Genomic DNA, 57,671 nt, shown 5'->3' with positions numbered 1-57,671 from the left:
ACGTTAGGTTTTTACCTTTCTCGCTTTCCCATGAATTACCTGCTTGACCTTTGCCTGCAGTTTGATTATCCGTTTGTACAATGGCGTATTCATTTAGGTCAGATGTAAGCTTGAGCTCCTTCAATTTATTGTTGGTAGAAGCAAGTTGTTCGTATTTATATATTTTAAACTGATCCAATGATGACATATGATGTGATTTATTCCGCCATAATGTCACTAAAGTTGGCAGATTGTTTTATAACAGCAAAAGTAGTTAGTAAAAGCGAATATAAAAATGTAGTATCTTCATGTTTTTCTAGTAAATTAGCAGCCTTGTAGTATAAAGTAATCGTAAAAAACATATAAAATTAATGACAATCCAAGAGAATAACTCTGCTGAACAATTGGTAGATGCCGTTGTTGAAGGTATTCAGGAAAAGAAAGGCACAAATATTGCTGTTTTGGACATGCGAGAAATTGACGGAAGTATTTGTCAGTTTTTTGTGATTTGTGATGGGGATAGTAATACCCAAGTAGGTGCCATTGGTGATTCAGTTGAAGATTATATAAGAGAAAAACTGAATGAAAAACCATATCACACAGAAGGAAAAGAAAATGCCGAGTGGATTTTAGTTGACTTTGTGGATGTAGTAGTTCATGTTTTTCAGAGGCCTATCAGAAGCTTTTACAATTTAGAAGAGCTTTGGGCTGATGCAAAACGTACCGACATCGAAAACTTATTTTAGTCAGTTATTTATTTTTAACTAATGAGCGAAGAGCAAAAACAAAAAAACGATCCTTCCAATCAGGGAGGAAATAACTTAAATACAAAGTTTCCTAAATTTAATGGATATTGGATTTACGGCATAGTACTACTATTGCTGATCTCATTCTTTATGGTAAAACAAGATGAGATAGTTAAAAAATTACCCTATAGTCAGTATGTTAATGAGGTATTGCCTTCTGGTGATATTGATATGGTAACCGTTATAAGGAATGAAGGAGTTGTAGAGGTAACTATAAAAAAGGACGCTTTAGATAAGTATAAAGACGAATTTGGAGATAGGTTTTCTGCCCTTACCGAAAAAGGACCTCATTTTAGAGTTGAACTACCTACCATTGATAGTTATGTTGAAGACCATCGAAAGATGGAGGAAGCTAAAAACCTAAATGTTCCACACAAATATGAACAACGCTCAAATTATCTGAACGAGATTCTAGGCTTTATTTGGCCTTTGCTTTTGCTGTTGATTATTTGGATATTCATCTTCCGTAGAATGGGTTCTCAAGGTGGAGGTGCTGGAGGTGGTAACATCTTTAATGTAGGAAAATCCAGAGCTAAGGTTTTTGATAAGGAATCAAATATCAATGTTAACTTTTTGGATGTAGCAGGTTTAGCGGAAGCTAAAACAGAGCTTGAAGAAATCGTTGAATTTCTTAGAAAACCAGAGAAATATACAGATCTAGGAGGTAAAATTCCTAAAGGAGCTTTATTAGTAGGCCCTCCAGGTACAGGTAAAACGTTATTAGCAAAAGCTGTAGCTGGAGAAGCGAATGTTCCTTTCTTTAGTATGTCAGGTTCTGACTTTGTAGAGATGTTTGTTGGAGTAGGAGCTTCTAGAGTTAGAGATTTGTTTAAAAAAGCCAAAGAAAAATCTCCATGTATAGTATTTATCGATGAGATTGATGCGATAGGTAGAGCCAGAGGTAAGAGTGCTAGCATGGGAGCTAATGACGAACGTGAGAACACGCTGAATCAGTTATTAACTGAGATGGATGGTTTTGGAACCAATTCGGGTGTAATTATTCTTGCAGCAACTAACCGTGCCGATATTTTGGATAGAGCATTAATGAGAGCAGGGCGTTTTGATCGTCAGATTCATGTTGAACTTCCGGATATCAAAGAGCGTAAGCAGATTTTTGAAGTGCATTTACGTCCGCTAAAATTAAGCGATGATGTGAAGTCTGATTTCTTATCGAAGCAAACACCCGGTTTCTCTGGTGCTGACATTGCTAACGTGTGTAACGAAGCAGCTTTAATTGCAGCACGTGGTAACAAAAAAATTGTAGAGAAGGAAGATTTCTTGAGTGCTGTTGATAGAATTGTTGGAGGACTTGAAAAGAAGAATAAAATCATCTCCAAAGAAGAGAAAAAAGCAATTGCCTTTCATGAAGCGGGTCATGCTGCTACAAGTTGGTTGTTAGAATACGCTCATCCTTTGGTAAAAGTAACGATTGTTCCTAGGGGAAAAGCTTTAGGTGCTGCTTGGTATTTACCAGAAGAGCGTCAGTTGACTACTACAGAGCAAATTTTAGATGAGATGTGTTCTACACTAGCAGGAAGAGCAGCTGAAGAACTTGAATTTGGTAAGATTTCGACAGGAGCTTTAAATGATCTTGAAAAAGTTACTAAACAGGCTTATGCCATGGTTACTTATTATGGAATGGGTGAGAAGTTAGGTAACATCAGTTATTTTGATTCGAGTGGTCAGAATGAGTATGGTTTTACTAAACCTTATAGTGAGGTGACGGCTCAAGCAATAGATAAAGAAGTAGGTGCAATTATTGAAGAGCAGTATGAGCGTGCTAAAAAGATTCTTATTGAGAATAAAGACAAGCATACTGAGTTAGCTAACCTTCTTTTAGATAGAGAAGTTATTTTTAGTGAAGATCTTGAAAGCATTTTTGGAAAACGTAAAGTGAACAAACACATTGTTCAGTTGGATGAGAATGGAGATGGTGCAGAAGCTAAAGAGAACGATAGTGAAGAGGATAATAAGGACCCAAAAACGGATAATAACGCTTCGGAAGATAAGGCGTAAATTATAAAAAGGTAGTTTGCCTTTCGTAAGATATTAAAGAGGAGCATTTTATGTTCCTCTTTTTTTGTTCTTTACTGTTGAAACAATAGGCTAAATAATTATTGATTTTATTCGATAAAATGAATGTAAATTAGTTTAACTGCTTATTTTTGTAGGGTATAAATATATTACGAATGAACAATTTTTGGCAGCGAGTTTTAACTGGGATATTATTTGTTTTTATTGTAGCTGGAGGAATCTATTATCATGCCTTCTCCTTTTTTCTTGTGTTTTTTTTAGTTGTTGTAGCTAGTATATATGAGTTGCAGGGTTTACTAACAAACGCCAATATCAAGAATAATTTTCTAACCATGTTAAGTGTAGGCGTATTTATTTACCTAGCTAGCTTTCTGGTAAAATCTGGTATTTCCGAACTTTCCATATTCTTTTTAATAGTACCACTAATTTCATTAGTATTTGCTTTAGAATTATTTAAAACAACAGGTAAGCCATTTGAGAGTTTAGGCACTAGTTTGCTTAGTGCATTGTATGTAGGTGCTCCATTTGCATTTTTACACTCATTAGGTTTTCATGATGGTGTTTATAGTTTTAAACTACCTCTAGCTGTTTTTATTTTGGTGTGGATTAATGATACTGGTGCGTACGTATCTGGTGTAACTATAGGTCGCCATAAGTTTTTTGAACGCATCTCACCTAAAAAAACTTGGGAAGGAACCATTGGAGGTTTCATATTTACGCTTATTACGGCTTATGTTTTATCTATATATTGGACAGATCTTAATGTGTCTCAGTGGCTTATTTTTGGAGGTATAACCTCAATAATGGCAGTGTTAGGTGATCTATTAGAATCGATGTTTAAAAGGAGCATAGGAGTGAAGGATTCAGGTTCTATTCTTCCTGGTCATGGTGGCTTTCTAGATCGTTTTGATGCCGTTATTTTTGCTTTGCCAATGGCTGCGTTCTATATCGAGATATTTGTGCGTTAAGCATTATTTTTCTAAGGACTTTGCTAGAAGCTTGTCAAAGCGACTGTCCATGCAAATACTAATATCGGTTGTAATAAACTCACCTTCGTAAAACAAACTAAAAATTGTTGCTGGAGTTGGAGCATTTTGTGCTTCTTCTATAGTCTCGAGCTTAACTACCTCTAAAGGTATGTTACGCTTGTTTGCAGTTTCTTTTAAGGAGTTATGTACATGATATTCTGAAAATGGACAGCGATTACTATAATACACAACTATTCCCTCTTTATTAACCGTAGTAATTGATTTAACACTGTTATTAAAGCAAGGGGTGTTTTCGTTGTTTTTTATTTTCTTCACCAATAGACTAAAGCCTGTAGGCAGCTCTTCAATTATTTCAAATCCTTGTTTTATAAGCCATTTTGTATCACTCATAAAATGAAACTTCTTTGTGCCAACAACGGTTATTAGACCATCTTTCCCTTGAGCTTCTGCATCTTGTAAAGCCAGACTTAATAGTTCTTTGCCATATCCATTCTTTTTATACTTCCCTGAAACCCAAAAGCAATTAATTACCAGATAATTGTTTGCTTTAATTGGAACCCATGCATGTTCGCTAGGGCCATATTCAATAAAAACCTTTGCTCTTTCATCTAACTTTCTAAATGTATAACCAAACTCAAATTGTTCCGATAGCCAAGCCTTTTTTAGCTCGTAACTCTCTTTACATTTTTTATCTGAAAATGCACAAGATATATGTTCGTCTTTAATGTTTGTTTTGTCTAGTTTTATGAAGCCTTCCATTGTATAGCTTATTAGTGTAGATATACATTAAAGGTACGTATATGCACCTTATTATACGAGAAAAGGGTGGAATTATTAAAAACCACCCTTTGCATTTTTATGATATTACGTTTGTTTATAATTGAATCCCCATAAATAAAACATCATCGATTTGTTCTAAATCCCCTTTCCAGTTCTTAAAATAATCTCTTACTAGCTCGCCCTGTTTATCCATTGGTTTTTCATGAATCTCTTCCAATAGGTTTTTAACACCTACCTTCATTATTTTTTTACCTCTAGGTCCACCGAACTGATCTGTATACCCATCAGAAAATAAATAAATAGTGTCGCCTTTTTTACAATCGTATTCGTAGTTAAGAAATTTAGAATGAATAGCTAAGTCATCATCTCCAATACTTCTACGCGTTCCGTTATATACAGAAAGCTCATTATTGATGTACATGAATACAGGACGTTTGGCAGAAGCAATTCTGACCTTTCCATTATTCAAGTTTATTTCAATAACAGAAATATCCATACCATCTTTGGCTTGCTCAACATTGTCATTTTGTAATAACACTCTTATGTTAGAATCTAGTTTCTCAAGAATGTCAGCTGGTGACTGAGATTTTTCCTGATTAGAAATGTCATTTAACAAAGTTGTACCAATCATGGACATAAATGCTCCGGGAACGCCATGTCCAGTACAGTCAGCACAACATAATACAAATTTTTCTTTGGTTCTGTTAAACCAATAAAAGTCACCACTTACAATATCTCTTGGTGCAAAGAATATAAACGATTCAGGAAATGAATCTTTTAATTCATTCACTGGAGGCAATATGGATCTTTGTATACGTTTAGCATAGTTAATACTAGCGGTAATATCTATGTTTTTCTTTTCAATTTCTTCCTTTTGCTCGCGAAGAACAACTGTTTGTGAATCAACTTCCTTTTGAAGTGCTTCAGCTTTTAAGCGTAGTTGACGCTCTCTAAATTTTATTGTCCAGTAGAATATAAAACCAACAAGCGCTAGTAACACCATATAAAACCATAGCTTTTTCCATATAGGAGAAGCAATTTCAATTTTCACTGATAATGGAGTAGTACTAGGTATTCCATCGGCATTGAAGGCTCTTATCTGTAAATCGTATTTACCATCAGGTAAAAACTCATATTCTCTAAAATTAACCGTTCCAAGATCTATCCAATCTTTTTTCTTATCATCACCTTCTTGTAATAGGCGGTATTGATATGTTACGTCTAACGGAGATTTAAAGCTAATGCCTGTAAAGTCAAATTTAAATTTAGAATATGCCTTATTGTAAGGATATGGTAGTTTTATTGGAGTGTTCAGTGGATATGGTTTTCCTGATATCTCAATGTAATTGAAATTTATTTTTGGAGCTACAGTGTTTTTCCTATCTCTATCCGGATAATATTTAATAACCCCGTGACTTGAGGCAAACCAAATATTTTCTTCTTCATCTTCCCAAAGGTTATAGAAGTCGCCTCCCATTTTATCTTTAAAACCAAACTTTCTGATATCACCTGTTTTAATATCAATGGTACTTACGCCTGGCTGATGACAAACCCATAATCGATCGTTTTTATCGCATACAATATCGTAGCAATAATTTTTAGTTAACCCATCAGTTATATCAATTGCGATCAATGTATCCTGATTGTATTTTAACACTCCCTTACCTTGGGTAGATAACCAAAAGTTACCTTCTTTATCGGTTGTCATTCCTGATACATCAAGAGGAGAGTGAGATAGTCGATGCACTTCTATGTTTGTGCTATCTATCCAACAGATACCACTTGATTTAGGACCAATCCAAACTCTGTCCTCCTTATCGATATAAACAAAATTAATGTTGTTGTGAGGAAGTTTTTCATTTGTAGTAAATAGGCTGGTTTCGTTGGCAGCTAAATCAACTTCGTAGAAACCATCGTTGGTGGCTAAAAATATTTTCCTGTTAAGAATAGCCATGTCGTTAATAATTGGGTCACTAATCCCCGATCGGTAACTGTATTTCTTAAATACTAGTTTGTTTTTATTTCTATAGTATAAACCGTTTGAGCGGGATGCTACCCATAGTGTACTGTCATTATCATAACCGAAGCCTGATATTTCATCATTGGGTATTCCTAAAGCACTATCATAGTACTCATGGTCGGTAAAGCAAAATGGATCAGTATGCAGAATTCCATTATCTAATCCAATCCAGAGATTTGTATGGTTAGCTATTACAGACTTAGCTTTACTTTGTTTAAAGCCAATGTTTTCAAGATCGTAATGGATAAAATAGTCACTTAATAAAACAGATACACCGCCACCATAAGTCGCAAACCAATAGTTATCTTCTCGATCACCTAAAATAGCTTTGATAAAGTTGTGGTTTAAACCATTTTCTGTGGAGAAGTTGAATGACTCCGAGAATGTCTGTGTGGTTTCATCTAAAAATAACTTGATAACACCTTTACCCCATGTAGCTAATAATAGGTTACCATTTCGTTCTTCATATATATCTAGAATATTTTCGTATTCTATATTAAATTGAACGCATAATTTATTGCTAGCTATGTGTTTAGCATCCTTATTGTCGAATTGAAATAGGTAAAAACCTTCATCTTCTGTAGCAATCCAATACTCACCTTCTAGAGCCCTTCGTTTAACGATGGTATTTATATTGGTAGGAGGAATTTTGGAAATAGGATTGAGAGACTCGGCTTCTGCATTCTGATCTAATTTTAAATGCAACAAACCTTCAGATGATCCTAATAAAAGGTTAAAAGCATCAACGGACTCTACGCTATAAAATAGTTTGTCAGCAAATAAGTCTCTTTGAAAAAAGGTAGTTATTTTTTTATCAGGACTGATTTTTATTAGGCCATTATTCTGTACTGTAGCCCAAATATTACCTAGATTGTCTTGGCAGATATCTTTTATTGGACTGGTTGCTTTCTCTTCAGGAATAACTTTGTGAAAACCATCCTTATAGTATGATAAAGTACCATTGTTATGACCAACCCATAAAATACCATCTCTATCCACAAATAAGGAATGTGCAAAATCGTCGGCTAAGGAATCATTTTGTGTATACGTAATAAAATTAATTCCATCATACCTTACCAATCCTTCTCCTGTGCCAATCCATAAGTATCCATTGTGATCTTGCGTCAAACAATAAACAAAGTTTTGAGGCAAACCCATATCAGAATCAAAGCTTTTAAAATCAAAGGATTGAGCTTGAATTGAGCATGGAGCAATTAGAGCCAAGCTTGCAATAAAAAGAAATAGTAATTTTTTGAATTGTATCATATCACTAGTTTCTTTTAATGGTTGGTTTCATGCCAATGCTATATCTGTATTTTGGAATTCCACCAATAGGAACACTGTAGAATTCAATCAACTCACCATATTGGTTTTCAAGATATATAACTACATTGTTGCTCTTTATTTTGGCACTTTTACTTTTAATAATTTGAATATCGTATGAAGTATTCTTTTCAGTAGGATGTACAACATGCTGACTATTACCCCAAGCATCATCTCCCGATATTTTTAAGAAATCACCATTTTTGGCAACAGAAATAATTCTAATGATACCATCATTATCCCAGTCAAAATTAGTCTGCTTAATAGACTGCACTTTGTCATCGATAAATGGGTAAATATGTGATACTTCGTTAACATTATCATGAAGACGGAATTTGTACTTATAATAAAATGCAAATGCACCTTCTACAGCTTGGTTTTCTGTTGCACTAGAGCTTAAAAATAAATTATATAGATTACCATCATCTCCTCCTATACCTTCAATAACTATTTTAAAAACGTAACCACCGTATTCATCGGGTAAGAATTCTCCCTCGGTTGGGTTAATCGGACCAAATGTATACCAGTTTTTGTCGTATCTTGGATTGGCAGCAAAGGTTTTTGTACCTAGCAATGTGCCGCTTTTAAAATTTCCTTTTTTATTTATTCTTTTGGCATCCTCGTTAGATGCTGCACCTTTACCTCCATATATACTGTATCGCATTCTGGTATCCCATTCCCCTTTTTGTTCATCTACTTCACCGCCAGTATCAGGATCATAAACTCGAATGAAAATAGGTTCGGTATGATCTTTAGGAACGGAATAGAAAATTACTTGAGTATAATCATTATCTCCCCATGCCGATTCCCCATGGTTACCAAAAGTTACTAAGTGAGGAATGTTTTCGTCTACAGCAGGTACTGGTTGAGCTATAGATTTTAATGAAAACGCAAAAAATAATATAAGTATTGAAATTTTATGCATGTGTCGTGTGTTATTCAATTACTACAATTTGTCGTGTTGAACTAAGCTTTTCTGTGGCTTTAGTTTCTGATATGGCTCCACATGTTACAGTGTAAATACCTGGATTTCTGTATGTGTGCGTTAAACTAGACCCTTTGCCTTTGTTACCATCACCTAAATCCCAGTAATACTGTTTAGGAACAAAGTCTTTTAATACGGAATTTTCGGTAGAAAGTTTTAATGATTGACCAACTTTAATAGTATCCAGCGCCGAAATGTATACTTGCTGAGTGAGTTCTAGGTTTATATTGTAGCTGGCTACCGTATATAAATCTTCATTAATTAATGTATCTACAACGTTTAATTCTATGTTATACTCTCCTGGTCCAGGAAAACAGTGATCAACTTCAAGTCCTGTGGCGGACTTGCCATCTCCAAAATACCATCGATATTTGTACGGTAATGTGTCAGATACAAACGGTCCGTTTTCAAACAATGTAAAACAAAAGCCATCGTCCACTTGCGGCTTAGCATCAGGGAAGGAAGGATAAGGGCTAGAATATCTATAAATATCTGCATTCCCACTTCTGTCGGAAGCAAAATAACCAGCCGTTTGAGTGCTGTTAATAAAACAAGAAAAGTCGTTACTTTCGCTGTTGATAGGATGTTCTAGTTTTACAGGGGCACTCCATTTACCATCGTTTTTGGAAGTATAGAAAATGTCTAGTTTTCCTGTGCTATTATGTCCTTCTGAGGAGAAGTACAATTTGCCAGATGGATGATAAAAAGGAAATACTTCACTACCTTCTGTATTTATAGCTTTACCTAGGTTAACAGGAGTTGTCCATTCTCCATTTATAAAGCTCGATTCATATAAATCAGCTTTTCCAAAGCCATCGGGCATATCCGATACAAAATAAATAGTATTGCCATCGGGTGTAATGGTAGGGTGTGCGTTAGAAAAGTCTCTTCGTGAGTTATGCTTAAAAGAAGATGGTCTGCCCCACTTGCCTTTTTTGTTCTCAATAATAAATATGCCCAATAGGTTTTCTCTACCCTTACTCTTTCTTACTGTAGAATACTGGTTTTGCGTTATTACTATTTTAGAGTCGTCTGTTGTGCTGTTAATAGATGCAGTATTTAGTTTGCTTAATGTAGATTTAGATAACATATTCTCTGAACCGATACCATCGTTTGCTAATAATGGTGCACTATAAAGGCGATATACCCATTCGTTATCTTTATTTAGATATGATTTTAAAAGTTCATGTTTACGGTTAGAGGAAAAGTATAATACGGAATCCATAACAAATGGAGCAATATCATCTTTAGATGCACTGTTGGTCTCTACCTTTTTTACTTCAATACTTTGAGCATAAGATGAAAATATGAAAATTGCAAAAAGCAGTGAGGTTAGTATATATTTAAGTTTGTGTTGAATCATATCTTAAAAAAATTTAGGATCAGGAGAATCAATTTTGTATCCGAAATCAAATTGAAGAGCAACTTCATGCGTACCGTTATTGTACGAACCAATCGGATCAATATCGTAATCTAAACTATAGGTAAACCTAAATTGTGGCGTAATTTGGTATCCAATAATTCCAATGATTTCGTTAGTTGTTCTATACGAGGTTCCTACCATTAAAGAATTCATTAAAATACCAGTTGCACTAAGCTCTGCAAACGATTTGTCGTCAAGGTTTACTCTAATAAGTGCAGATGGTTGAATAGCAAAACTGTTGGATACTTTGTGAATAAAACCTCCTGTAAATAGATAATCAATCTTAGCAAAGTCTAGACTACTTTCTGCAGTTTCATATCTATCATAGTATAGTAAAGATGGAATTGAGAAGCCTCCAAAATACTTTTTATTGTATATGGAAACTCCAAAGCCAACCAAGGGTGACATGGTTTGCTCTACACTAGCAAATGTCTCATCATATTCACTATCTGAAAGTCTTACTTGAGTCCAGTCTGACTTGTGGTTTACTATACCTCCAGAGATCCCAAATGCTAAAGTAGACTGATTATCTAATTGCAAGCGATAGGTGTAGGAAAGATTAAAACCTGTATTTTGAGAAACTCCGAATTTGTCACTAAAAAACTGTGCTCCGAGTGCTACATTTTCTTTTTTTAATGGTGAATGTATCGTAAAAAAAGCTCCTGTTGGAGAATCTTCAAAGCCTAACCATTTTTTGCGGTACGAAGCATATGCCGATAGAGATTCGTGCGAACCTCCGAAAGCTGGGTTAATGCTGTACCTGTTATACATGTATTGGCTCATATTAAGCTCTCGTTGACCAAGTACAGATCCTGTAATTAGGGTAAGAAAAGCTATGATAATAGTGAATTGCTTCATGCTGTATTGTGTGTGATTTCTTATTTCCTTTTAATAATTAGATAATCTCTAATTGGGGTGCTTAACTCATCTCCGTCAAAAACGTAATAATAGGTTCCTGCAGGAAGATCGCTACCTCCACTATCTTTTCCTCCCCAATCATTTTCATAGCCTTCCTTTTTGTAAACTAACTTCCCTTTCTGGTCAAAAACGGATAGCTTATTATTTGAGATATGTTCTACTCCTTTAATTTTAAGAACTTCGTTTATTCCATCGCCGTTAGGAGATATTCCTGTAGGGGAGAATAGAGGTTTTGAAGTTACATTTACGTAATAGTATTTGTGTCTACATTTATCCTGTGGTGCCGATTCTAATGTAGCTTTCCACGTTAGATTATAAGTTTTATTGGCTTCAAGGTTGTGAGCATAAGAGTTATGGAGTGTGTCGTTACTAAATGTAACGCCAGATTCATCATTAGCACTCCATAATCCATTACCTTTAATTAACGAGTCTGCATTTAATTGTAATGAGGTGGTTGCATATATAGTAATGCTATCCGTAGTTTCTTTTACTGGGGATGGCGCTCCGGAGAAGTTGACCTTAACAGTGTCTACATCATTACATGTTCCGTTTATTTCTTTCCAATACAATTCTTGAACTCCTGTTGCGTTAGCTCTAAATTCTGACTGAGGATCTAATCTGTTTGTAAAAGTACCGTCAGCTAACTTCCATTCACCATCATCATAATCTGGAATTGCATTTAGTTGAACAATAACATCACAAGAATCTATATCACTACCTGCGTTAGCAAAGGGCATGATGTCTACATATACTTCTTCTGAGATACTCAGATTATCTGAACAATTATAGCTGTCGGAGATTTCAGTAATACTAATTGTATTATCTCCTGCATTTAAATCTTCGCCTTTTATTATTAATATTGGAGTTGTAAGCGCTTCTGTGATGGTTGAACCTCCAGTGTTATAACTAATGGTCAGAGGAAAGTCCTTATTTAATATGAGGTTTATAGCGGTTTGATCTTCTTTTTCACAAATCCTGTCTTTACTAAGCGATTCAATTTCAACCGTAGGTTTGAGGATGTAATTTACAGTAATTTCACCGAAATTTGCGCAGCTAAATTCGTCTGTTGAAGTCTCAGTCCATTTTAGTGTGGCTTGTTTAAGGTCTTCGTTAGCCATAAATTCCATAATGGCTGTTGTGTTAGCACTTGTAGCATCGCCAAAGGAAATATTTGGATGAGAGGATGACCATAGCCCAGTTGTTCCTTCACTTGGTACAGCATTTAGTATATATTCATTGCCGCAGAATTTATCATTTCCTTCGCCTGCTTGAGTATCAGGCTTTACATCCGTAATAGGTTTGTTGCCTGTCATATCCTCAGTTTCGGACATGCAGTTTTGTGCATCCTGAATGGATAAGAATGAAATAGTTTCTGATTTTGTTACATTGATAGTAGGATTATCACTTAATCCTGTAGAAGTAAAGTCTCCATACGTTAAAGAACCATCTGCATTTTTAAGTTTGTAAGTGAAAGGCGCAACTCCAGCAAAGTTCAAATCAATACTTATGTCTTTATTTCCATCGGTCGAACAAAATTTTTCAACATTTATATTGGCGAATGAACCTGTTGGTCTTCCTTTTAGGGTTACCTCAACTTCGTCAGTAACTTTACATGAGCCATTTTCTGCAGTTAAGGTCAAAGTGTAAGTATCTGGTATAGTGTTCTGATATTGAGAAGTGGGTGAGTTAAAGTCACTAAAGCTTCCTCCAGAGCTAGCGTCAGACCACATTATAATATTAGTAGTTCCTGATATGGTTCCGTTTAAATCGACCTCATAACCACATTTATTTATGTTGTCACCAGCAGAAATGATTGGTAACTGATCAATTTGTACATTCATGTCACCAGAGATTTGAGAAGATCCATTTCCTGTTGGAGGATATATAGCGTCATATACTTTTGCCAATTCAATGGTGCTAGAAGAGGATATATTTATGGTAAACTCAAAGTTGTCATCATTTATATTACCACCACCATCTTCGAAATAAGTAGAACCATCGTATATGTAATCAAATGCAAAAGGTGCGGTACCTGTAAATTTAATTTTTATCACAGCATCTCCAGATTCGCAGAAAGCAACATCTTCGCTGATGATTTCAGCGGTTGGCTGTTGTGCATTGATATTAAGGTGTAAGCACAAAAAGAATACTATTATCCCCCAATAGTTATTTGTTTTATTGAAATTATTTTCCATATGAATTGATGTGTTGAACAACGACTATATACTGGCGTACAGAATAAAAGGTTTTATTATCAATATATCGTTTACTTTTTGTAATCGATTTGAAAATACTGCTGTGGTAAGACTGTAAGGCAGTTATAGCTTAGTTTTGTGTTGTACAAACATAGCCATTTTTTATCATGATAGCAGGGGGTATAAGTAAGGCAAGTGTTTGTTTATCTATAAAAATAGCTGTTTAATCAAAAAAGACTGTTTTATGATTAATTAAATGTAATATACAGCCTAAAATAGCATTGGGCACGATTAAATATCGTAAATGCTTCTGCTTTTGGGCTTGTCTTTTCTAAGCTTCTTGTTTCTATGATTTTTATATATCTCAGAAAAAGCTGGAGCAAAATTTTCTTCCGGAGCAGGAGCAGGTGATAAAACAAGATTACCTTCTGGGTCTATTAAGTAATATGTAGGGAAAGCCTGTATGTTATAATCGAATAAAACTTTGGCATTTTGTCCAAAATGTAAGAAGCGCCAACTGAATTTATTACTTTTTATATACTCGGCAGCTTCATCTGGGTCTTCATCTGTTAAAATGGTGATGATGTACATGTCCTTTTTGTACTTCTCGTGCATTTGCTCTAGTACCTGAAAATCTTTTTTACAAGCATAATTCTTGGTGTTGGCAAAATTTAAATAAACAAATTTGCCTTTGTAATCTTTAAGTTCTCTTGGTTTGCCATTAAAAAGGGCATTAACATTAAAGTCAGGCGCCTGTGATCCAACGTTAAGTTTTGTAATACGCGTTAATATGGCCGAAGCTATTTGATTATTCTCAGTGTTTACACAACTATCTTGGGAGCTTTCGACTATGCTTATGATTCTTGCCTTGGGATATAAATCGGAGAAATAACCACTATACAAACCTCGTAGTACAATTAACTCCGAGAGTTCTCTGTTTTTAAACAAAGTATCCTTGGAGAGTTCAGCACAAATAGCATTGAACGAATGTGAAGTATTCCATATCTTTTTAAAGCTCTCGCCTTGTTTAGAGCTAAAGTAGTAGTGGAAGAAATTGCTAAATTGACGATTGAATGAAGTCCAGTAAGTATCTAAATGGTATTGTACTGGGATTTTAGCAAAGCTATTAGCAATAGCCACCCTAGGTTTATTAGAATATATGTAGTCGTATAAATTCTGATACTTAAAAAACTTATAATAATAGAACCAAGTCCCGCTGTCAGCGGGAAATGCCATATCTACATCTTCAATAATCTTAAAGCATTGTTTTTTATTGCCCGTTAAAACAATTCGGCGAATATTTTTACTGAATAAGTAGTTGTATTTTTCTTCAAAATCGGAAGTCACCCGATTTAGATTGCTACCTGTATCGTTTTTAATGCCAATAACAACAGGTTCGGGCCTGAAGAAAGGATTAAGTCTATCTGCTTGCTTGAGCGGTGTGTAGGGGGGAAGAACTAATTCGTATGTTTTACCTGGCTCAACCAATAAATGTCCTCTAATTTCACCCAGGTTAATATATATTCTGGTAATCTCTTCTAATTTAAATGAAGCGCTAAAATTCCCCTTTTTATCGACGAGAAAGGATTTTAAGTCTCTGAAAGATCGAGTGATGTAGTTGTTCTGATATTCAACGGTAAGGTTGATTCCTGCATATTCGGTTGCATTGCCAAAAAGTTTAACCTCTTTAGCTTGTGCAAACGACAATGTTGAAATTGCAAGAAATATTAAAATCCACCTCACACGCATATATTATCTTTTATATTCTCCCATTTTTAACCTGATTTTTTCAGGAATAAATTGACTTGCATCGCCATTGTGCCTAATAATATCTCTAACAATTGATGAGTTAACAGGAGTGTGTTCGGGTGTAGTAAGTAAAAATACAGATTCAATGGTTGTCATTGCTTTATTAACCTGTGCAATGGCTCTTTCGTACTCAAAATCTGCTGCCGTTCTAATTCCTCTTAAAATATAGCCAGCATTTAATTCTTTAGCAAAATCAACGGTTAGTCCCTGATATTTAGCTACGCTTACTTTAGGTTCATCATTAAATAAATAGTCTACCCACTCGATACGTTTATCCACTGGATAAAAATCTTGTTTTTGTGCGTTGTAACCAATGCCTATAATAATCTCATCAAAGAGATCAACAGCTCTAAGTACTATATTTTCGTGTCCTATTGTAAAGGGATCAAATGACCCTGGAAATATTGCGATGCGCCTCATTTTATCTTGTTAAAAGTTAATTGAATGCAATATGTAAGCCAAAATTTTAGCGGCTGTAAAGTTGCACAAATACCTGAACTCTGCAAAGGACAATTACCAAAACTTAATTTTAAATGTAGCAAAGGTGGCCATCCTTAATAAAATAACACCATGCCTAAAACGACTGATGTTGGTATCGCCATATTTACGTTCCTTATATCTAATCGGAAGATCAATGATTTTTAAATTCAGTTTATACGCGCCAAATAATAAATCAAAGTCACCAAAAGGGTCGAATTCGCCAAAGAATTTTCGGTTAGCTGCTAGCTTTTCGTAATCAGATTTAAACATCACTTTCGTTCCGCATAAAGTATCTTTAATAGGTCGTTCGAGGATGTAGCTAAAGAATTTGCTGAAGAAATGATTACCTACTGTGTTTAAAGGACGCATAGCATTTTTCTCCATCGGGTAAACCAAGCGTACGCCATTGATAAATTCACCCTTTCCAGAAGCTAAAGCATCGTAAAATTTAGGTAAATCCTCGGGAGGTACAGTGAGGTCGGCATCTAATATCATCAGGATATCTCCTGTGGCAGCAGCATATCCTTTGCGCACAGCATCGCCTTTTCCCTTACCATCCTGCTGCATAATTTTAATATTATGCGTTTGGCTGTACTTCTTTTGTATTCTCTGAATGGTTTCCCATGTATCGTCAGTAGAGTTGCCTTCTACGTATATTATTTCAATGTCTTTACCAAACTTGGGTAACCGAAGTATGGCTTGTTCAATATTTCCACTTTCGTTTCGTGCAGGTATTATTACCGAAGTGGTGTATTTTTGGTCTATTTCTGCTTTGGGAATTGTTTGTGGAATAGGGCGAGCGAATACAAATTGGTTAAGCCCCATTTTGTTTAGAAAAGGCAAGCGGCTTAAAAAACGATTTAAAAAAGTTGAAACTAGAGGGATGAAGTAAGGGAGAAACATACTTCTATTTTCTTTGTATGATTCAAAACCAGCCAGGTAGAGTAAGTTTTGTATGTCGGAACTTGAAAGCCAGTTTTGTTGAGGAGATTTACGTTTTACACCAATTAACTCACCAAATCGAATAAACGGTTCCCACATCCTATTGTAATAGGTAACAATAATTCTGGTTTTTTCGTGCGATACCTTCTGTAACTGCAAGAATACAGACTCAATATCGGGTAGTACCCCAATTAAATTAGAAAGTATAATGACATCGTATTCTTTATCAAGAGAGATATCTTCAGCTGCCATCTCTTGTAGATCAATATGCGGAAAACGTTTTTTTCCTTCTTTAATCATATTGGGAGAGAAGTCAATACCTGTTTTCTCACTGGCCTCTATAGAGTCCAATAAATCACCATTACCACACCCAACTTCTAGAATAGAGCTTTGCGGATGAATGAAATAGTTGCAGTATTTTGAAATAGAATTCCAATAGTACGATCTTCGTTTTCTGTATTTAGTCCATTTAACTGAAAATTCGTCCCAGTAATTCTTAATCTCTAAATTGCTATATGGAGTCATATTATTTTTCGTTTTCTTGCGTAAGCACGTTGTAGTCAATTTTAAAAAGATAGGTAGGTTCATGCTCCCCAAACTTTTTAACTAGCTTAAATGATTTAGGATATTTTTTTACAATAACAGACATAAAGCGCTGTATGGTATTAATGGTTTGCCCTGTATAGGCATATGGATTTTTTCTTAGGCTGGCAAGCATAATATGACTTACTTCACGCTCTTTTAAATAAGCAATAAGTGCATCCGGCTCGTTAGCTGGAATTCGATAGATACCATGAAACTTTTTGCCCTTGCCGTAGATTCGTGCCATATTGGGTTTGCGACAGGCTACCAGTTCATCTTCCTTTAAATTTTTGTGGCAATACTCAGCCATGGTTAAATAACTTATCCAATCGGGTGTGTATCCAGCTAATTTGTCACCTCTTATATTTTTAGAAAGCGTTGTGAGGTCGATGGTTTTTATGCCTTTGCCTGCTGCTAATGCCAATGATAACAATAGTATCAATGGAAATACTTTAGTTACATATTTAAGTTTGTGTTTTTCGCCATATGCTAAAACACTTTCCGATAAGAATATTAAAATTAATGGAATAAATGGAATGATTAATCTGTATTGATCCCAAAGCTTTTGTAAGGAAAAGAAAGTTATCCCAAGCATGATAGCAAGGTAGATTCCTGTAAAGAGCAAAAAATTATTTTTTCTATAGTGAATTATAAAACCGAGTATAAATAATGCATATAGAATTAGTGTAATCGTTGGTTTCTGTGTGTTTTTCTTAATGCTCCTAACTCCTATAAAACGCATAAAATGCTTAGAGAGGTATTGGTTTGAGTTATCCTTGAAACGTACTAAAAAACCTACTGCACTCTCTTGTCCTTTGCTGGCGTCGTATGGGTCTTTATTGAGTAATTGGGAAGTTTGTTTTCCTGATTTTACAGGGGCATCCCAAATGTTTGTTCTTACGACAAAAAATAGACTTAAAAATATGGCGAAAAGTACGGTTGTATATGTTGCTCGTTGGTAGTTTTTTTGAAAAAGATAAAAAATAACTAAGGCAAGAGGAGCTCCGAACCCAATGGTTCTTGTTAAAAACATGAGCGTACAAAGAAATGTGGTAGAAACTAAATATATAATTTCCCGTTTGGCAGGTTTCCACTTTTTATCTTTATCATTTATGTTTTTAAATAGAATTAAGAATAAGGATGCCTGAAGCATGATGAATAATGCCTCGGTAAACGTTTGGCTTGAAAAGAACAGAAAATAATTACTAATACTTAGTAAGGCAATAGTGTAAAACAAGCTAATATATGATATCCTATCTTTAAACGATCGGTAAAATATGATTACAAAAGCAATCATAAATAAGGTGGATGTTAGTTTTAGAGCAACAATATTCATCCCAGTAATGGATATGATTAAAGATAATAGTATTGGATACAAAGGTCCTTGGTAAGTAGGAAATCTTCCTGAGTCCAAAAAGTTTATTGCACTAATGATGTAGGAGGAATCGTCGCCAGCAATACTTGGTTTTACATTAAAGTATAAAAAGCTAAATAGAGTATAGACTCCAAGTAAAAAATAAAATACAATATTAGCATTGCTTTTTAACCATGCTTCTGCGTTCGAAACAGTATCTTTTGTTTCGGGTTGGTTCTTCTTAGTCATTTGTTTAATAATTTGCTCTAGCCATGCCAGTTTTATGAAATATTATTGATGGCTAAATTTTTGAATAGCTTACCTAATACGTAACGTTAAAAACCTAGATTGTGCTGCGTTTTACATGCTTAATTCTAATCAATTATTCTATTTCCTTTTTTCTGTATGCATTTACAAATAAGATATTACCCATACCGTCATATTGTGTAAAACGCTCTGTTCCATTATTAATGTCTTTAGATGAAAAGCCAATGATCGTTAGGTCGGCATCATGACTTTGCTTTCTGATAATATTTTCTTTGTTGTCGCCTTCGTTAAAAGGTATCATTTGTACATTTCCAGATGCAATGGGTAGTCTTCCTGACTTAATTAAATCCAACCATTTCTTTCTTTCTTCATCAAAATCTTTGGATGGAGCTAACGAATATATTTTTATAAATCCTTTTTTCCAGTCAGGGTGGCCAAGAGTGATGTAAGCTAAAAGAATCATTAGGTTGGCATTGTAAAAGTCATGACGACCAATCCAAACATGAATTTCTTTTTTGTATCCAAAGCCTTTTAAAGAGGTGTTTAAGAAACATACATCCATCTTACACGAGTTAAATAAGGTGTAATTGTCTAGCGCATTTTGTAATGATTTTGGATTGTCGCTTGGGAACTCAAACAATATCAAATTACTTCCTTTGCCTGAAATGCCCGATAGTTGTATCACTTGAGCAATAGCTGAGGTGTACGACGGACTGATAATAGTATCGATGTAAACTCGGGTGTTGCTTCCCTTGGCTCTTGAAATTAAGCGATCTAAAGTCTTTTTTGATTCTAAGTTAGTTTGATAATTTAATAAACCAGGTATATAATGAATGTAAGTTCCAAACCCATATTTATGAGAAATCCATCCGAGTAAATCAAAAGCAGACTGACGTTCAAAAGAATCTTCGCTAACACAAACGGCAAAAGGACGCCAGTTGTATTCCTGCTCATCTTTATTGGCTTGTTGCACAAATATCTGAATCTGTCTGCTTAACTGAAAAACAACGCCTTTAAAAAGCTTTTCTAATCCTCTTCTTTCAGGTCTGTATTTGCTTATGATAAGATAGATTACGCCCATGATGCTTAACGAAAGTGTAGCATATGTGGTATCCATTTTAAACATGAGCCAGAAGGATAGGATTGCTCCAGTTAAGGAGTAATACCATTTGTTGTGTTTAAATGTTGGTCGGTAGGATGGATCTGCTGCAAAATGCTCTAAAAAGCTGATTAAACAGATAGCTCCATAGGTAACCATAAAAAACATGGATATGATTTGAGCAACAAAGTTGATTCCTTGGTACCCTCCAATGATGACGAATACATATGCTATAACGATAGTTACTATAGTTCCATTTAAAGGGTCGTTATCCTTAACTTTTCCTTTGGCCAACCACTTGTTAAGATTGGGATATGGTAAAACATCATCAAAGCCAATAGCTTGAATTGTTCTAGGCGCTACAAGAATAGACCCAATTGCAGACGACAGGGTTGCGGCAGCTAAACCAATTGGGATGATTGGTCCCCAAATGGCAATTTTTTGCATAATTAATTGATCCTGTGCTAAATCATCGGCCGATGCAGATACAGTCAGCTTGTATGCAATAGCAACATATACCACCATTCCAACTAGAGTGGCCCAAAGTGTGCCTTTGGGTATGGACTTTTTAGGGTCTTTTAAATCTCCAGAGAGTCCTAGTCCTGCTGCAATTCCAGTAAAAGCGGGGAATATTACAATAAATACACTAAAAAAACTGATTGGATTTGTGGTAGTTTCACTTAGGTCAAAGGCTGTTGCATTTTCTGTTGGCGAACCCATGAAGAATAATACAATAGAAAGCATTAACATACCAACTACAACGTAAAGCGCTTTCATGCCTATGTTGGCTCCGCGTATTACAACAATAATACTCAGCAAAGTCATTGCAATGATGGTAACAACCAACTTAATTTGTTTAGGGTCTGCTGTAAATGGCAGATATGGAATTACAGCATCAAAAGCTTCTCCAAAAGCGATGATGTAAAACGCTACACTTATAGCTTGAGAAAGAAAAAGGGCTATTCCGATGGCACCTCCAATGTTTAGTCCAAACGATCGGGAAATGATAAAATATGCGCCCCCACCTTGTACTTTTTGGTTGGTGGCAATTTCGGCAACAGCCAAAGCAGTAGGAATAGTAACTAAATGACCGATAATAATGATGGCAATTACACCTATAAACCCAACGTTACCTACAGCCCATCCAAATCTCAGGAAAAGTATTGCTCCCAATATGGTTGAAATGGCAGTCATAAAAACCGGCATAGATCCAAATGAGGCATTCGGGTTTGTTAGTGATTTTTGCATGTGTAATAATGTTTTAGTACAGTCAAAAATATAAAAAAATAAGTAACTAGTTCAGATGAATTAAATATAGTTATTAGTTCGTATGTTAGGCTGCTTCATACATACATGAACCTTATTTTTTAATACTCCCATTTAAAAGCTATGGTAATAAATCATGTATATAATGCTATTTATCATTGAATTCGAATTTTAAATGTTTTATATTAGTATCACTCTAATAGGTTTAGATTACACAGAATCTTTGAGGAAGCCGGAAAGTCAGGGGTGTCTTTCCGGCTTTTTTAATGCTGTGAATTTAAGTTATTTACAAGTAGTGAGTTTTTTAAGGCCTATATTTTTTATACTTTCGTACAAAATCCAATTTATATATTTTATGCAATCACAATCTCATTTATCGCAGCCCAAACAAATAATTTTGGGTGTGCAGTTCTTGTTTGTTGCTTTTGGAGCAACCGTTTTGGTTCCCTTGTTAGTAGGCATTAATCCCTCAATTGCCCTATTTTCTGCTGGAGTTGGAACTTTAATTTTTCATTTAATCACCAAAGGTAAAGTTCCTGTTTTTTTAGGGAGTAGTTTTGCTTTTATTGCGCCTATTACAGCAGCTACCGAAAAGTTTGGCTGGTCTGGAGCATTATCGGGTATAGTGGCAGTGGGTGTAGTTTATTCCTTGGTTTCCATGTTAGTAAAGTGGAGAGGGGTAGGTTTTATTAAAAAGATTTTTCCTTCTGTAGTGGTTGGACCAGTGATAATGGTTATTGGTTTGTCTTTGGCATCGGTAGGTGTTGGTATGGCAAAATCTAACTGGATTATCTCAGGTGTGTCTCTTTTATCTGCAATTATTGCTGTAGTATACTTTAAAGGCATCATTAAGTTGATACCTGTATTTGTAGGTATCGTTGTGGGTTATGTTTTATCTATAACGATGGGTAAAGTTGATTTTACGTTAATTTCAGAAGCGGCTTGGTTTTCGTTGCCTGAATTTACGACGCCGACATTTAGTTGGGAGGCGATTTTATTTATGATTCCTGTAGCTATTGCTCCTTTAATTGAGCATGTAGGAGATATTTACGCCATTGGTGCGGTTGCCGAGAAGGACTTTATGAAAGATCCAGGTTTGGATAGAACCATGTTAGGTGATGGTATTGCAACAGGTCTTGCTGGGTTAATGGGGAGTGTTCCTAATACAACTTATTCAGAAGTAACTGGAGCGATTGAGTTAACTAAGGTGACTGACCCAAAAGTGTTAAGGATTTCGGCCATAACAGCTATTATTTTCTCATTAGTAGGTAAAGTAAGTGGATTCTTAAAATCTATTCCTGTTGAGGTGTTAGGTGGTATTATGCTTTTGTTATTTGGTATGATTGCCAGTGTAGGGGTTAAAACACTTATTGAGTCAAAAGCTGATTTCCATAAGACTCGAAACATGGTTATTGTTTCTGTTATCTTAACCGTGGGTATTGGTGGAGCATCTATTGATTTTGGAAGCTTCTCGTTGGCGGGAATTGGCTTAGCCTCAGTAGTTGGAGTAATATTGAATCTAATTCTTCCAGGTAAATCGAAGGAAGTTCATATGGACGGTGAATAAAAATACATACTCCTTCTTGGTTACTTAGCAAGAAGGAGGTTATTTTACTGCAAGTTTAGCGAAGTCGCTAAGTGGTCTTATCCAAATATCGGTAAGGCCATTGTTTTTTATAAGCTCCTTCTTCAATTTTAAACATTCTCTGTAGCTATTGAATTCTCCGTAAGAATACCTTGTATAACCATCAGTACATAAATGAATTTGTACATTTTTCAGATTTCTTCGAGCAAAGTAGTTAAGGTTTTTTAAAGGAGCTTCTTTTAAAGCTAGCAACTGAATGGTATAGCCCTTTATTGGATACGTAGTCTTAGCAACCGTGTTTTTGTTATTTAAAAAGCGTTGTACATTTTGTACGTTATCTGGCATTTTTGTTTCTGCCTTTTTTTTGTTTTTAGCATTAGATTTTGCTGCTTTTTGCACCGTAGTGGTTTTACTTGATTTTACCTTCCCTGATGGTTTTGGTTCAGGAATGTCAACTTTATCAAGTTTTGCACCAGCTACAATAAGTTCACTATTGTCAATTATGGGCGTTGCAGGAGCTAATTTAATAAGAGGAGCATCCATAACTACATCGGTAAATATAACAGGAAGCTTGGTTTTCTGATAGTCCATTTCTTCGGTGACATTTACATAGCCTACTTTTTCTCTGTCCTCAATATCTGTTTGCTTTACTTCGTATTCAAAACCATTTTCTAAAAACATCATGTACTGACCATTAATGGGGTCTGGCCTGTAATCGCCCACTAATTGGTCGTCGACTGTTCTAGTTACCAATACGCGCATTTTTTTGTAATCGGTTCCAAACTCTTTATCAATCTCACCTTCTATAACAGCAAGTTCGGTATTAGTAGCGTTGTTAAATTTTACTTGGTAAATATCTGAGCCACCATAATTATCTGCAAACTTTGAAGATGCATAATAGGCATGGCTTTTACTGATGGTTGGCACAAAAAAGAAATCATCATCTGGCGTGTTGATAGGATATCCCATATTAACAGGGATGGTCCATGTAGAGTCAGGGTTCATTTGACTATAGAATACATCTAAACGCCCCATTGTATTATGCCCTTCTGAAGAAAAATATAATGTTTTTCCATCATAATGAATCATAGGTGTTTCTTCATCAAATTCTGTATTGATATTTGGACCTAAATTGCGAGGTGCTCCCCAGGTGTCATTGGGTAGTTTTTTTGCCATGTAAATATCCAATCCACCTAAACCACCTTCTCTATCGCTAGTAAAGAAGAATGTACTCTTATCTGCAGAAATAGAGCCATGGGTTTCTTCAGAGTAGCTATTGATAGGGAACGGAAGCTTTTCCGGTTCAGTCCAACTTCGGCCAGTGTAATGACTTAAGTATAGGCTTTTACCATGCTCATCATTTCTAAATAAAACAATTTGATTACCATCTGGTGATAAAGAAGCTGCTGCCTCGTGTTCGTTTTGCTTAAAAAATACTTTTAGTAATCGAGCAGATTCCCAGTTGTTGGCTGACAATGGCACTGTATATACTTTCTCGGCATATTGTCCATCAGGAAGTAAGCTTAGTTTAATCCAATTTCTTCGTGAAGTAAAAAAGAGTTGCTGCTCACTAACGCCAATTAATGGGCTATGATCATCATACATTGAATTAACGGTGCTACCCATGTTTTGTACTTCTAAATCAATTGGGTTTTTAATAAAGAAATCAGCATGATGGCAAATTTGTATTTCTCGTTCTATCTCAGCGATAAGCAGAGGATCTTCTATAGTAGAGTTCTCGATTAATTCTTCGTAAATTGCAATTGCTTTTAGTGGTTTTAGTAGAACCTGATATGCCTTTCCGAGCGATAATCCAAGTTCAGTTCCTAAGTACCCCTTCTTTTCATCATCCGTTAAAATATCTAAACCTTTATTAAAGCAAATAACAGCAGTGTCAGCACCGTTAGATGTATTAAGGTAACATAAGCCCATATTAAAAAGAGCATCCAAATCTTTGGGGTCATTAGCTACAACTTGTTTGAAGGTGGCAATTGCCTCGTTGTAGTTTTGTTGGTCCGCCATTTGCATGGCCTTTTTAAATAATTTAGCGTTTCTTGAAGGTTTAACTGGTTTTGACGATTGAGCACTGCTACTCCATGTTAGGCATAGAATGCAGAGCAAAGACAAAGAGTATTTAAGTATTGCCTTATTCATTTCATCGGAATTTAAACTGTTGATATTTAATGCAATGTACTTAAAAAATAGGCTATGTAATTTTGAGAGTATTTAATTAAGTACACCTTAGCCTAAAATAGAGTGTTCATTTTAGGGGTGTGTCAAGCTGTTGTGCATTATAAGTTCTTGTATTGATCAGATATACAGGAGGTAGTGCATTTGTCCAGAATATGGAATGCTTTTAAAAACTAATGGATAAAAAAGCATGTCTTTAGCTGTTTTAGCTAACCGTTTGCGGGTGATGGAGGGTTTTATATGCCTTAGCTATGGAGTTAAAAGGTTACATTGGAGTTTTTAAATGTCCTTTAGAACATAGCCAACAGAAGGTACATTTTCAATGGCGATTTTTGTGTCGAGCTTTAAGTATTTGCGAAGTTTTGCGATAAAAACATCAAGACTTCTGCTATTAAAATAATCATTATCGCCCCAAAGTTTAAATAGGATATCGTCTCGTTTAACAAGCGTATTTTTACTGCATGCTAGCATTTTTAATACCTCGTTTTCTTTTTGAGTTAAACGCTTTTCTTCATCCCCAATTTTTAATAGTAAATTTTGAGTATCGTAATTATATTGTCCTATAGAAATAACTGGATCGGCAAGCATATCATTCTTGCAGCGATTTAATATGGCTTTAATTCGGCATAATAATTCATCCTCGTCAAAAGGTTTAACAATATAGTCATCTACTCCAATGTTAAAGCCTGCTAATTTATCTTCTTTCAGCGTTTTGGCTGTTAAAAATACAATGGGTACTGTTTTGTTTTTTTTACGAATGCGTTCGGCAATGGAGAAGCCATCCATGCCAGGTAACATTACATCGAGTATGCAAAAGTCGTAGCTGTTTTGTTCAAATGCATTAATACCTTGAAGCCCATCTTTATAAAGTTTAACATCAAAGTCGTTAGATTCAAGAAAATCTACAAGTAGAAATCCCATGGCGGTATCGTCCTCAACTAGTAATATTTTTGTTTTAGCACTCATAGTTTTTGTCGGCTTTAAAAGATAAGCTAAATGTACTTCCTTGGTCTAAATGACTTTTTATTTTAATGTTTCCTTTATGTCTTTCTACTACGTTTTTAACAAAGTTAAGTCCAAGTCCAAATCCCTTTTTATCATGAATATTACCATTGTTTATTCTGTAATATTTTTCGAATATACTTTGGAACTCTTTTTTTGGTATACCGATGCCATTATCGGTAATATCTACTATCAACTTGTTTTTTACGTTGTATGTTTTTATTAGAATTCGAGGCTCGGCCGTCGTATATTTAAAAGCATTATCAATAATGTTGCAAATAGCATGATGAAGATATTCTTTTTCTCCCATTATGCAGAAATATTTTGCTTCAAGTTTTAGCTCTAAAGTGCCATTCAGTTGTATTAAGGAATGCTTGTAGGCATTGTTACATTGTTCAATTAGTTGATGAATGTTAACTAAACTTGCTTGTGAATTTTCTAAACTCATTGCGGCAACACTCAAAATATCCTTAACATGATCTTCATTTTTTTGGTTTTCGCTATTGATTAGCTGTGTATATTTAATAATTTTTTCTTTGTTTGAATCTTGTGATATGTTTTTCTTTATCAGGTTAGATGCTAATTTTATATTTGCTATGGGTGTTTGAAATTCATGAACCATGTTATCGATAAAGCCTTTGGTGTTGCTTAAAATCAGTTTCTTTTGTTGGAATAGGCGAGATGTAAAAAAGAATGAAATCATTACAAAAATGATAGCTCCAATTGAGATGTAAAAAAGCATGCCTGCTTGAGCAAATAAAAATTGTTTGTCGTCAGGGAATTCAATTTGAAGTTTGATGCCATTTTGTTCAAGGAGGCCGTTTAAAGACTGTTCGTAGCAAGTTACACACAATTGTCTTTTGCCTACTTGAACTTCGTTAATAAATTCAAAAGTATAATCTAATTCTATTTTATGAATGGCTAAGTTGGAGCTAATGATACTGTCAGCCCTGTGAAAATTGATGTATTGGATTTCTGTCGGACATTGGTTTCCGCAGACATAGTTGTGCATATTGTCGCAAGCATTCGCTTCGCGCGCAATTTCATTTCTAGCCTCGCGTAAAGCAAGTACAACCCTGTGGTTAAAGTGCTTTTGTTCTAGTTTTGCAGCTTTAACCAGAAACATAAGCTGAATACCAATTAAACAAAGTAACATGGCAAATGTTATTCCTGCGAGTAAAGACTGTTTGTCAATTTTAATATTCATAAATTATGAATGATTCTAATTTAATAAGGGAGTAAGGTAATGCATCAACAAAATTAGGAATTAAAACTCATTACGGCAGTACTTTAACATGTTGTTAACACGTATTAACAACAGAATAACATATATTGCAAATGATTCAGTGAATATTTGTAATGACAATAAATACTTAATTATTTAATTTTTAAAAAGATCAATATGAAAAAGACAATTGCAGTTTCGTTTTTATTTATGTTTATGTTAGCTATTGCTTCTCCTGTAATGGCAATGGACGGAGTTCAAGAGCCTCAAAAAACTGAGAAAAAAGAAAAATGTTGCGATAAGAAGAAAGAATCTTGCGATAAGAAAAAAGAGTGTAGCAAGGATAAGAAAGAATGTAGCAAGGAGAAAAAAGAGTGTAGCAAGAAAAAATAAGAATTCACAAGATGTGTTCACAAAGTCGTTCAAGAAATTGGGCGACTTTTTTTTGTGCTTTATTACACCTATTTTTAAACCATAACAAAATATTTGGCACATGTATATTCGCTGTATTTTACTAGCACTTTTTCTTACCTCATTTTTTACCGCAAGTTTTTCGCTAAGTTCAGATGAATTTTCTTTTTCAAATTTAGAAGGAGATGAGAAGCTTGATGCTATGTATAACAAAGCGCTTGAAGTTGTTGTTAGTAATCCTTATGTAGCAGACAGTATTGGCCATGAAATGTTAGAGATGGTAGATGATAAGCAGTTTGGATATAAAGGCTTGGCTTATTTTGTATGTGGAGAGGCCCATTATTATAAAGAACAATACGATTTGGCTTTGGAAAGATATCAAGATGCCGAGAAGTTTCTAAAGTTTACAGATGATACAGCTCGTTTGGCTGCTACCTATAGTAATATTGGCTTAATAAACCTGTATAAAGCAGATTATAAAACATCTTTGATGTATTATGAGAAAAGCTACGATTTAGAAATGCAACTAAATGATAGTGTAGGTATGGCTCAAACTTTACAGAACATGGGTTTAATTGTGGGTAAATGGGATAAGTTTGAGTTACAAAGTTCTTATTATAAAAAGGCATTAGCTTTATATAAGAAGCTAGGTGAGCATCGTTCTATTGCGGATATGGCTTTGAATTTGGGGGTAACATACGTTGCTCAGGATGAGCTAAAGGAAGGGTTTAAGTATTATCAGGAGGCATTAGAGTTTTATCAACAATTAAATGACTCAAACAGAATTGCATCGGTATATAACAATATGGCCTGTTATTACACTAGGGTGCAGAAATTTGATGACGCAGAGAAGTATTTTAATAATTCCATTGATATTTTTAGTCGCATAAATAAAAAATCAGGGTTAATAAGTGCTTATACGGGTTTAGGTGATTTGTTTGCGGAAAAGGGAAATTATCAGGCTGCTATTGAAATGTATAAGAAATGTGAGGAGGTTAATAAGGAAGTTGGCCTTCTGGGTACACAAGGGGAGAATTTATATAGCTTGTACGAAACCTATAAAGGTATGGGGGATACCGAAAATGCTTTGAGGGTATTTGAACAATATCATCAAATTGTGGATAGCATTTATAGCATGGAGCAGTTTGATAAGATATTAGAGTTGGAGAATAAATATATTTTGCAACGTTCACAAGGGCAGGTGACAGAGTTAAGAGCTAAAAATAGGTTGTATACCATTGTGTTTTTATCTATTGCTTTCTTTGTAATTTTTGGTGGGGTAGTAGTCTATTTTTATAGTAGAGATAAAGGCATGAAGGAGAAGCAGAGACTCTTAAGTTTGGAGCAAAAGGTGCTTAGAACGCAAATGAATCCGCACTTTATCTTTAACTCTTTGTCTGCTATACAGTGTTATGTTTTAGAAAATAAAACGATGGATGCAGTGGACTTTCTTGCTGATTTTGCGAGTTTGATGAGGATGGTTTTACATTATTCGCAAGAGGAGTTTATAAGCTTGGAGCAAGAACGAGAGATTCTTGATTTTTACATTGATTTGCAAAATAAACGATTTGGGGATAAGGTAAAATATCAGATCGTAATCGATGAAAAGTTAGAAAAGTCGAAAGTGAAAATTCCACCAATGTTGGCTCAACCTTTTATCGAGAATTCATTTGAGCATGGAGAGCTTTGTAAGCGTGAAGATGGACATATATTGGTTCGTTTTGAGAAAAAAGGAAAAAATCTATCTTATCAGATTGAGGATAATGGAATAGGTATTTTATCAACTCGTAAAGGAAGTAATAGTCCAACTACGAAAAAACATAAGTCTCTGGCTTTAAAAATCACCAAGGAACGACTGAAGCTGATTAATAAAAATCATTTAGCCAATCGTGTTGATTTGTTAGTTGAAGACAGATCTAAATACGGTACAAATGGCACAAGAGTAGAGTTTACCATACCTCTGCGTGAATTAAAGTAAGTCTTTATTTTCTGCCAAAATCAGCTGGTATCTCACCCCAGGTTTTGGTATCCCATTTTAAAATGGTTTGCGTATAGGTGTTATTTTTAAGCCACTCTTCCGCTCTTTTTATCACTTCAAATAAGCTTTGTGTTTGAGCAGTTAAAGGAAGTTTTGATCTGCATTTTTTGGCTTTTACCCATCCCATGGCAATTTTTGAATCGGTGTAAATAGGAATGTTTAGTTTGTGTTGTTTTTGATACGCTAAACCATGTACTATAGCTAAAAATTCGCCAATGTTGTTGGTTCCTAAAGGGAATTTTTTAATGAATATTTGCGTGCCCGATACGGTATAAACTCCTTGGTATTCCATCACTCCAGGGTTTCCACTGCAGGCTGCATCTACCGATATACTATTGTTGATGATATCTGGATTATCATCTATTTCTTCAAAACTTTTACTGGTCTTTTTTTTATTGCCCCAATGCTCATCAGGGTTATCTTCAAAAGCTGCCTCAGCTTCTTGTATGGTAGCAAAGCCTTTGTATCTAACATTGCTTACTCCTTTTATATTATTCTGACATTCCGCCCAGCTAGTATAAATGCCAGGCGCATGTCCATTCCAAACCACATAAAATTTATTCTTCTTTGCCATGATTAGCCTTTTAAAGCTGGTAAAAATTGAGTTAATAAGTTGGCAAAATTAGATAAGAATAAGCGAATAGCCATAGCTAATAGTATAATTCCAAAGAATTTTTGCAACACATATACTCCTCCTTCGCCAATAATCTTTTCTACATTGTCTGTTGATCGCAAAACAAGAAATACAATAATAATATTTATCACCAATGCTATGATAATGTTGATTGAGTCAAATTCAGCTCTTAATGAAAGTATGGTTGTAAATGATCCTGCACCAGCAATTAAAGGAAAAGCGATGGGGACAATGCTAGCGCCAGCTGGAGAATCGTGCTTAAATATGTGAATGCCGAAAATCATTTCAAAGGCCATTACTAATAAAACAAATGAACCCGCGATGGCAAAGGAAGAAATGTCGACGCCAAATAAACCCAGTAATGGTTCTCCCAAAAAGAAGAATAATAAAAGAATTCCCAAAGAAATGGAAGCAGCTTGAAGTGCATTAATCTTATTTCCTTTCTTCTTTAAATCAATAATAAGTGGAATAGAGCCTAGAATATCTATTACAGCAAATAATACAATAAATGCAGAAACAATTTGTAGTAAATCTATCTTCATAAGTGCTTGATTTAAGTGTTTTTGTTATGTGTGAATATAGGCAATAAAAAAGGGGATGCTTTAAACATCCCCTTTAATTTTTAATATTATTGGGGGCTATTTAACCAATGTCATTTCATTAATTAAATTACTTGCTCCTGCATATTTATCAATGATAAACAGTACGTAGCGAATATCAACGTTAATACATTTTTGCAGTTGTGTTTCAAAAGCAATGTCACCACTCATGGCTTCCCAGTTTCCATCAAATGCTAAGCCGAATAGTTCGCCATTGGCATTGATCACTGGACTTCCTGAATTTCCACCTGTGATATCATTATCGGTTGTAAAACAAACACGTAATGAGCCGTCCGTAGCTGCATATTGTCCGTAATCTTTGGTGTCGTATAGTTCAATTAGTCTCTCAGGAACTTCAAATTCGTAATTTCCTGGCTCGTACTTTTCCATTACACCGGCAAGTGTTGTGTAGTGTTTATAAATAACAGCGTCTTTTGGCTCGTAGTTACCTACTTTGCCATAACTCAAACGCATAGTGAAGTTAGCATCTGGATAAAATACTTTATCGGATTTCATTTTCATTAAACCTTTTAAGAATAAACGGTTATTTTCTGCTTCCGAGGCTCTTGCTTCAGCTACTTTACCATAAAGCTCTTTGTATAACTTAATGGTGGATTTGGCTGCAATAAATACAGGGTCTTTACGAAGTAATTTTAAGCTCGGATCAGCTAAAAACGCTTCTAGTTTCTTTTGATCTGTAAATACCGACTTGTTGAAAACGACTTCGCCATATTTGTTAAAATCGCCTTTGTATTTTTTAATTACCACATCATTATAGAATGAAGGATAGTATTCTTTAGCAATTTCTTTATAGTATAATTCAAGCATTGCCGAAAATACTTTGCGGTCGGTAGAAACACTGTAATCTTTATAAAATGCATCTAAGGAAGCAGCAATCCCATCCGCAACTTCTTTAACCTTCTCATCGCTTTCCTCATCTTCAAGTGCTTTTTCAAGTTTTAAAGTTCTTGTTCCAAGCGCAATAATTTCGGTGCCTCTTAGCATACACTCAATTAAATAACTTTGAGCTTTAAGATCTTTACCTCTATCTGCGTAAGCTTTTTCTAGTGTAGATAGTACGTCACTATACATTTCTTTTCTCTCTGGAGAGGCAGAAACCCATGCTGTGAATTCTTTTTCAATCTCTTTTTTACTATCAACAACTTTTAGCTTTTCTAAACCGCGGTTCATTCCAATGCTGTTTTTCCAGTAGTTTGAGCTACGGCTAAATTTAGAAGCATATTGAATGTTAACTTTTTCGCTCGCTAACATGTCTTCTTTCCATAAATCTTGCTTAAGACCACGTGGAATAATTCGAGCATTGTTAACAACATTCATTCTTTCTTCGATACCCCATGAGGTTAAATATCTGCTTGTGCTTCCAGGGAATCCGATAGTCATTGCAAAATCTTCTTGCTCAACACCTTTTAGTGATACTGGTAAGTGGTGTTTAGGCTTTAAAGGCACGTTGTCCTCTGAATAAGCTGCAGGTTTACCATCTTTGTCGGCATACACTCTAAACATACTAAAGTCACCTGTATGACGAGGCCACATCCAGTTATCTGTATCAAATCCAAATTTTCCGATAGACGAAGGAGGAGCTCCAACAAAACGAACATCGTTATACTTTTCGTAGATAATTAAAAAGTATTGGTTGCCTTCGAAATAGCTTTTAACGCTTACCGTGTAATCGTTATCTTTAGAAGCCTCTTCTTTAATGGCCGTGATGTTTTCGCCAATCAACTTTTTTCTTTCTTCTGCTTCTGTATCAGCATCAATTCCTTCCAGTACTTTTTGTGTTACATCATCCATTCTTTTAAGGAAAGTTACGGATAAGCCTTCGGCTGGTAATTCCTCTTTTAATGATTTTGCCCAGAAACCATCTTTTAAGTAATTGTGCTCTACAGAGCTTAATGCTTGAATATTTCCGTATCCACAATGGTGGTTAGTTAGCAATAGACCTTGGTCTGAAATTAATTCGCCAGTACAGCCTCCGCCAAAAATTACAACGGCATCTTTTAAGCTTGAATTGTTAACGCTATAGATATCTTCCGCAGAAAGCTTTAGACCCATGTCGTTCATTTTGTTCATGTTTAGCTTCGATATTAAAGGAAGAAGCCACATCCCTTCATCAGCTTTAAGGGCTCCAGAAAAACCCATAATAAAGGCAATGAATAAAACGGTTAATTTTTTCATTAGTAATTTATTATTAATTATGCTTTTAAATCCAAATGGTTTAAACTAAGACAAGACGGCGCAATTAGGTAATAAAATATCTAAAAAACAATGACAATTATTACTACTTATGTGCTAAATGTTCAATTTTAGTTGGGTGTCTAATAATTTAAAGCTTTGGCGATGATAGGGCGTTGTACCGAGTTTTTCGATAGCTGCACGATGGGCTTTAGTGGGATAGCCTTTGTTTTTCTTCCAAGCATAACCAGGATATTCCTGATCTAATTTTTCCATCAGTTCATCTCGGTGAGTTTTAGCCAGGATACTAGCTGCTGCGATGGGCATGTATTTGCCATCTCCCTTAATAATGCATGTATGCGGAATATTTTTATAAGGCTTAAACCTGTTACCATCAATCAGCAAGTGTTCTGGGGTGATGCTAAGTTCTTTCACGGAGCGTTGCATACCAGTGATTGATGCATTCAATACATTTATTTCGTCTACCTCATTATTGTCTACAAATGCAACAGACCAAGCTAAAGCTTCTTTTTCAATTATAGGCCTTAAAGTTTCCCTTTGTTTTTCGGTAAGCTGTTTAGAATCGTTTAATAATGGGTGTTCAAAATTGTCAGGTAATATTACTGCTGCTGCCACAACAGGACCAGCCAAGCAACCTCTACCTGCTTCATCGCAGCCTGCTTCAATTTTATCTTTATGTAAATAGAGTTCTAGTTTACTTTTCATTGCTTATTACTGATTGTAAATAAACTCAAGCACAGTTTGACCTACCGCTTTTAAAGTATTTTTATCGATAACATCCATGTTGTCGTCGTGCGTATGCCAATAGCTTCCAAAGCTGGTATTCGAGCTTGTATCGTATTGAATAATGTCTACACAAGGTATGTTCAGATGTTTATTTACATATATGTGATCATCGGTGATATAACCTCCATCCTGAAAGACGAAATAGTTTCCATATCCAAGTTTGTGCGCCGTATTCCAAAGTTTTTTCTGGATTCTAGGAGCAAAGTCCTTGGAGTGAAGTTCTTTGTGGAACGTTGCATTTGGAGCTCCTACCATATCTAGTAAAATACCAAAGCGAGCATAGTAATTTTTTACGTGCGGATTTTGAGCCCAATATTGAGAGCCTAAGCACCAAGTGTCTTGTTTTGGATTTTGAATTTCAATATGATCAGGATTGCCATAATCCTCTGCATCAAAAAAGATGATATCAACGCCCATTGAAATAGGTGCTTTCTGAAGTTGGCGAGCAATTTCTAACAAAACAGCAACGCCGCTACCACCATCATTAGCACCCAGAATAGGCTCGTTCTGGCGGCTTGGGTCGTCACAATGATCGGCAAATGGTCTGGTATCCCAATGGGCAAACAAAAGTACTCTGTCCTTAAGCTCTGGTTTATACTGACCAATGATATTTTTGGCATTTAATAAAGTATTGTCAAAAGCTCTCAGTTCAGCTTCTTGCACGATAACATCTGCTCCGAAAGATGTTAGTTTTTCGCTTAAATAATTAGCACACTTAGCATGTTCTTCTGTGTTAGGTACTCTAGGTCCAAAATCAACTTGCTTTTGTACAAAGAGGTAGGCTGAGTCCGCATTGAAAGTGGGTGCCTCAACTTTAGGCTCTTTCTTTTTTTTTGCAGATGATTTTGTTTCTGCAGGTGAAAAGTTGCAACTGATTAAGACTATAAATAATACTAAGGATAAATGCTTGAACATAAGTTTAGTGTTTAGTTTTTTTATTTGATTTCCCATGTGGCACCTTCTGCACCATCTTTTATAACAAATCCTAGATTGGCTAACTCATCCCTAATTTTATCCGCCATAGCCCAATCTTTGTTTGATTTGGCATCCGACCTCATCGTAAGTAATAGTTGCATTACATCATCTAATTTTTCGTCATTACCGCTTGCTTCTGCAGGATCAAGGTTTAGTCCTAATATGTCAATAGCAAAATTTTGCATAATAGATTTTAGCAAACCTAAGTCTTGTTGATTAATGGTGACATTTCCTGCAATTAAGCTATTGATGGTTTTTACGGCATCAAATAAGTGCGCTATTAATATGGGGCTATTTAAGTCGTCGTTAAGCGCTGCATAACATTTTTCCTTGAGAGCTTCAATATCAACGTTAGATTTCTCAGAAATAGGAATCTTATCTAAGTTGTTGAAGGCTTCAGATAATCTGGATAGGCCTTTCTCTGCAGCCTGTAGTGCATCGTTTCCAAAATCTAAAGTGCTACGATATTGTGCTTGAAGAATAAAAAATCTTACAGTCATTGGGCTGTAGGCCTTCTCCAACTTGTCGTGATTACCAGAAAAGAATTGCTCCAGTGTAATAAAGTTACCTAGCGACTTACCCATCTTTTGTCCGTCGATGGTAATCATGTTGTTATGCATCCAGTATTTAGCTGGTGTTTTGCCATTGCTTACTGTACTTTGTGCTATCTCACATTCGTGATGAGGGAATAGTAAATCCATGCCACCACCGTGTATGTCAAATTGTTCGCCTAAATATTTCTTACTCATGGCAGAACATTCTAAGTGCCAACCCGGAAAGCCATCACTCCATTCTGATGGCCATCTCATAATATGTTCAGGTGCTGCTTTTTTCCATAGTGCAAAGTCTAATCCGTCGCGTTTTTCACTTTGGCCATCTAAGGTACGGGTGTTGTTAATAAGGTCTTCAATTTTCCTTCCTGAAAGAATACCATACGGAAAATCATTGTTATATTTTTTTACTTCAAAATACACAGAGCCATTGCTTTCGTATGCGTAACCTTTGTCAATAATGGACTTAATAACTTCAATTTGCTCTATAATATGTCCCGAAGCTCTAGGTTCGATACTTGGGCTTTTTACGTTTAGCTGGTTGATGAAATTATGATAGCTATTGGTGTAATGTTGAACAACTTCCATTGGCTCCAACTCGTCTAGCTTAGCTTTTTTAGCGATCTTATCTTCCCCTTCGTCACCATCGCTCTCCAAGTGGCCAACATCAGTAATGTTTCGTACATACCTTACTTTATATTCAAGATGAGTAAGGTAGCGATTTAATAAATCAAAAGTGATGGCTGGTCGTGCATGTCCTAAATGCGGATCGCCATAAACTGTAGGGCCACAAACATACAATCCTACTCTGCCAGGTGTTATTGGTTCGAATAATTCTTTTTCTCGCGAAAGTGTATTGTATATATATAGTTGCTTATTCATTTTTGCTTTTTTTGTAATAAGGGATCAAAATTACAAAAATCTAGCATTTGTATCTAATAAGCTCCAATTATATTAATGTTTCCATTTTATCGATGTATTATGTTAATGTTTGGTGGTGCGTTAAACGGGTAAAATATTGTATTTATCAAATATAATTGAAGGTTCGTAGAGCAATAGCCTGTTTGGAGTAACAAACTAATTTTATGTCAGTAAAACGATATATGGCAATACGGAGACATAAGGAAGTAATTAGTCGGGAGGCAAATCTTGATGAAGGATGGGAGGCATGTATATATGATCTCTTTAATCCTAAGAATCATAGTTTGGGAGAGGAATTTTTTGAATCTGCAATTTTGTCCTTAAGTAGATATTTGAATGCAGATTATGTTTTTGTAGCTCAGTTACAGGAGGAGGAAAGTGTATTGGAGACTGTTGCGCGATGTAATCGTGAAACGATTGTGCCAAATACAACGTTCTGTTATAAAGATACCCCGTGTGAGAAGGTATTAGGTGAAGGTATCTTTACTTATAATTCTAATGTTCGTGAGAAGTTTCCGTTGGCTATAAGTTTAAAGGATATGGAAATTGAAGCCTATTGTGGTGTTCCTATTTATAATTCTTCGCGCAAGCCTATAGGTGTATTAACGGCACTTTTTAGTGATAGCATTGATGATGCAAAAAAAATTGAAGCTTTAATGTTTATGTTTTCTTCAAGAATAGGTTCTGAGTTAGAACATCTTGAGAAACAAAGAGAATTGAAGCGAAGAAACTTAGAGCTATTAGTCTTTAAAGAAGAACTTATTCGAAAGAATAAAGAGCTGGATAAAATTAATAAAGAACTAAAAGAAGCATCGAAAAAGGTAGAAGAAAGCGATATGCTTAAATCTTCTTTTTTAGCTAATTTAAGTCACGAAGTAAGAACCCCGATGAATGCCATTATTGGGTTTACCGAATTGTTAAAGTCGAATAATCTTAGCTCTGTAGAAAAAGCTGAGTATTTAAATATTATACATCAAAATGGAAACCAGTTAATGCGTGTTATGGATGCTTTAATTGATATTTCTAAACTGCAAACAAAGGTGTATGTTGAACCTAAAGAGAAGGTTCGGATCAATACCCTAATATCACAGTTGAGTGCAAACTATACGGAGGAGATTGCCGTAATGCAGAAGCCTTTGGAAATTAATTTGCTATTTGGGAATGATGATGGTAAAGATGTGGTAGATACGCACAAGGAGGCCTTGTATAAAATATTCGATCATTTATTAAGTAATGCCATTAAGTTTACCGCACAAGGAGAAATATATATTGGATATACTGCAGAAGAGGATCATTACGAATTCTTTGTAAAGGATACGGGAATTGGAATACCAGCAGGCCATGAGCGAAGTATCTTTGACTTGTTTAGACAAGCCGATTTAAATAATTCGCGCGAGTTTGGAGGTAATGGAATTGGTTTATCTATCGTTAAAAAGTATACCCAAATAATGGGTGGTAATGTATGGGCAGAACCAAATCAACAGGACGGTGCCTTGTTAAAGTTTACAATTCCAAGATAGTACTTACTAGAAAAGTAATTTTTTCGTTACGACCTTTTTTAAAATAGTCATTTACAAATTAAGCTCCTTGATTCTCAAATCAAGCAGTAAAAAATCGTAGTTTTCCTACAGGCAGTAGGTAAATGCTAAAATGCGGCCATTAAAAGCCCAATGTCTTTAGATGGCAATGAGAACGTCTCGCCAATGTAATGATTGGTTAATATTCCTTTGTATACATAGATACCATTGCTAATTCCTGAGTCTTCCTTGATTAATGTGTTAATGCTAGGAACCTCTGCTATTTTAAGTAATAAGGGTGTAAATATGTTACTAAGAGCAATGGTTGCTGTGCGAGCAACATGAGAAGCAACGTTAGGCACGCAATAATGAATTACGCCATGTTTAATAAAAACAGGATGCGCAAAGTCGGTACAAATCGATGATTCAAAACACCCCCCTTGTCCCATGCTTAAATCAATCAATATAGAGCCTGCTTTCATTTGAGAAACTTGATCCTCTGTAACCATATAGCTTAAGCCAGATTGCAGGTATCTTAGGTTTCCGATTACTGCATCGGCAGATTTAAGTGCCTTTGTAAGTGCTTTAGGATGTAATACAGAAGTAAATACTCTTTGTCCTACATTTAGTTCCAGCTCTCTTAAATTCTTAAAAGAATTATCAAAGACTTTAACAGTAGCTCCTAACCCTAGTGCCGCGCGTGCTGCACTTTCTCCAGCTGTACCTGCTCCCAGTATAACAACTTCTGAAGGAGAAATACCTGTAATTCCACCTAATAAAACACCTTTACCATTATGTGCTTTGCTTAGGTATTCACTAGCCACCATGATGGATGCAGCACCTTCAATCTCACTCATGCTTCGAGTAACAGGGTAGCACCCGTTGCTGTCTTTAATAAGTTCAAAGGCGATTGCGTTCACCTTTTTACTCATCATTTTTTTTAAAAGCTGCTTAGATTGTTGGTGTAGTTGTACTAATGAAATGATCGTTTGATTGGACCGAAGTAGATCCAACTCTTCATCTGTAAAAGGAGAGATTTTTAAGACAATTTCTGACTGAAAGACCTCTTTGGCGTTGTTAACTATCGTAGCACCACATTCCGAAAAGTCATTATCGAAATAATTGGCCGGTTCTCCTGCTCCTGATTCAAATAAAACAGTGTGGCCATTTTCTACCAAAAGCTCAATGCCTTGCGGTGTTAATGCAAGTCTATTTTCGAACTTTGATTTCTCCTTAGGTATGCCAATGGTTAATTTCTTACCGGTCTTTTTTACTTCCAACATTTCCTCTTGGGGCATTAAGCCCGTATTGTACAGAGGGAAATTAGTTTTATCGCCTATGCCTGCCATTTACGCCATTTAATCAAATAACAATATAATGGGGAAGTTAATAATAATTTCCTTAAATATGAATAGTAAGTGAGACCAGTAAAAAAAATATTATACGATTATAAAGCTCCTTTAGTACTCGGTAAAGTGTTGCTGAAAACGTCTTTTTTAATGGCGGTTTTTATGGCTCTTGCTAGCGCCTTAAAAATGCCTTCTATTTTGTGATGTTCGTTATCTCCACTTGCCTGAATTTGTAAGTTACTTAACGAAGCGTCAGAAAAGCTTTTAAAGAAATGAAGAAACATTTCAGTTGGCATATCACCTACTTTTTCGCGCTTAAAATCGGCATCCCACACTAACCAAGGTCTACCACCAAAGTCAAGAGCCACAAGTGCCATGCAATCATCCATAGGTAAACAGTAACCATAGCGTTCAATTCCTCGTTTGTCTCCAAGTGCTTCTTTAAAAGCTTGTCCTAAAGCCAGTGCTGTATCTTCAATAGTGTGGTGCTCGTCCACGTGCAAATCGCCCTTTACCTTAATGCTTAAGTCGCAGCCAGAGTGCTTGCCAATTTGTTCCAACATGTGGTCGAAAAAGTGAAGCCCAGTAGAAATGTCACACTTCCCCGTTCCATCCAAATTTAATTGAATAGCAATATCAGTTTCTGACGTAGTTCTTATAACTTCAGCTGTTCTTTCTTTAGAAAAAAGGAATTCAAATATCTTATCCCAATCCTTTGATATTAAAGAACAAACGTCTTCTAAATTTTGCTCCTTAAGTTGTGCATGTGCTGTTTCGTTATCTGCTAAAAAGATTGCCTTGCAACCCATGTTTTTAGCAAGTTGAACGTCCGTAATTCTATCGCCTAAAACAAATGAATTGGGCATGTCATATTTCTCTTCAAAATACTTGGTTAGCATCGCGGTACCCGGTTTTCTGGCAGGAGAATTTTCCTCGGGCATAGAAGGGTCGATAAAAATATCATCAAATACAATTCCTTCGCCTTCAAGCGTTTTAAGCATTTTGTTTTGAGCAGGCCAAAAAGTATCTTCAGGAAAAGAGTCAGTGCCTAAACCATCTTGGTTAGTTACCATGGCTAATTCAAAATCAAGCTTAGAAGCTATTTTCTCTAAATTTGTAATAGCCTTAGGGTAAAACTCTAATTTTTCCAAACTGTCTACCTGGAAATCAGTAGGAGGTTCGTTGATAATGGTTCCGTCTCTATCTATAAAAAGTACGCGTTGCATATGTTGTTATTGTATTTGATTCGTGTATTTATCCAAGCCTTCATATAAAGCTTTGTTTTCCTTTTTAGATCCAATGGTTAGCCTTAGGCATCCTTCGCATAAGCTAACTGTTGAGCGATCTCTGATGATAACGCCTTGTTCTACTAAAAAGTTGTATATCTCCTTAGGGGCATTGGTTTTTACCAAAAGGTAATTGGCGTCTGAAGGGTAAATCTTCTCAACAAAAGAATAACCTTTTATCTGAATAGTCATGGCTGCCTTTTGTTTTAAAAGTTCTTCTACCCACCCGTTTTTTTCATCCTCTTTTTCTAATAATTCAAGAGCCTTTTGTTGTGTAAGGATATTGATATTGTAAGGATATTTAATGTGGTTAAAAATGGTTATTATTTCAGGAGATGTAAAGGCCATACCTAAACGAATTCCTGCCATACCCCAAGCTTTACTAAGTGTTTGAAGAATTATTAAATTAGGGTATTTGTTTAAATCGGGTAAAAAGCTTTTTTCTGGAGCAAAATCGATGTATGCTTCGTCCAGTACAACAAGACCTTCAAACTTCTCTATTAAGGTAATAATGTCTTCTTTTTTAAAACTGTTGCCTGTTGGGTTGTTAGGCGAACAGATGAAAAGTAATTTTGAGTTTTCATCAGCTACCGAGAGTAGTTTTGTAGTATCAAGTTCAAAATCGGGAGTTAGTTTTACCTTTCTAACTTCAATATTATTGATGTCGGCGGCTACCTGATACATTCCGTAAGTAGGGTCGATTGATACAATGTTATCAACTCCAGGCTCACAAAATGCTCTAAAAGCTAAATCAATAGCTTCGTCGCTCCCATTTCCTAGAAAAATGCTCTTTTCAGAAATACTTTTTATTTCAGCAATTTTAGTTTTAAGCTTTCGCTGATATGGGTCAGGATAGCGGTTGTATGGTTCGTTAAATGGGTTTTCATTGGCATCTAAAAATATAGCCTCTTCACCCGAATACTCATCTCTTGCTGATGAGTATGGTTTTAACGATTTTATATTGGGACGTATTAATTGGTCTAATGATTTCATTTTATTTGGTATTAAGAAAAAGTTGAATTATTACTTTGTTATTTTAAAGAATTAAGTCTGATGGTAACTGCATTTTTATGGGCGTCCAATTGCTCGGTTGCAGCCATTACTTCAATAGCAGGTCCAATCTTTTTTAATCCTTCAGCAGTAATCTTCTGAAAAGTGATTTTCTTAATGTAACTATCTAAGTTTACACCACTATATGCTCGTGCGTATCCATGGGTAGGAAGGGTGTGGTTAGTTCCTGAAGCATAATCTCCCGCACTTTCGGGTGTGTAATTTCCTATGAATACGGAGCCTGCGTTGGTGATTTTATCCGCCACTTCATCTTCGTCTCGCATGGCTATAATTAAATGCTCAGGAGCGTATTCGTTTGTCATCTCAATCATCTCATTTTTATCCTTTAATAAAATGATGCGACTGTTTTCTAATGCTTTTTCTGCAATTTCTTTGCGCGATAATGTTTTCAGTTGCTTGCTTAATTCTTCTTGAACTTCAGCAATTAATGCTTTGCAGTCGGTAATAAATATCACCTGACTATCTATTCCGTGCTCTGCTTGGCTTAATAAGTCCGAAGCTATAAATGCGGCATTAGCTGACTCGTCGGCCATTACTTCAACTTCCGAAGGTCCAGCAGGCATATCTATGGCCACATCTTTTAGGCTTACTAATTGTTTAGCAGCTGTTACATAGCTGTTTCCTGGGCCAAAAATTTTATCTACTTTAGGTATCGATTCTATTCCGTAAGCCATAGAGCCAATTGCTTGTACTCCTCCTAGTTTAAATACATTTTTTACACCTATAAGAGAGGCGGCAAAAAGTATGGCAGGGTTTATTTTTCCTTCGTTGTTAGCGGGTGTACATAAAACTATTTGTTTGCATCCTGCTATGATGGCAGGAATAGCTAACATTAATACCGTAGAAAATAAAGGCGCTGTTCCACCAGGGATATATAAGCCTACTTTTTCAATGGGCATGCTTTTTTGGCGACATGTTACGCCGGGCATTGTTTCTACTATTTTTTCAGGAGATATTTGAGCTTGATGGAACTTTTCAATATTTAGTTTGGCCATATATATAGCCTCCTTAAGTTTTGATGATACTTGTAAACAAGCTTCATCCATTTCGTCTTTAGAAACTAACAGTGTTTCTGGTGCGTAACCATCAAATTTTTCAGAATAAGCTTTTGCAGCACTTTCACCATTTGCTTTTATATCATTCAATATATCTTGAACTGTATTAAACAAACCGCTCAAATCATTTTCGGGGCGTTGTAATAATTTAGCCCAATCGCTCTTCTGTGGATATTCAAATACCTGCATGTAGTAGATTATAAAGTTGGCTGAGTTTATAAAAACTCAGCCATTATTGTCAATTATATTATTCCTATAAAATAATTACAGAATCATTTTCTCGATTGGGAAGGTGATGATTCCTTCAGCACCATTTTCTTTTAGCTTTCCAATGTTTTCCCAAAATTGTTTTTCAGAAATAACCGAGTGGATAGAGCTCCAGCCTTTTTCTGCTAAAGGCAATACGGTAGGACTCTTCATTCCTGGTAATACTTTTACAATGGCTTCAACTTTGTCGTTTGGAGCGTTTAGTAAAATGTATTTATTTGAATTAGCCGCCATTACCGAGTTGATGCGGAATAATAATTCTTCTAATAAAGCTTTTTTCTCATCTGATAAACCATCTGCCTGAACTAATAAGGCTTCTGACTTCATCACCACTTCAACTTCCTTAAGGCTGTTCGCTACAAGTGTACTCCCTGAGCTTACAATATCAAAAATACCATCTGCTAAACCAATTCCTGGAGCTATTTCAACAGAACCAGCAATCTCATGAATGTCAGAATTAATTTTCTTTTCGTCAAAATACTTTTTAAGAATTACAGGGTAAGAAGTAGCTACTTTCTTATCTTGGAAGTATTCTAGTCCAGGGTATTCATCAGCTTTTGGAATAGCTAAGGAAATACGACATTTGCTGAAGCCAAGTCTTTTAGCAATAGTTAGTTCGAAGTTTTTTTCTTCTACTTCGTTTTCTCCAACAACACCTATGTCAGCTACGTTGTCAGCAATGGTTTGTGGAATATCATCATCACGTAAAAATAAAACCTCAATAGGGAAGCTAGGCGATTGAGCCACTAACTTACCACTACCAATGTTAAATTTGATTCCAGCTTCTTTTAAAAGCTTCATTGAATCATCGTGTAATCTTCCTTTTTTCTGTAAAGCAATTCTAAGTTTCTCCATGATGCGAATTCTTTGTTTCTATTTTTTGTTATTTAAATTTTTAGGCAAAAAAAAGAGGGCTTTCCATACGGTAAGCCCTCCTATATTATTATACACAACAATCCCGGCCCACCTATAGTAGATAAAAATGATGTCCGTGATGATGTGTGATATTTGTCATTGTTCTTTATTGAATCGATACAAAAGTAAGTCATAAATTTTAAAATCCAAATTTAAAATGAGGATTTAATGTTAATTTATAATTAAGCCGCTGGCTGCCTTATTCAGAAATAATATAAATTACCTATCAATTGTAAATGATAAAGGATATTGAACTAAATTAAAAGTTGAAATTTATATATTCGGCATCGCATTACCTAAATAGGTAAAGTGCCTAAATATAGAAGCATTTTAATAGAATAATTAAAACTAATATAATGAGTTCTGACGGTATTAAAAAGAATGAACTTGACAAGCAGCAAGGCAAAAATTCTAGACGGGATTTTATGCGAAAGCTGGGCTTGCTCGGAGTTGCAGCTACAACAGGTGCAGCAACAACAGGGTTTAAATCAGAAGAGTCTTCAAGCTCGGAATATGTTAAAGTACTAACTTCAGATAATAAGTTAGTAGAAATTCCAAAAAGTCAAGTGAAGGAAGTGAAGCTTGATACAGATGCATTACAAACACGCGGAAGAATAGGAATTGAAGGTAAGCGTTGGGTAATGGTTATTGATTTAGCTAAATGTAGAAATGCCAGAGAATGTGTAAAAGGTTGTCAGGAGCATCATCATTTACATCCTTACCAATACCATATTAATACATTGGTAATGCAGGATAACCCGCAGTCGGCACCTTACAATATGCCTAAACCATGTATGCACTGCGATAATCCACCTTGTGTTTCTGTTTGTCCTGTGGATGCTACATTTAAACGTCAGGATGGAGTTGTTTTAATTGATAACGAACGTTGTATCGGATGTAGGTTCTGTATGGCAGCTTGTCCTTATTCGGTAAGGGTATTCAATTGGGAAGAACCATTTCAGGCTCAGCTGTATAAAGAGGAGCCAATGGAATATGATGTGGAGATGAACGTGCCACAGAAAAAAGGAACGGTTTCAAAATGTTTGTTTAGTGCGGATTGCTTACGCGATGGTGAATTGCCAACCTGTGTGAGGGCTTGTCCTAATGAGGTTTTCTATTTTGGAGACCAAAATGAAGATGCTGTAACGAATGGAACAACACGCGAAACGGTGGTATTAAGCGATTTATTAGAAAAGAATGCAGGTTATAGATTGATGGAAGAGCTAGGGACAAAACCTCGCGTTTATTATTTGCCTCCAAAAGACAGAGTTTTTGAAGCACCTGAGAAACCAGATAATCATCACTAATCTATAAACCCAAAATATGTCTGGACATAATATTAAAATAAACAAAGAAAAGCTGGATAAAGTAGCCAAGGATATCCTTAAACCCGTTGGTTTTGGTCCTGGGTTTTTAACATGGATGTCTTTTTTAACCATGGCTTTATTGGCTTGTATTTACGCATATGTAATACAGTACCAAAAAGGGCTGATTGTTACAGGGATGCGTGATATGGTAAGTTGGGGTATGTATATTGCCAACTTTGTATTTTTTGTAGCCACCGCATTGGTGGGTATGTTAATAAGCGGAGTTATTGGTTTATTAGGTTATACCTGGATTAAGCCCATTACTCGAATAGCGGAAATTATTGCTGTTGCGTTTGCAGCTGTAGCAGGTTTGGTTATTGTTTCTGATATGGGACGACCAGAGCGATTGCTCAATGTGTTTATCCACGGAAGGGTTCAATCGCCTATCTTATGGGATGTTACTGTGGTAACCACTTATTTGGTCATCAGTACATTGTTGTATTTGCTGCCTTTAATTCCTGATTTAGCTATCGCTAGAGGGCGTATGCAGAATGCGCCTAAATGGATGATGAAGTTGTATGAAATTTTATCGTTTAAATGGACACATCATCCAAAGCAGTATAAGTTATTATTTAAGGCCACTAGATTATTAATCATATTGGTTATCCCTACCGCATTTGCAATCCATACAGTAACATCTTGGTTGTTGGCAGTTAACTCTCGTAGTGGATGGGATAGTACCATTTTTGGACCTTACTTTTTAACGGGAGCATTTGTAACAGGAATGGCAGCGGTAATTATAGCTGTATTCTTCTTCCGAAACAATTATAAACTGAGAGATTACCTAGGTGAATCTTTGTTTGATAAGATGGGTAAGCTATTAGAATTTGTTTGTGTTATCTATTTCTATTTTAACCTAAACGAATTTGTGGTGCCTGCTTATAAAATGAAAGAGTTTGATGCTATTCATATACATGAATTGTTTTTAGGTAAACATGCTATCATGTTTTGGTTTTCGCAGATATTTGGTTTATTAATTCCAATGGTGGTATTGTTATGGAAGCCATTCCGTAAACCATTGCCTTTATTTATTATTTCACTCTTTGTATTGGTTAGTGCTTGGTTAAAAAGATATATTATTGTTATCCCAACCATGGAGCATCCTTTTTTACCCGTACAAAATTTGCCTCATGAGTGGGTAGTGTATCAACCAACCATTATCGAAACAGCAGTTACCATTGGTTCTATTATAATGGGATTAATGATTATCTCTGTTTTAGCTAAACTATTTCCAGTAATTCCAATCTGGGAAATGGCGGAAGAAGAAGAAGGAACTAAGACTAAAATAATTTAAAACAGGAACAATGAACAAGTATTATTTAATCGTAGTAGTTTGTGTTTGTGCTGTTTTAAATGTTACAGCGCAAAATACATGGGTAGTTCCACAAGATCAGAAAGAAAAGCTGAGCATGGTGGAGTTTACAGAGTCCATGCAAAAGTCGGGAGCTGATGTGTTTGCAGGCAAGTGTACTGCATGTCATGGAACTCCAGGTAAGGGGAATTTTAACGCCTTATTAAATCCATCTCCAGACGACCCTGCCAGTGAGAAGTTTCAATTGAATACCGATGGTGAGCTATTTTATAAGATTAGTGAAGGTCGTGTAACAATGCCTTCTTTTAAAAGTGCTCTAAGCAAGGCTGATATCTGGAATGTGATTGCTTATGTGCGTAGTTTTAATACTACCTACGTTCAGGAAACGGCAGAAAAGATTGAAAGTAACATTCCTGAAGGAACTGTATTAAGTCTGAACTTAGATTATGAAGAAGAGAAAAAAGCTTTAAAGCTGAAGCTTACAGGAACACTGAATGGAGAAGAGAGTGTTGTTGGCGGAGTGGAGGTTACCTTGGCTGTTGAAAGGTATTTTGGTAATCTAAAGATTGGCGAAGGTAAAACAACTAATAAATCAGGTTTAGCTTATTTTATCTTAAATGATGAAATTCCAGGTGATTCAATAGGTAATGTTAAGTTGATAGCTCAGGTAGTAGAAACTGAGTTGTATGGAGATATAAAAACAGAAAAGACCTTACAGATTGGTGCGGTTAACAATAAACCTGCATTAAATGCTGAAAGAGCCATGTGGAATACTGTGAAAAAAGCTCCATTGTGGATTATCTTTGGATATACGGGTTCTGTTTTAGCCGTCTGGTTTTTTATCTTTTACGTATTGTTTGTAGTTAAAAAGATATACGCTTTAGGTAAAGAAGATATACCTGAAGACCAAAAAGTAATATAATTAATAGGCAGTCATGAACATACTTTATTTATTAGTTGGAGTAAGTTTACTGGCTGCACTTTTCTTCTTGGTGTTGTTTATTTGGGCAGTTAAGTCAGGTCAGTACGAAGATACTTATTCGCCATCAGTGCGTATTTTGTTTGATGATGATGAAGTGTCTGAAACAAACAAAGAGGAGAAAACACAAGTAAGTGATAAAGAAAAAAAGTAAACCCTATCGCATATAAATATGGAGATACAAAAGTTTAAATACGATAATGCAACGGTAAGAAATTTTACTATTGCAACCATAGTTTGGGGAGCTGTAGCTTTAATTGTTGGTTTGTTAGCGGCTTTGCAGTTAGCTTATCCTGCTTTTAACCTCGGACTCGAATATACTTCCTTTGGAAGGGTAAGACCTGTGCATACCAATGCAGTTATTTTTGCATTTATTGGTAATGCCATGTTTGCTGGTATTTATTATTCATTACAGCGTGTTTTAAAAGCGCGCTTATTTAATGATGTAATTAGTAAGGTTCATTTTTGGAGCTGGCAGTTAATTATTGTACTAGCGGCCGTTACACTTTTGCTTGGTTTTACAACCGGTAAAGAGTATGCTGAATTAGAATGGCCAATTGATATTTTAATCGCTGTATCTTGGGTACTGTTTGGTTGGAATATGATTGGAACCATTATCAAGCGTCGTGTGAAGCATATTTATGCAGCCGTTTGGTGGTATCTAGCTACTTTTTTAGGGGTAGCTGTTCTACATATTGTTAACTCTATTGAGTTGCCCGTTTCATTATTCAAGAGTTATCCTATCTATGCCGGAGCACAAGATGCTTTGGTACAATGGTGGTATGGTCATAATGCAGTGGCATTCTTTTTAACTACGCCTTGGTTAGGGCTGATGTATTATTATCTGCCTAAAGCTTCAAACAGACCGATTTACTCGTATCAATTATCCATTATTCACTTCTGGACATTGATATTCTTATACATGTGGACAGGGCCTCATCACTTGTTATATAATGCCTTACCAGATTGGCTTCAAGCTTTAGGAGTAACCTTCTCTATCATGCTAATTGCACCTTCGTGGGGTGGTATGATAAACGGGTTGTTGACCTTGCGTGGAGCGTGGGATAAAGTGCGAGATAGAGCGGACTTGAAGTTTATGGTAGTCGCATTAATTGCCTACGGTATGGCTACTTTCGAAGGGCCAATGATGTCCTTGAAAACTGTAAATTCTATCAGTCACTTTACGGATTGGACAGTGGCTCATACTCATATTGCAGGTATGGGATGGAACGGAGGATTAATCTTCGGTATGTTCTATTGGTTAGTGCCTAAGTTATTTAAAACAAAGCTATTCTCTAGCAAACTAGCGAATGCTCATTTTTGGGTAGCTACATTAGGTATTTTAATGTTTGCTATTCCGTTGTATTGGGCAGCCATTACACAATGGTTAATGTTGAAAGAATATACACCAACGGGTTCATTAGCTTATCCTAACTTTTTAGAAACAACTATTCAAATACTACCTATGTATGCCTTTAGGATTGTAGGTGGAGTGTTGTTCTTTGCAGGCTTTGTGTTGTTTTTATATAACATCATGAAAACAATGAAGGCTGGTGAAATGGTTGCCGATGAGGAAACTGAAGCTCCAGGTCTAGAAAACCCTAAGAAACGTAATGTAGCAGGAGAAACGGTTCATAGATGGTTAGAAAGAAGAGGAGTTCGTTTTGCCGTGTTTGTATTTATTGCGGTGGCCATTGGTGGTGCAGTTGAAATTATTCCTTTGATGACGGTTGAGTCTAATATTCCTAAAATATCTACGGTTACGCCATATACGCCATTAGAATTGGCTGGGCGCGATATTTATATTTCGAATGGTTGCTATAATTGCCACTCGCAACAAATTCGTCCGTTACGATGGGAAACAGACCGTTATGGCGAGTATTCAAAAATTGGTGAGTTTGTTTATGATCATCCATTCCAATGGGGTTCGCGCAGAACGGGTCCAGATTTAGCTAGAGCAGGTTATTTAGGTGATGTTTCTATTGGAGGATCTACTACTTATAAAACAGCAGTTTGGCATTATAACCATTTTATGAAGCCATTAGAAATGAATCCGCAATCTATTATGCCCGCTTACCCGTGGTTTGCGGAAAATGAGGTGGTGATGGATTTGATTCCTAAGAAAATTAAAGTGATGAAAACCTTGGGAGTGCCTTATAGAGATGGTTACGAAGAGGTGGCTGTTGAGGACTATATGAAGCAGGCTAATAAAATTGTAAATGACCTTAAGGCATCGGGCATTGAGGTTGAGCCAACGAAAGAGGTGGTTGCGATAATTGCATATTTACATAAGCTAGGTAGAGATATTTCAGGTGTTGAAGAAGAAAAGTAAGATATGGGATTTGTAAGTGAAGTTTTAAAAGATGTAGATGGAATACAATGGTATTATATTATCGGAATATCGATTTTTATAGCCTTGTTCATTGTTATCGTATATAAAACAATACGAACGCCAAAGTCAAATTTCGTTCAATATAAAAATGCCATATTAGAAGATGATATGGCAACTGAAAATCAACAAAATAATCAAAACGAATAGGCATGAGTCAAGATAATAATAAAGACCCTAAAGATTTTCATGACGATATCGAATCGCATGACTATGATGGAATAAAGGAGCAAAATAACCCAGCTCCATTCTGGATTACCTTATTGTTTTTAGTAACTATTGGGTTCTCCTTGTTTTATGTGGTGCATTACTTTGGTTATCCGGGTAACGAGCGCGATCAGGCTAGTGAGTATGCTAAGTCGGTAGCGGAGTTTGAAGCAGAGCAGGCCAAGTTAAAGGCCGCTAATAAAGCTAATATGCCAGAGTTGAGTGAAGCAGAGATGATTGCTCAAGGTAAAGAGTTGTACGTAAAAAATGCCTGTATGGCTTGTCATGGAGCTAGTGGAGAAGGGAATACTATTGGTCCTAACTTAACGGATAATCATTGGATTAATGGCTGCAGTGTGGAAGATGTAATGGGTGTAATAGCCAACGGTAGGCCAACTAAAGGTATGACTCCATACAAAAGTATGATGACGGAAGAAGAGATTAAGTATGTAGCTGTTTATATTTTAAATGATTTGGTTGGCTCTAGTCCTGCTAATCCTAAAGATCCTCAGGGAGAAGAATGTAAGTAGTATACGTAAATACAAAATATCAAGAAATAAATAAACCCAGTTAGCATTTCAAATATGAAAAGTTAACTGGGTTTGTGTTCAACTAAAACCTATGGCAACTCAAAAACAAAAAACTTTTCGAGAAAGACCCGATACGATAGATGATCAGGGAAACAGAAAGTGGATTAAAGTACGTCAGCCCAAAGGAAAATGGTATACACGACGAACTGTGGTGGCTTCATTTTTATTATTATTCTTTATTCTGGCACCTATCATTAAAATTGGCGGTAAGCCTTTTATGTTGCTGGATGTTGTGAACCGTAAATTTCATTTGTTTGGAGCAACAGTATATTCACAGGATACGGATATTATGGCGATTGTAATGGCGGTTACTGTTATTTTTGTGGTACTGTTTACGGTTGTGTTCGGAAGGTTTTGGTGTGGTTGGGCTTGTCCGCATACGGTTTTTATGGAAATGATTTATCGAAGAATTGAATATCTTTTTCATGGAAATTATCAGCGTGGTCGTAGAGCAAAAGTACCTAGTAGGTTTGCTGTTGCCATAAAATATGTGCTGTACTTCTTGGTTACTTTGTTTTTTACCAATGTATTTATCATGTGGTTTACGGGCCCCAAAGGATTGTTGATTATTTGGAAGAGCCCTTTCCATGAGTATTGGCAAGTGTATACAGCTATGTTTGTAGTTACTGCAGTTTACTTTTGGATTTATGCCTACATCCGTGAGGGTGTTTGTACTTTGTTTTGCCCCTACGGAAGAATGCAAGGTGTATTGCTCGATGCAAAATCGATTACAGTAGCCTATGATTATAAACGAGGGGAGCCCCGAAGGATAAAAGGTGACTGTGTAGATTGTGGTGGTTGTGTTTCTGTCTGTCCTACGGGTATTGATATTAGAAACGGTACTCAGTTGGAATGTGTGAATTGTACGGCTTGTATCGATGAGTGTAATATTGTTATGCGAAAGATGAAAAAGCCAGAAGGCCTAATTCGCTTTGCATCAAGCTATAGTGTTGAAACAGGCAAGAGCAGTATTAAGAGCTTAAGAACCTATGCCTATAGTGGTGTGTTGTTTATTCTTCTGGTAGCTTTAGTTGTTGCCATTTCTGGAAGAACAGCGGTGGATGCTTCCTTGTTAAGGATGCCAGGTACCATGTATCAAGAGGCGAGTGCAGATACAATTTCTAATATTTACCAGTTGAAAGTGGTAAATAAAACAGAAGGCTTTAAAAATATTGAGCTAAAGTTTCTACGTCCTAATAATAGTGCCTTTTTTCTGTCGGAACATCCCATAAAGTTAAATGAGAATGGTAGCTTTGATGGTGTGTTAATCTTAAAGCAGGCTAAGTCTGATATTAAAACGAAGAATGCACCTGTTGAGCTAGGCTTGTATTGGGATGGCAAGTTGTTGGAAACAACAGCGGCTACTTTTATAGCGCCCAAACCAGAATAATTAATATTGAATTAAAAACAAGATTAAGAGATGAAGTTTACTTGGGGACATGGAATAATAATCTTTTTTATCATTTTTTTTACCTGGATTATATCCTTTGTTGTTTTTACGTTTAGTGAGAATAACGACTTGGTAACAAAGGATTATTATAAGCAAGGGGCAGAATATTCTAAACAAATAGATATTAATAAGCGCTCTGCTGTTTTTAAAGATAGTGTTGCGATAAAAAATGTGAATGATGCTGTGCAGATTCTTTTGCCATCATCTATTGCTTCCTTAAAAACTGAAAAGGAAGTCTATTTCTATCGTCCATCTGCAGAGAAGGATGATAAGCGATTAACGATTAAGCAAGGTGAAGGAGCATTGACTATTCCTAAAAGTGAATTAGTACTAGGTCGTTATATTGTGTCTGTGTCCTGGTTTAAGGATAATCAAAAGTACAGTGTTTCAAAAGATTTTAGAGTCAGATAAAAAATGGAAATAATCATTTCAGGATTTGTTTTAGGACTAATGGGTAGTTTGCATTGTGCAGGTATGTGTGGTCCTATTGCTTTAAGTTTGCCCCTGTATGGTAAGGGTGCTGGAACGAAAGCTTTCGGTGGTGTTATGTATAATGTGGGGCGTACTATCACTTATGGTATTATGGGAGCTATTTTTGGAATGATTGGTCAAGGCTTGTCTTTGGTGGGGTTTCAACAATGGGTTTCAGTAATTATGGGAGCACTCATGATTATCTCGGTGTTGATACCATCCGTATTTAAGAATGTGAATACAGGTAATATTCCTATTGCTGGTATGGTACGAAAAGGCATTCAAAAGTTGTTTGTAAAGAAGTCCTTTGGTCGTCTGTTTTTTATTGGTTTACTGAACGGTTTGTTACCTTGTGGTTTGGTTTATCTGGCTATAGCAGGCGCAATAGGAACGGGAGATGTATTGACGGGAACCCTGTTTATGATATTGTTTGGTTTAGGAACGCTGCCTATGATGTTGGCTATATCTATGCTCGGAAATATGGTGAGTATTGCAATTCGTGAAAAGATAAATAAAGTGATTCCTGTTTTAGTGGTAATTATTGGTATCATTTTTATATTGCGCGGATTGAGTTTAGGTATTCCGTATTTAAGTCCGCCAGAAAAGAAATTGAACCCTCAAATTCATATGGAGAAAGTGCAAGAAGATGCCAGTGAGGCCGTTAAAAAATCCTGCTGTCATGCCGAGGATGATGATTAGGGAATAATATTGTTCTTGCTTTCGGAGAATGGAAAAAGGAGAAGGGGAACCGGAAAAACAGAAAAGGTCTATAATTACTACATAATTTCAAATTTATACAGTCTTTCGTCTAAAAAAAAGCCTAAATATAAATGGATAATAAGTGTGTGCATTGCGGAGCTGATTGCGGCAAGAGCCCAATTGTGTGGGAGGAGAAGAAGTTCTGCTGCAACGGGTGTAAGTCGGTATATCAATTGCTTAATGATAGCCAGATGCAGCAGTATTATGAGTTTCAGCAGCAGCCCGGAATTCGTTTAAATGATGCACCACATCTCAGCAAATACGCTTATCTCGATAAAGAGGATGTCAAAGAAAAGCTATATGAGTTTTTTGATAATGACATTGCTAAAGTCACTTTATATATACCATCTATCCATTGCGCCTCATGTATTTGGTTGCTCGAGCATCTGAATAAATTGAGTAAGGGCGTTAAACATGCGGCCGTTAATTTTGTGCAGAAAAAATATACGGTCACTTTCAATACAAAGGAAATTTCGCTTCGGGAATTGGTAGAGCTCTTAGTTTCTATACATTATGTGCCTGACGTATCTTTACAAGATTTAGATAATAAAGGCGAGAAGAAATCGCAAAACAAAGCGCTGTTATATAAGATTGGTGTTGCAGGCTTTGTATTCGGAAATGTGATGTTGTATAGTTTGCCAGAATATTTTAACGGCGAAGCTATTGAAGGTTCCTTTGGTTCCTTTTTGTACTACCTGATGTATGTGCTCACTTTCCCGTTGGTGTTCTATAGCGGATGCGATTACTTGATCTCTGCTTCGAAGAATCTGGTTAAAGGGATCGTGAATATTGATTTGCCCATTGCCATAGGCATCTTGGCCTTGTTCTTTGTTACCAGTTACGAAGTGCTGATGGGCATTGGTCCTGGCTATTCCGATAGTCTTTCTGGTTTCTTGTTTTTCTTGTTACTGGGGCGCTGGTATCAGAGCAAAACCTATCAGGCCTTGGCTTTTGATAGAGATTATAAATCATATTTTCCAGTAGCTGTTACGCGCTTAAACGGACAAGAGGAAAGTGTGCTGCTCGAAGAAGTGAAAGAGGGTGATTATCTATTGATACGAAATAAAGAATTAATACCTGCCGACTCTATTCTGGTTGAAGGAGATGCACTGGTTGATTATAGTTTTGTGACGGGCGAATCTGCTCCTGTGCTCAAAAAGAAAGATGACTTCCTTTATGCAGGCGGTGTGCAGACGGGTGGTGCGATAACCATTAAGGTGAATAAAGAAGTAGCTCAAAGTCACCTGACTCAGTTATGGAACCAAAGCGAGAATGGACCTGTCAACTCAAAGTCTTTAACCTCGCTGGTGGATAAAATAAGTGGTAAATTTACTTTGGCCGTTATTATTATTGCCATTGCAGGGTTTGCTACCTGGTTTTATATCGATAGTTTTAAGGCTGCCCTTATGGTGCTCACCTCGGTGCTTATTGTAGCTTGTCCTTGTGCTTTGGCGCTTTCTATTCCGTTTACTTTTGGGAGTTCCATGCGTATTTTTGGAGAGAAGGGCTTGTACATTAAAAATACTGAAGTTATTGAGCGACTAACGCATATTGATACCATTGTATTTGATAAAACGGGCACCTTAACGCGGCCAGAAGAAAGTAATGTGGAGTTTCATGGAAAACCATTATCCGATGAGGAGTTGAAGATGGTCGTTTCGTTGGCAAAGCAGTCCACACACCCTTTAAGCAATGCTATTAGTTCTTTTTATCAGGATATTAACACGCTGGAAACGAAGGCTTATACTGAGGTTGCAGGAAGAGGTGTGTTTGCCAAAGTAAATGATGTAGCGGTTCGTTTGGGAGCCTTGGAATATGTAGCTGATAATGCAGGTGAGAAAAATAGTGCACAGGCTTCTGCGGTTTATATCTCTATCAATGGAGAGCTGAAAGGTTATTATAAGATCGGGAATAAGTATCGTACTGGAATTGAAAAAGTATTGGGTAAGCTAAAGCTGAAGTATACGCTTTATATGCTTTCTGGCGATAATGATTCGGAAAAGGAGAATTTGGCTCAGATGATGGATGAGGACAAGTTGCATTTTAACCAGAAGCCGCAGGATAAAATGAATTTTGTTAGCAAACTTCAGCAAGAAGGGCGGTCGGTTTTAATGACGGGTGATGGTTTAAATGATTCAGGAGCTTTTATGAGTAGTGATGTGGCGCTTTCCTTGGCCGATGATATTTACCACTTTTCACCAGCTGGCGATGCTATACTCGAAGCGGCTAAATTCGAGAAGTTTCATCAGTATATTCGTTTTGCGCAGAAAAGTTTAAGCATAGTTAAGCAAAGTTTTTTAATTTCGTTCTTCTATAACGCCATTGGGCTTGGCTTTGCCATCAGCGGAAATTTATCTCCCGTTATTGCGGCCATACTAATGCCGGTAAGCTCTATAACGGTAGTGGCTTTTACCACATTTAGTACTCGCCTTTATGGCAATAGAATTTTAAAATAAACCCCGGTACAGGTGTTGGATGGAAATCTTGATACTTGATACTTGATACTTGATACTATGTCGATAAAAAAACATATCCCTAATTTTTTAACGAGCCTGAATTTATTCTGTGGAGCCTTAAGTGTGTTCGCTGGCTTTCATGGCTTGTTGCAAGAAGCTTCTATTTTATTATTTGTAGGTGCGCTATTCGATTTTTCGGATGGTTTTGCTGCCCGGGCTTTAAAGGCCTATTCGCCTATGGGTAAAGAGTTGGATTCTTTAGCTGATATGGTGAGCTTTGGTTTTGCGCCTATGGTAATGTTGCATATGATGCTTAAAAAAGTGATGCTAGGTGCCTTTGATGCTGACTTTTTTGCAGCAGAATTAACTACGCAAATTTTGCTCATCTCCCCATTTGTAATTACTGTATTTTCTGGATTGCGATTGGCTAAGTTTAATGTAGATACGCGTCAGAGTGAAAGTTTTATTGGTTTAACCACTACAGCTACAGGCATGTTTTTAGCTTCCTTAGCTTTTGTTTTTGTAGGAGAAAGCAATTGGTTGTCAGACTTAATTCACAATCAATGGTTACTATTGTCCTTTGTGCCAATATTCTCTTTTTTGTTGGTGTCAGAAGTACCCATGTTCTCGCTTAAGTTTAAAAACTTCGGACTCAAAGATAATGTGGATAAATACACCCTACTGCTGGCAAGTGTGGTTCTCCTTATTCTATCTGGTATGGGAGCAATAGCTTTGGTCATTGCACTGTATGTTGTGTTTTCGTTGGTAAAGTTGGTTGTTGGTTGAAGTTGTATAGTATTTATGGGTAATCAGACCGAAATAACACATAAAATGTTTAACTAAAATGAAGACAGTTTATTAATATAGAACTAAGTTGAAAAAAACAATAAATAAATTTTAGATGCCAATATTTACTATCATTTTAATAGCTGCCATTACTGCAACAACAATATATGCATTTAATCATTCGGATTTCTATGATAAATACTCATTTAACGTTGGGGCTATAAAGAATGAGAAGGAATACTATCGGATAATTACCTCTGGGTTCATCCATGTAAATTATACTCATCTTATTGTTAATATGATTTCTTTATTTTCATTTGCTGAATTTATTGAAATAGAATACTCTTCAAGAGTTGTTTTCTTATCATTCTTGTTTAGCGTAATAGGTGGAGGAATATATAGTCTTTTTAATAATTGGAAAAACGATTTGTATTCAGCAGTTGGGGCTTCAGGTGGAGTTTGTGGAATTATTTATTCCTCAATATTTCTTATGGAAAGTGGAAGTATATATATAATGTTTATACCCATTCCTGTTCCTGACTATGTATATGCTGTTTTATTTATTTTAGTTTCTCACTACTTAATGAAAAAAGGAACTGACAACATTGGACATGATGCTCATATAGGGGGTGCTTTTACAGGAATCTTATACGCTATTTCTGTTATTCCCTGGGTTTTCATGCAAGAGATTTATCTTATCTTGGCTATGTTTTTACCTTTTGCCCTTTTGTATTTCTATGATAGATATTTTGGGTGATATATATAGCAGTAATGATAGGTGAAAAAAAGGTAACCAGCCCATAATGCGCTAGGGTAAAGTATGTGGGGGTCTTTGTTTTTCGATAGGTTATCTAGTTTTTGAACACCACCAAATCTTTGATGTAGGTTACGATGTGGGCAGATATAAAATGACTGGTGATTACGTTCATCCTAAGGATTTCAGGACAAGCTTTCCTAAGTTGACCAGAAAATATTAATAATATCCTGTATGTATGTCAATAAAATACCTCCCAGGTTTTTAAAACCTGGGAGGTTTGTCACGGCAAACGCATTTAACTATTAC

At 35.9% G+C, this 57,671-nt stretch carries 46 protein-coding genes (1 of these 46 running past the window's edge); 20 read left to right on the top strand and 26 right to left on the bottom strand.

The window, feature by feature from the left end:
- Positions 1 to 187, bottom strand: the 5' portion of a protein-coding gene (locus tag A8L32_RS08285) for a biotin--[acetyl-CoA-carboxylase] ligase (RefSeq protein ID WP_075590322.1). It extends 578 nt beyond the left edge of the window; the window shows 187 of its 765 coding nt (coding positions 1-187); its start codon is at positions 185 to 187; its stop codon lies beyond the left edge, outside the window.
- Between the two features lie 163 nt (positions 188 to 350).
- Here A8L32_RS08285 and rsfS point away from each other — a divergent pair, with 163 nt between their 5' ends.
- From rsfS to A8L32_RS08270, 3 genes are all read left to right on the top strand, one after another.
- Positions 351 to 725, top strand: a complete 375-nt coding sequence (gene rsfS, locus A8L32_RS08280) for a ribosome silencing factor (protein WP_143525039.1) — start codon at positions 351 to 353, stop codon at positions 723 to 725.
- Positions 726 to 746: 21 nt separating this feature from the next.
- Entirely contained in the window at positions 747 to 2,801 is a 2,055-nt protein-coding gene (gene ftsH / locus A8L32_RS08275) for an ATP-dependent zinc metalloprotease FtsH (RefSeq protein ID WP_075590321.1), read from the top strand.
- A 173-nt stretch (positions 2,802 to 2,974) separates the two neighbouring features.
- On the top strand, positions 2,975 to 3,787 hold the full coding sequence (locus A8L32_RS08270) for a phosphatidate cytidylyltransferase (RefSeq protein ID WP_075590320.1): 813 nt from the start codon (positions 2,975 to 2,977) through the stop codon (positions 3,785 to 3,787).
- Positions 3,788 to 3,790: 3 nt separating this feature from the next.
- On the opposite strand, the gene A8L32_RS08265 is transcribed toward A8L32_RS08270, so the two are convergent.
- The 11 genes from A8L32_RS08265 to A8L32_RS08215 form a co-directional block, all read right to left on the bottom strand.
- Positions 3,791 to 4,567 (bottom strand): GNAT family N-acetyltransferase, encoded by a 777-nt coding sequence (locus A8L32_RS08265; RefSeq protein WP_075590319.1) that lies wholly within the window; start codon positions 4,565 to 4,567, stop codon positions 3,791 to 3,793.
- Positions 4,568 to 4,682: 115 nt separating this feature from the next.
- Entirely contained in the window at positions 4,683 to 7,874 is a 3,192-nt protein-coding gene (locus tag A8L32_RS08260) for a two-component regulator propeller domain-containing protein (RefSeq protein ID WP_143525038.1), read from the bottom strand.
- 4 nt (positions 7,875 to 7,878) lie between these two features.
- A complete protein-coding gene (locus A8L32_RS08255) occupies positions 7,879 to 8,856 on the bottom strand; it encodes a hypothetical protein (protein WP_075590318.1) in 978 nt (325 codons plus the stop codon).
- A gap of 10 nt (positions 8,857 to 8,866) precedes the next feature.
- Positions 8,867 to 10,279, bottom strand: a complete 1,413-nt coding sequence (locus A8L32_RS08250; RefSeq protein WP_075590317.1) for a PKD domain-containing protein — start codon at positions 10,277 to 10,279, stop codon at positions 8,867 to 8,869.
- A 3-nt stretch (positions 10,280 to 10,282) separates the two neighbouring features.
- Positions 10,283 to 11,197 (bottom strand): PorP/SprF family type IX secretion system membrane protein, encoded by a 915-nt coding sequence (locus A8L32_RS08245; RefSeq protein WP_075590316.1) that lies wholly within the window; start codon positions 11,195 to 11,197, stop codon positions 10,283 to 10,285.
- Between the two features lie 20 nt (positions 11,198 to 11,217).
- Entirely contained in the window at positions 11,218 to 13,452 is a 2,235-nt protein-coding gene (locus tag A8L32_RS08240) for a gliding motility-associated C-terminal domain-containing protein (RefSeq protein ID WP_075590315.1), read from the bottom strand.
- A gap of 291 nt (positions 13,453 to 13,743) precedes the next feature.
- Positions 13,744 to 15,195: a TlpA family protein disulfide reductase gene (locus A8L32_RS08235; protein ID WP_158027213.1), complete on the bottom strand. Its 1,452-nt coding sequence runs from the start codon at positions 15,193 to 15,195 to the stop codon at positions 13,744 to 13,746.
- A gap of 9 nt (positions 15,196 to 15,204) precedes the next feature.
- Positions 15,205 to 15,681 carry a pantetheine-phosphate adenylyltransferase gene (coaD, locus tag A8L32_RS08230; RefSeq protein ID WP_075590313.1) on the bottom strand — a complete coding sequence of 159 codons (477 nt, stop codon included), beginning with the start codon at positions 15,679 to 15,681 and terminating at the stop codon, positions 15,205 to 15,207.
- Between the two features lie 93 nt (positions 15,682 to 15,774).
- On the bottom strand, positions 15,775 to 17,208 hold the full coding sequence (locus A8L32_RS08225) for a glycosyltransferase (protein ID WP_075590312.1): 1,434 nt from the start codon (positions 17,206 to 17,208) through the stop codon (positions 15,775 to 15,777).
- A gap of 1 nt (position 17,209) precedes the next feature.
- Positions 17,210 to 18,868 (bottom strand): glycosyltransferase family 39 protein, encoded by a 1,659-nt coding sequence (locus A8L32_RS08220; protein ID WP_075590311.1) that lies wholly within the window; start codon positions 18,866 to 18,868, stop codon positions 17,210 to 17,212.
- Between the two features lie 133 nt (positions 18,869 to 19,001).
- Complete coding sequence (locus tag A8L32_RS08215; protein ID WP_075590310.1) at positions 19,002 to 21,233, bottom strand: APC family permease; 2,232 nt, start codon at positions 21,231 to 21,233, stop codon at positions 19,002 to 19,004.
- A 373-nt stretch (positions 21,234 to 21,606) separates the two neighbouring features.
- Between A8L32_RS08215 and A8L32_RS08210 the strand changes: the two genes are divergently transcribed.
- Positions 21,607 to 22,818, top strand: a complete 1,212-nt coding sequence (locus tag A8L32_RS08210) for a uracil-xanthine permease family protein (RefSeq protein WP_075590309.1) — start codon at positions 21,607 to 21,609, stop codon at positions 22,816 to 22,818.
- 39 nt (positions 22,819 to 22,857) lie between these two features.
- Here A8L32_RS08210 and A8L32_RS08205 read toward each other — a convergent pair whose 3' ends face one another.
- From A8L32_RS08205 to A8L32_RS08195, 3 genes are all read right to left on the bottom strand, one after another.
- Positions 22,858 to 24,990, bottom strand: coding sequence for a tetratricopeptide repeat protein (locus tag A8L32_RS08205; RefSeq protein WP_083631229.1), 2,133 nt, complete (start codon positions 24,988 to 24,990; stop codon positions 22,858 to 22,860).
- A gap of 315 nt (positions 24,991 to 25,305) precedes the next feature.
- Positions 25,306 to 25,992: a response regulator transcription factor gene (locus A8L32_RS08200; protein WP_075590307.1), complete on the bottom strand. Its 687-nt coding sequence runs from the start codon at positions 25,990 to 25,992 to the stop codon at positions 25,306 to 25,308.
- Positions 25,982 to 27,235: a sensor histidine kinase gene (locus A8L32_RS08195; RefSeq protein ID WP_075590306.1), complete on the bottom strand. Its 1,254-nt coding sequence runs from the start codon at positions 27,233 to 27,235 to the stop codon at positions 25,982 to 25,984. The genes A8L32_RS08200 and A8L32_RS08195 overlap by 11 nt, the downstream gene beginning before the upstream one ends.
- 195 nt (positions 27,236 to 27,430) lie before the next feature.
- On the opposite strand from A8L32_RS08195, the gene A8L32_RS08190 reads away from it, so the two are divergent.
- Both A8L32_RS08190 and A8L32_RS08185 read left to right on the top strand, forming a co-directional pair.
- Positions 27,431 to 27,646 carry a hypothetical protein gene (locus tag A8L32_RS08190; RefSeq protein WP_075590305.1) on the top strand — a complete coding sequence of 72 codons (216 nt, stop codon included), beginning with the start codon at positions 27,431 to 27,433 and terminating at the stop codon, positions 27,644 to 27,646.
- A 100-nt stretch (positions 27,647 to 27,746) separates the two neighbouring features.
- Positions 27,747 to 29,642: a tetratricopeptide repeat-containing sensor histidine kinase gene (locus tag A8L32_RS08185; RefSeq protein ID WP_075590304.1), complete on the top strand. Its 1,896-nt coding sequence runs from the start codon at positions 27,747 to 27,749 to the stop codon at positions 29,640 to 29,642.
- Positions 29,643 to 29,646: 4 nt separating this feature from the next.
- Here the strand turns inward: A8L32_RS08185 and A8L32_RS08180 are convergent, their stop codons facing one another.
- From A8L32_RS08180 to cysS, 6 genes are all read right to left on the bottom strand, one after another.
- Positions 29,647 to 30,276, bottom strand: a complete 630-nt coding sequence (locus tag A8L32_RS08180; protein WP_075590303.1) for a ribonuclease H1 domain-containing protein — start codon at positions 30,274 to 30,276, stop codon at positions 29,647 to 29,649.
- Positions 30,277 to 30,278: 2 nt separating this feature from the next.
- Positions 30,279 to 30,878, bottom strand: a complete 600-nt coding sequence (locus A8L32_RS08175) for a MarC family protein (RefSeq protein ID WP_075590302.1) — start codon at positions 30,876 to 30,878, stop codon at positions 30,279 to 30,281.
- Positions 30,879 to 30,974: 96 nt separating this feature from the next.
- Positions 30,975 to 33,131, bottom strand: coding sequence for a S46 family peptidase (locus tag A8L32_RS08170; protein WP_075590301.1), 2,157 nt, complete (start codon positions 33,129 to 33,131; stop codon positions 30,975 to 30,977).
- A gap of 114 nt (positions 33,132 to 33,245) precedes the next feature.
- On the bottom strand, positions 33,246 to 33,854 hold the full coding sequence (locus tag A8L32_RS08165) for a ribonuclease HII (protein WP_075590300.1): 609 nt from the start codon (positions 33,852 to 33,854) through the stop codon (positions 33,246 to 33,248).
- 6 nt (positions 33,855 to 33,860) lie between these two features.
- Entirely contained in the window at positions 33,861 to 34,850 is a 990-nt protein-coding gene (locus A8L32_RS08160) for a M28 family peptidase (protein WP_233145470.1), read from the bottom strand.
- A gap of 20 nt (positions 34,851 to 34,870) precedes the next feature.
- Positions 34,871 to 36,343: a cysteine--tRNA ligase gene (gene cysS / locus A8L32_RS08155; RefSeq protein WP_075590298.1), complete on the bottom strand. Its 1,473-nt coding sequence runs from the start codon at positions 36,341 to 36,343 to the stop codon at positions 34,871 to 34,873.
- 221 nt (positions 36,344 to 36,564) lie between these two features.
- On the opposite strand from cysS, the gene A8L32_RS08150 reads away from it, so the two are divergent.
- Complete coding sequence (locus tag A8L32_RS08150) at positions 36,565 to 37,902, top strand: sensor histidine kinase (protein WP_075590297.1); 1,338 nt, start codon at positions 36,565 to 36,567, stop codon at positions 37,900 to 37,902.
- A 125-nt stretch (positions 37,903 to 38,027) separates the two neighbouring features.
- On the opposite strand, the gene A8L32_RS08145 is transcribed toward A8L32_RS08150, so the two are convergent.
- From A8L32_RS08145 to hisG, 5 genes are all read right to left on the bottom strand, one after another.
- The gene (locus tag A8L32_RS08145) at positions 38,028 to 39,248 is read right to left on the bottom strand and encodes an alanine dehydrogenase (RefSeq protein WP_075590296.1); all 1,221 of its coding nucleotides are present in this window, start codon (positions 39,246 to 39,248) and stop codon (positions 38,028 to 38,030) included.
- 98 nt (positions 39,249 to 39,346) lie between these two features.
- Positions 39,347 to 40,474, bottom strand: coding sequence for a bifunctional histidinol-phosphatase/imidazoleglycerol-phosphate dehydratase HisB (hisB, locus tag A8L32_RS08140; RefSeq protein ID WP_075590295.1), 1,128 nt, complete (start codon positions 40,472 to 40,474; stop codon positions 39,347 to 39,349).
- A gap of 6 nt (positions 40,475 to 40,480) precedes the next feature.
- Positions 40,481 to 41,527: a histidinol-phosphate transaminase gene (gene hisC / locus A8L32_RS08135; protein ID WP_075590294.1), complete on the bottom strand. Its 1,047-nt coding sequence runs from the start codon at positions 41,525 to 41,527 to the stop codon at positions 40,481 to 40,483.
- A 38-nt stretch (positions 41,528 to 41,565) separates the two neighbouring features.
- Positions 41,566 to 42,849, bottom strand: a complete 1,284-nt coding sequence (hisD, locus tag A8L32_RS08130) for a histidinol dehydrogenase (protein WP_075590293.1) — start codon at positions 42,847 to 42,849, stop codon at positions 41,566 to 41,568.
- Positions 42,850 to 42,924: 75 nt separating this feature from the next.
- Positions 42,925 to 43,782 (bottom strand): ATP phosphoribosyltransferase, encoded by an 858-nt coding sequence (hisG, locus tag A8L32_RS08125; protein ID WP_075590292.1) that lies wholly within the window; start codon positions 43,780 to 43,782, stop codon positions 42,925 to 42,927.
- A 416-nt stretch (positions 43,783 to 44,198) separates the two neighbouring features.
- On the opposite strand from hisG, the gene A8L32_RS08120 reads away from it, so the two are divergent.
- The 13 genes from A8L32_RS08120 to A8L32_RS08060 all read left to right on the top strand — a co-directional run bounded on the left by A8L32_RS08120 (position 44,199) and on the right by A8L32_RS08060 (position 57,365).
- Entirely contained in the window at positions 44,199 to 45,149 is a 951-nt protein-coding gene (locus A8L32_RS08120) for a 4Fe-4S dicluster domain-containing protein (RefSeq protein WP_075590291.1), read from the top strand.
- A 16-nt stretch (positions 45,150 to 45,165) separates the two neighbouring features.
- On the top strand, positions 45,166 to 46,503 hold the full coding sequence (gene nrfD, locus A8L32_RS08115) for an NrfD/PsrC family molybdoenzyme membrane anchor subunit (RefSeq protein ID WP_075590290.1): 1,338 nt from the start codon (positions 45,166 to 45,168) through the stop codon (positions 46,501 to 46,503).
- 10 nt (positions 46,504 to 46,513) lie between these two features.
- Positions 46,514 to 47,443, top strand: coding sequence for a c-type cytochrome (locus A8L32_RS08110; RefSeq protein WP_075590289.1), 930 nt, complete (start codon positions 46,514 to 46,516; stop codon positions 47,441 to 47,443).
- A 13-nt stretch (positions 47,444 to 47,456) separates the two neighbouring features.
- A complete protein-coding gene (ccoS, locus tag A8L32_RS08105) occupies positions 47,457 to 47,654 on the top strand; it encodes a cbb3-type cytochrome oxidase assembly protein CcoS (RefSeq protein WP_075590288.1) in 198 nt (65 codons plus the stop codon).
- Positions 47,655 to 47,672: 18 nt separating this feature from the next.
- Positions 47,673 to 49,832, top strand: a complete 2,160-nt coding sequence (gene ccoN / locus A8L32_RS08100) for a cytochrome-c oxidase, cbb3-type subunit I (RefSeq protein ID WP_075590287.1) — start codon at positions 47,673 to 47,675, stop codon at positions 49,830 to 49,832.
- A 3-nt stretch (positions 49,833 to 49,835) separates the two neighbouring features.
- Complete coding sequence (locus tag A8L32_RS08095) at positions 49,836 to 50,039, top strand: hypothetical protein (protein ID WP_075590286.1); 204 nt, start codon at positions 49,836 to 49,838, stop codon at positions 50,037 to 50,039.
- A gap of 2 nt (positions 50,040 to 50,041) precedes the next feature.
- A complete protein-coding gene (locus A8L32_RS08090) occupies positions 50,042 to 50,626 on the top strand; it encodes a cbb3-type cytochrome c oxidase N-terminal domain-containing protein (protein WP_075590285.1) in 585 nt (194 codons plus the stop codon).
- Positions 50,627 to 50,717: 91 nt separating this feature from the next.
- Complete coding sequence (gene ccoG / locus A8L32_RS08085; protein ID WP_075590284.1) at positions 50,718 to 52,076, top strand: cytochrome c oxidase accessory protein CcoG; 1,359 nt, start codon at positions 50,718 to 50,720, stop codon at positions 52,074 to 52,076.
- Positions 52,077 to 52,106: 30 nt separating this feature from the next.
- A complete protein-coding gene (locus A8L32_RS08080) occupies positions 52,107 to 52,547 on the top strand; it encodes a FixH family protein (protein WP_075590283.1) in 441 nt (146 codons plus the stop codon).
- A 3-nt stretch (positions 52,548 to 52,550) separates the two neighbouring features.
- The gene (locus tag A8L32_RS08075; protein ID WP_083631227.1) at positions 52,551 to 53,306 is read left to right on the top strand and encodes a sulfite exporter TauE/SafE family protein; all 756 of its coding nucleotides are present in this window, start codon (positions 52,551 to 52,553) and stop codon (positions 53,304 to 53,306) included.
- Between the two features lie 131 nt (positions 53,307 to 53,437).
- The gene (locus A8L32_RS08070; protein WP_075590282.1) at positions 53,438 to 55,822 is read left to right on the top strand and encodes a heavy metal translocating P-type ATPase; all 2,385 of its coding nucleotides are present in this window, start codon (positions 53,438 to 53,440) and stop codon (positions 55,820 to 55,822) included.
- A gap of 57 nt (positions 55,823 to 55,879) precedes the next feature.
- Complete coding sequence (locus A8L32_RS08065) at positions 55,880 to 56,608, top strand: CDP-alcohol phosphatidyltransferase family protein (protein WP_075590281.1); 729 nt, start codon at positions 55,880 to 55,882, stop codon at positions 56,606 to 56,608.
- Positions 56,609 to 56,723: 115 nt separating this feature from the next.
- Positions 56,724 to 57,365 carry a rhomboid family intramembrane serine protease gene (locus tag A8L32_RS08060; protein WP_075590280.1) on the top strand — a complete coding sequence of 214 codons (642 nt, stop codon included), beginning with the start codon at positions 56,724 to 56,726 and terminating at the stop codon, positions 57,363 to 57,365.
- The last annotated feature ends 306 nt before the right edge of the window (positions 57,366 to 57,671 follow it).

This window comes from Labilibacter marinus, assembly GCF_001659685.2.
Lineage (GTDB): Bacteria > Bacteroidota > Bacteroidia > Bacteroidales > Marinilabiliaceae > Saccharicrinis > Saccharicrinis marinus.
The sequence above is the reverse complement of the archived record's forward strand: the minus strand, read 5'-3'. Positions and strand labels throughout refer to the sequence as shown.

Coding starts and splice junctions, on each gene's coding strand:
- hisG (WP_075590292.1), bottom strand. CDS start 43,782: ATGGAGAAACTTAGAATTGCTTTACAGAAAAAAGGAAGATTACACGAT.
- A8L32_RS08225 (WP_075590312.1), bottom strand. CDS start 17,208: ATGACTCCATATAGCAATTTAGAGATTAAGAATTACTGGGACGAATTT.
- A8L32_RS08180 (WP_075590303.1), bottom strand. CDS start 30,276: ATGGCAAAGAAGAATAAATTTTATGTGGTTTGGAATGGACATGCGCCT.
- A8L32_RS08255 (WP_075590318.1), bottom strand. CDS start 8,856: ATGCATAAAATTTCAATACTTATATTATTTTTTGCGTTTTCATTAAAA.
- A8L32_RS08060 (WP_075590280.1), top strand. CDS start 56,724: ATGCCAATATTTACTATCATTTTAATAGCTGCCATTACTGCAACAACA.
- cysS (WP_075590298.1), bottom strand. CDS start 36,343: ATGAATAAGCAACTATATATATACAATACACTTTCGCGAGAAAAAGAA.
- A8L32_RS08195 (WP_075590306.1), bottom strand. CDS start 27,235: ATGAATATTAAAATTGACAAACAGTCTTTACTCGCAGGAATAACATTT.
- A8L32_RS08240 (WP_075590315.1), bottom strand. CDS start 13,452: ATGGAAAATAATTTCAATAAAACAAATAACTATTGGGGGATAATAGTA.
- hisC (WP_075590294.1), bottom strand. CDS start 41,527: ATGAAATCATTAGACCAATTAATACGTCCCAATATAAAATCGTTAAAA.
- A8L32_RS08120 (WP_075590291.1), top strand. CDS start 44,199: ATGAGTTCTGACGGTATTAAAAAGAATGAACTTGACAAGCAGCAAGGC.
- A8L32_RS08220 (WP_075590311.1), bottom strand. CDS start 18,868: ATGACTAAGAAGAACCAACCCGAAACAAAAGATACTGTTTCGAACGCA.
- ftsH (WP_075590321.1), top strand. CDS start 747: ATGAGCGAAGAGCAAAAACAAAAAAACGATCCTTCCAATCAGGGAGGA.
- A8L32_RS08245 (WP_075590316.1), bottom strand. CDS start 11,197: ATGAAGCAATTCACTATTATCATAGCTTTTCTTACCCTAATTACAGGA.
- A8L32_RS08260 (WP_143525038.1), bottom strand. CDS start 7,874: ATGATACAATTCAAAAAATTACTATTTCTTTTTATTGCAAGCTTGGCT.
- A8L32_RS08205 (WP_083631229.1), bottom strand. CDS start 24,990: ATGAATAAGGCAATACTTAAATACTCTTTGTCTTTGCTCTGCATTCTA.
- A8L32_RS08265 (WP_075590319.1), bottom strand. CDS start 4,567: ATGGAAGGCTTCATAAAACTAGACAAAACAAACATTAAAGACGAACAT.
- A8L32_RS08065 (WP_075590281.1), top strand. CDS start 55,880: ATGTCGATAAAAAAACATATCCCTAATTTTTTAACGAGCCTGAATTTA.
- A8L32_RS08185 (WP_075590304.1), top strand. CDS start 27,747: ATGTATATTCGCTGTATTTTACTAGCACTTTTTCTTACCTCATTTTTT.
- A8L32_RS08200 (WP_075590307.1), bottom strand. CDS start 25,992: ATGAGTGCTAAAACAAAAATATTACTAGTTGAGGACGATACCGCCATG.
- A8L32_RS08150 (WP_075590297.1), top strand. CDS start 36,565: ATGGCAATACGGAGACATAAGGAAGTAATTAGTCGGGAGGCAAATCTT.
- ccoN (WP_075590287.1), top strand. CDS start 47,673: ATGGAGATACAAAAGTTTAAATACGATAATGCAACGGTAAGAAATTTT.
- rsfS (WP_143525039.1), top strand. CDS start 351: ATGACAATCCAAGAGAATAACTCTGCTGAACAATTGGTAGATGCCGTT.
- A8L32_RS08215 (WP_075590310.1), bottom strand. CDS start 21,233: ATGCAAAAATCACTAACAAACCCGAATGCCTCATTTGGATCTATGCCG.
- A8L32_RS08090 (WP_075590285.1), top strand. CDS start 50,042: ATGAGTCAAGATAATAATAAAGACCCTAAAGATTTTCATGACGATATC.
- nrfD (WP_075590290.1), top strand. CDS start 45,166: ATGTCTGGACATAATATTAAAATAAACAAAGAAAAGCTGGATAAAGTA.
- A8L32_RS08070 (WP_075590282.1), top strand. CDS start 53,438: ATGGATAATAAGTGTGTGCATTGCGGAGCTGATTGCGGCAAGAGCCCA.
- A8L32_RS08165 (WP_075590300.1), bottom strand. CDS start 33,854: ATGAAAAGTAAACTAGAACTCTATTTACATAAAGATAAAATTGAAGCA.
- A8L32_RS08145 (WP_075590296.1), bottom strand. CDS start 39,248: ATGGCAGGCATAGGCGATAAAACTAATTTCCCTCTGTACAATACGGGC.
- A8L32_RS08160 (WP_233145470.1), bottom strand. CDS start 34,850: ATGTTCAAGCATTTATCCTTAGTATTATTTATAGTCTTAATCAGTTGC.
- ccoS (WP_075590288.1), top strand. CDS start 47,457: ATGAACATACTTTATTTATTAGTTGGAGTAAGTTTACTGGCTGCACTT.
- hisD (WP_075590293.1), bottom strand. CDS start 42,849: ATGCAGGTATTTGAATATCCACAGAAGAGCGATTGGGCTAAATTATTA.
- A8L32_RS08175 (WP_075590302.1), bottom strand. CDS start 30,878: ATGAAGATAGATTTACTACAAATTGTTTCTGCATTTATTGTATTATTT.
- A8L32_RS08210 (WP_075590309.1), top strand. CDS start 21,607: ATGCAATCACAATCTCATTTATCGCAGCCCAAACAAATAATTTTGGGT.
- coaD (WP_075590313.1), bottom strand. CDS start 15,681: ATGAGGCGCATCGCAATATTTCCAGGGTCATTTGATCCCTTTACAATA.
- A8L32_RS08110 (WP_075590289.1), top strand. CDS start 46,514: ATGAACAAGTATTATTTAATCGTAGTAGTTTGTGTTTGTGCTGTTTTA.
- A8L32_RS08075 (WP_083631227.1), top strand. CDS start 52,551: ATGGAAATAATCATTTCAGGATTTGTTTTAGGACTAATGGGTAGTTTG.
- A8L32_RS08095 (WP_075590286.1), top strand. CDS start 49,836: ATGGGATTTGTAAGTGAAGTTTTAAAAGATGTAGATGGAATACAATGG.
- hisB (WP_075590295.1), bottom strand. CDS start 40,474: ATGCAACGCGTACTTTTTATAGATAGAGACGGAACCATTATCAACGAA.
- A8L32_RS08250 (WP_075590317.1), bottom strand. CDS start 10,279: ATGATTCAACACAAACTTAAATATATACTAACCTCACTGCTTTTTGCA.
- A8L32_RS08190 (WP_075590305.1), top strand. CDS start 27,431: ATGAAAAAGACAATTGCAGTTTCGTTTTTATTTATGTTTATGTTAGCT.
- A8L32_RS08170 (WP_075590301.1), bottom strand. CDS start 33,131: ATGAAAAAATTAACCGTTTTATTCATTGCCTTTATTATGGGTTTTTCT.
- ccoG (WP_075590284.1), top strand. CDS start 50,718: ATGGCAACTCAAAAACAAAAAACTTTTCGAGAAAGACCCGATACGATA.
- A8L32_RS08270 (WP_075590320.1), top strand. CDS start 2,975: ATGAACAATTTTTGGCAGCGAGTTTTAACTGGGATATTATTTGTTTTT.
- A8L32_RS08080 (WP_075590283.1), top strand. CDS start 52,107: ATGAAGTTTACTTGGGGACATGGAATAATAATCTTTTTTATCATTTTT.